This window comes from Paenibacillus sp. R14(2021) (assembly GCF_019431355.1).
Lineage (GTDB): Bacteria > Bacillota > Bacilli > Paenibacillales > Paenibacillaceae > Paenibacillus_Z.
Genome location: NZ_CP080269.1, coordinates 2,417,889 through 2,475,559, shown reverse-complemented (window position 1 = coordinate 2,475,559; position 57,671 = coordinate 2,417,889). Strand labels below are relative to the sequence as shown.

Below are 57,671 nucleotides of genomic sequence, written 5' to 3'. Positions count from 1 at the left end.
ATTAATGACATCCATCGGCACTGGATGGCTTGGGCTGCGGTGTGGCTTGCAACGCGAGTGCTCTCAAGAAACCGCTATATCGTAAACGACGGTCCTCTATCCGTGGCGAAAGGATTTCGCAAGGAGGATTGGCAGCAACTGCGTCATGAGCTGTCGGGCACAGCTGAGATGCTGGTTGCGTGGAGACCTCTATTTCGCTATGCGGTCATCCTGTGGAGAAGCTAAGTCAAATTCAATTCAGCGGAGTTGATAAGGGTGAATCAGATCCGGGATGCCGCCGTACTTGGCGCAGGAATCGCCGGCAGCAGCTTGGCCAAAGCTTTGGCAGACCGGGGCTGGGACGTCGTGCTGGTCGACCGCCATTCGTTTCCGCGCCACAAGGTGTGCGGCGAGTTTCTATCCCCCGAATCCCGGAGCATGCTGAGCAGGCTTGGCTTGCACGAGGCCGTGGAGTCGCTGCAGCCCAGCTTGATTGACCGGGCACGGCTGTTTTTCGGCGACGGGAAGCCTCTGGAGCTTCCGCTGCCCGGCACTGCAATAGGCGTAAGCCGGCATTCGCTCGATGCTGCGCTGCATCGAGCTGCGCTGCAAGCAGGGGTGCATATCCAGACCGGAGCAGCGGTAACTTCTATAGCTCCCGACGGCAATGGCTACGCCATTGAGACGAAACAAGGAGGAGTACGAGCTATACTTCGGGCGCGGGCTGTCATCGCGGCATGGGGAGCTAACGGCCGCTCTGCTCTTCTTTCGGATCATCGCCCCGAGCGAGAGGGTCAACAACCGTATATCGGCGTGAAATCGCATTTCGCGGGAATCGAGATGGAGCCTGCGGTCGAGCTTTATTTTGTAGAAGGCGGCTACGTCGGCCTATCCCCCGTCGAGGGTGGGCTCGTCAACGCAGCGGCGCTGCTCAAACGGAGCGCTTTCCCGAACACGGAAAAATCGATTCTAGGCTGGCTGAATGCCGCAGGCCGCCGAAACCCGGCGCTGCATGGCAAACTAAACCAGGCCATTCCCGTCCATGGTACTCAGACAGCAGTGGCTCCCGTTCAACTTCACCGCAAGCCTATGCCATGGGGAGTCATTCCGCATGTGGGCGACGCAGCGCTGATGCTCCCTCCCTTGTGCGGTGACGGCATGGCTATGGCGCTGCGTTCGGCAATACTGTGCGCGACGCTTGCGGATCGGTATTTATCCGGCGCGATTTCACGCTCCGAGTGGAAGCATGCATATACCGCGGCTATACTTCGGGAATTCAACGGGCCGCTAAAGTGGGGGCGTCTTCTGCAATGGCTGTCCGGTGTTCCCGTTCTGCCCCGTATGCTGTTTGGCGCCGCCCGATTGTCGCCTGGACTGGCTAATGGACTGGTTCAAGCCACGCGATTGAAGGAAAGCGATATCTAGGCTTCAACGAGATTCATAAAGGAGCGCGGCCATGGACCTTCGGAAGCTTGCCATTCTCTCCTACCGATACCCGAAAATCATCCTTCTGTTCTGGGCTGCATTCTTGATCTATTTCGGCTTCTCGGCCGCTAAGCTGCCTTCCGTGCTGAAGGATCACGGTTTAACGCCGAACGGCTCTTATCTGGAAGTGGAGCAAATCTTATCGAAAGCGTTTCGCATACCGGAGGATCCGGTTATTCTTGTGTTCGAGAAGAAGGCGTCCGTATCGCCAGGCCAATTCAGGTATGCCATTCAGCAAACGCTGCTTTCGCTGGGGAACATTGACGGCCTCAGCGAGATGATTTCTCCGCTGGAGCGAGAGGGAATGAGGAAAGGGAACTTCGCTTACGCCCTGCTTGCTTTCAATCAGAAGCCGCATGAAATGAAGCCGGTGCTCGCTTTTATTCAGAAGCGTCTGCCGAATGATGGCAATATCGTGGCTGCAATGACAGGCAAATCCGTCGTTCAAGCGGATGTGAACGAAGCCAGCCAGCGCGATTTCAGCAAGGCAGAACGGATCGGCATTCCGGTGGCTTTCCTGATCCTTTGGATCGCTTTCGGGGGCATGATTCCGGCGCTGATTCCAATTGTCATCGGAATGATTGGGGTTACCGGTACGATGGGATTCATGTATATGGTGGGGTCGAGAATCGAGTTGTCCAACTTTGTGCTGAATGTCATTCCGATGGTGGGCCTTGCGCTCAGCATTGATTTTGCGTTATTGCTGGTCAGCCGGTTTCGGGAGGAGCTGCAGCGAGGGCCGGCCTTGCAGGCGTTGATACGTACAATGGAGACCGCAGGAAGAGCGGTTGTCTTCTCTGCGCTCAGTATTTTCTTGGGCTTGGCGGGGATTCTGTTCATTCCGCTTCCGATGTTTTCGACGGTGGCACTTGGCGCGATGGCCGTGTTATCCGTGTCGGTGCTGCTCACGTTAACGCTAGTTCCGGCCCTGCTGGGCGCACTGTGGCCGGCCATGCAACCGAGAAGGAGGCCTTTGTCCCCTTATCGTCGAGGAAACCGATGGTATTCCCTGTCAAGCAGCGTGATGCAAAGGCCTCTCCGCATGCTGCTGCTGGCTTCGTTCGTATTGATTGGCTGCTTACTGCCGTTAAGCCGGATGAGTGTAACCGTTCCGGATGCGACATCCTTGCCCTCAAGTTACAGCTCCCGCATGGCCTTCGAGGTGTATCAGAGCCATTTTCACCCGCGAACGCATGCAGCCGTATATCTTGCAGTCCAAGGAAAGTCATGGGAATTGAAGAAAGCGGACTGGATGAACGCCTACGCGCTGACGCTTAATTTATCGGCCGATCCGCAAGTGCGGCAGGTAGAATCGGTTTTCTCAAGCTTGCGGCTGCCGCCCGCACAGTTGTACGCCCAGTATCGCGACGCGGGCTTTAACGCGAGGTACGGGTCGATAGCCAGTCAATTCGTGAAAGACAACCGCATGCTTATCCAAGTTACTTTGCAAGGCGAGCCGTCCTCCAAGGAAGTCAGAAGCTGGCTTCGACATTGGGAGCAAGAAGGCAAAGCGTCGCTTCTTCCTTTTATGCTGGGCGGTGAAGCCAAATATCAGCAGGAAGTGTTCGACGACATCTTCCTCAATATCAAGTTTGTGCTTTTGTTTATATTCGTCTCCAATTATGTGGTGTTGTTCGTTGCGTTTCGCTCCGTGCTGATTCCGTTCAAAACGATTGTCATGAACCTTCTCAGCATAGGGGCATCTTTTGGCATTTTGGTATGGATCTTTGCGGAAGGACATGCCGGCATGGAGCCGAGCAGCATCGCGATTATGATTCCAGTCTTTATATTCGGGCTGGTCTTCGGCATCAGCATGGATTACGGGGTGTTCCTCGTATCGCGGATTCACGAGGTTTATCAGCAGACGCAGGATAACAGCCATGCGGTTCTGGCGGGATTGGCTTCCATCAGCAGGATCATCAACTCCGCAGCGGCCATCATCATTGCGGTAACGCTGCCGTTTGCGTTCGGAGAAGTGGCTGGGGTGAAACAGCTGGGGGTAGGCATTGCGGCTGCGATCTTCATTGATGCGACGATCATACGGATGATTGTCGTTCCTTCATTAATGAGGATGTTCGGCAAATGGAACTGGTGGGCACCGAGCTGGTTGAAATAAGCCGGTTCCAACAGCAAAACGACCTTTCTCCATAGAGGCAAGGTCGTTTTGCTGAGGAGGAAACTTAAGCCATTCTTAAGGCCCAGCTCACAAGCGTTTTTTCTAATCTCCGTTGTTACGCGCGTTCTCGTAACCGGCAACGCCTGATGAGCCTTCGTCGGAAATCTCTGCGAGCGACTTAACCTCGCCATGCGGCTTCTGGTTCTGCTTGCGGCTCTTCCACGCGTTCTCGCGGCGGTTCTTGGATGATGTCATGGTTGAGGGACTGCTCCTTCGCTTGCTGTAGTCGTCCTGTCGGCATGCTGCTTCAGAGACGATATTAGCGTGTGCGGAACGTGCTGGAATTATGTCTTCCGATTCGATGCTTTCGGGGAGCGGGCACCCCACCAGAACAGATAACCTACGGACAGCGCCACGACGATGAACGGCGCGGCGAAAACCAGGAATTTCTCCATATGAACAGCCTCCTCTTCGTTCAATTATTTGCCGCGCTTGCCCTGCACATACTTGGTATCGAACAAAAACAGCCGCATGAGCAGGTAAAGCGACGGAACAAGCAGCAACAGCCCGAGAATGAATACGGAAATCAGCGCGAGTGCCATCGGCCTGCTGGTGAAATTATCGTGAATGGTCAAATACGGATACAGGATGTACGGCAAGTGGCCAGCACCGTAGCCGAAGAATGCAAACCCGAACTGCAGCATGACGAAGATGAACGATAGACCGAGCCGTTTGCGCGTCCATACGTGATAGACCGCGATCAAGAAGCAGGCGAAGGACAAGACGAACATCCACGCATGCTGCGTCATCCGCTCGAAGTGCTCCGCATTGTGTCCGCGAATCGCGAAGAAGACGAGCAGGCTGCATAGGATCGTTGGTCCGCTCCAAGCGAGCGCGTATTTGCGCACGACCTCAAAGGCGCCGCGGTCATTCGCCCGGTCGGCGTAGTAGCTTAGGAACATCGCCGAAATGTAGAGCACGCTCACGAGAGCAAGCAGGACAACCGTCCAGGAATAGGTGGACGCAATCAGCTTGCTGAACAGGAAGGTCACCTTCCCGCTGTCGCTGACCTGAATATAACCGCCTTCCGAGATCGTCATGACAGTGGACAGGGAAGCGGGAATGAGCAGACCGCTGGCGCCGTACAGAAGCATGTAGAATCGGTTGTTCTTGTTCGTGCCGTAGGTGTTAAACGCATAGTACGAGCCCCTTAACGCAAGCAGGACAATCGCGATGCTCCCCGGAATGAGCAGCGCAGTACCGTAATAGTAGGCCGTATCGGGGAAGAACCCGACGAACCCGACGAAAAAGAAGACAAGGAAGACGTTCGTGACCTCCCACACCGGCGACAGATACCGCTCGATGATGTTGTTGATGAGATGCCGCTTGCCGGTTATCGTGCTGTAATAGCTGAAGAAGCCGGCGCCGAAATCAATGGATGCCACAATCAAGTAGCCGAACAGGAAGATCCAAAGTACCGTAATCCCAAGCACTTCATAGCTCATAGCTCGCCGCCTCCTTGAATGCCTTTGGCCGCGATTTCTTCTTCTGCTGGGTTACTGCGGAACATCCGAATCAAGACGGTCACCGCCGAGACGGCCAGCACGAGGTAAAGCAGGGCGAACACGATCAGCATCGTATCGACATGGTCCGAAGCCGTCGCGCCTTCCGTGGTGCGCATAATGCCGCGAAGCAGCCAAGGCTGACGGCCAACCTCCGAGAAAATCCAGCCATGCTCGATGGTTAGCATAGCAAGCGGAGCGGCAGCAATAATACCGCGAAGCATCCACTTGTTCCGGTAAACCGCATCGCGCTTGCGCCATAACAGCACAAGGAAGGCAGCGCCTATGGCGACCATGATGGAGACGAAGGCCATTTTCGTATCAAAGAGATAATGAATAAAGAGCGGCGGATGCTCGTCTTCCGGGATGTCGTTCAGGCCGGTAACTTCCGCATTCGGCAGTCCATGGGCGAGGAAGCTAAGCGCGAAAGGAATCTTGAGTCCGTATTTGATACGGTTGTCCTCCGTAAGCACGCCGCCGAGCACGAGCGGTGCCTGCTTCGTCGTCTCGAAATGCCATTCCATCGCGGCCAGCTTCTCCGGCTGGTATTTGGCTAAATATTTGCCTGACAGATCGCCGATGGCGGCGCTCGCGAGCAGGAAGACGCACGCGGATACCATCGTCAGCTTGAGTGCTTTCTTGTAATAGACATGGTCGCGGCCCTTTAGCAGCGACCAGGCGGAGATCGCGGCCAAGATGAAGGCACAGGTTAAGTACGCCGTCACGAGCACATGCGAGACTTTCGTCGGCATGGCCGGGCTCAGCATGGCACCGAACGGCGAGATGTCGACGATGTGGCCGTTCTTCACCGTCACGCCGGCAGGCGCGTTCATAAAGGCGTTGACGATGGTGATGAAGCATGCTGACGCTGACGAGCCAAGAACGACGGGGATGAGCAGCCATAGGTGCGTCTGTCTGTTCTTGAACCGGTCCCAAGTATACAGATAAATGCCGAGGAAGATCGCTTCGAAGAAGAACGCGAACGTCTCCAAGAAGAGCGGCAGCGCAATGGATTGGCCGGCTACCCGCATAAAGCTTGGCCACAGCAGGCTGAGCTGCAGTCCGATGGCCGTTCCCGTCACGACGCCGACGGCGACCGTAATGACGAAGCCGCGCGCCCAGCGGCGCGCCATGAGCAGATAATGCTCGTCGCCGCGTTTGATCCCGATCCACTCCGCAAGAGCGATCATTAGGGGCACGCCAACGCCGATGGTGGCGAAAATAATATGGAAAGCAAGTGTGAGACCCGTAAGCATCCGGCTGTACATAACCGGATCATATCCGCTGAGCAGCATCATTATCACTCCCAAAGCTTGGTATCGTATTTAATGAATGGATGAGACGTAACCTTATTCAAAAAGATATCTGGACAGGGACAGCAGCATGATTACCGCTACGACGATACAGAGAATGATAAGGCGCTTCTCCTGACTAGCGACACGGCTCCTGTCCCTTCCGGCTTGTTTATTGCGGTTCAAGTCGATAACCTTCTTCCTGTGTGAAATGGCAGTTCTAATCCAATTAAACGTTTATGCCCCTAGTATAATCGAATATTGTGATTTATTTCACAATATTTGTGACGAGTCTTTGAATAATTGTGATTTATTTCACAAGTGGTGATTGTTGATTGATGACGGAAAGCTATGAAATTGTGGCAGATGAAACAAGTCGCAAAGTGCTGCTGAAATTGTCCAGTGGTGTACATCGGTATACCCTAAATTATTTAATTGTGCGGATGTGCCTCGAAAGACTTAATTATTACTTTTTGGTTACTATATAACCAAAAAGTGCGTACTTCTCAATTTGTCACTTACACTCCATAATAAGTCTTGTGGGGATTATATAAAAAGTATGTTGCTTACAATAATATAGTAATATTACTTCCTCCACAAATCGAATAGCGTGCTTGGAAAGGCAGTAACAAATGGCCTTCCCGGCCTTAATAAGGAGAGGACAGAAATCATGGGAAAATATAAAGGTAAAGTAGTATCGTCACCGGAGGAACAAGCGGTATTGGACTTGCGACGGCACAGCGATTTGTAACAGTGGGCGCGCATGTCTTCGTTACCGGCCGCAGACAAAGTGAGCTGGAAATCTAACTTTACTGTTGGGCACAGGGCCCAAAGGCAAAGCGCCTTGAAGCTCTTTATTGCAAGATTATTATTATTATGCAAAAAGCCGATCTTAAAGTATCTTCCTGAATCAAAGCGGTGTTTGCATTAAGCTATATTTGTTCACGGAGCTTCACAAATATAATTAGTTAAAATTGAACCTTAAGGAGAATATAAAATGACTAAAACAGATCAGACAGTAATTATAGCTCGCTTTCAATTGAAACCTAATTCGGACAAGCAGGCTTTTTTTGATAATCTGAAACCGTTGTTTGATACAATGTCAAAAGAGTCGACATTTGTAAATGGAATTGTACATGAAAATGTCGATAATCCTGATGAAGTTGTATTTTATGAAATCTGGAACTGCTCTAAGGAGACTTGGCTGGCAGAAGAAGAATCCAAAGCTTACCGTCAAGGTCCTTACACGAGAGCAGCAGAATTTTTGGTGGGAAGAGAGCTTAGTTTCTACACATCGATGGGTGAATGGGGAACTACGATTACTGCAGGTAAGCATTTTTCTTGATTGTTTAAATTGTTTTTTGAAATAAATGGGCAGCTTAGAAAATGTCACTGGTACGCGGGAGGCGGCATCGTTCATCCTTGAAGCCGTTCTTATGTAAAGATTGACCGGAGGCAAACCCGCTTCCGGTCTTTATTTTTCCCAATATTATTCTTCCGACCAGTCCAGCTGTTCTGTGAAAAAAAGTATTAGCGCTGCGTTCGTTAGGTATGTGTTCATGCGCTCTTTGCATCTGGCACTCTTCCAGAACTTAGACGCTTCCATGGGGAGAGCGCCGCGTATTCCTTCGTAGTCAGCGTCCATATGTCGCCCGTGCCTCTACGGGATAAATTTCCGCTCGTCGCATGATGAATGGAGTGCTCATTTTTCCATTGCTCAAATGGAAAGAAGGTAAGGATTCCCGTAATCGTCTCAATAATTGCATTCGTTTTTTTCTGGCGAAAAATGACTGATGACAACAATCATGCAATATTATGAAGATTCGGATCATGAATCCGGCTGCTGGAATTGTAAGCGCCAGTGTGATCCATATTGAGATCGAAAGACTTACATAAGCGAGACCCCGCAGCAGGATGAAAGGAACATGCTATTGATCACTGCCAGACGCTCTTCCTTAAATCCGATTTATTTTGAGGAGCCATTTTCTTCTTCCAGCGGGTGTATGCTTGAAGTGATTTCATCGTAACCCCCTTTTCTTGGGAACCGCTCGCAGCAATGAATTTCCCGAACTTACCAAGAGGTTCCTGACCTTTCGATCCGAAAAGGCAATATAAAGGAGGCAGCCAAGCAAAAGGCATCCACCCCAAACGGTGAAGAAAAATGAAGAAAAAACGCAGAAGGTCATCATTAACCATGACCTCTTCTTTATTGTTCTTATAGGGCGGTTGTTTAGAATCTTTTCTCCAATTATGATATCCCATTCCCTTCCTTACTTGTGCAATTTTTTATTTTGCTCTGACCGTCCACTTTGCTCTGCAAACTCTGTTTATTCGAATAAAAATTAATAATGTCATCTATGGTCGTGAATGTGACACTAACGTTCGAATCATGTGTATTTATTTTAATAATCTAACCGCTTTTCTGATGTGGTCACATCTTTATTTTCTATGAGCTAAGCTTAATTTAGAGCTCTCTTCAGAGTTATGCCTGCCGTGAATACGGGAACTTTACCCGCTGGAACTTCCACCTCTTCACCTGTTTTACGGCTTATTCCCATGCGTGCTTCACGATTACGGACATCAAATTTTCCGAAGCCTACTAGTTGAACTTTATCGCCTTGCTTTAAAGCTTCAAAAATGGAGTCTAAAACATGCGTTACAGCTTTTTCAGCATTCTTTTTTGAAAACCCACTAGATTTCGCCACATGTTCGATCAATTGTTCTTTGTTCATTTCCGATACCTCGCTTTATATGTTTTTAATAGACGAAAAAGACATTTCTTCGTGTTATAGATGTAATATCAGGTATAAAGAAAAAACTGCCCTATATTAGGGCAGTTTTAAAGATTTAAAAAACTTTAGAAACGTTTTCAGCCTGCGGTCCACGATTCCCTTGCGCCACATTGAACTGGACGCGTTGACCTTCATCTAACGATTTGTAACCATCGCCCTCAATTGCGCTGAAATGAACGAATACGTCGTTTCCGCCTTCGACTTCAATAAAACCGAAGCCTTTTTCAGCATTAAACCATTTAACTGTACCTGTTTGCATAGGATTCCTCCAAGAATGAATTTTTTAACACGACCATTTCAATGAGCGCTAATATGCGATCGTTAGACATTTTCAGAAAGCAAAATTGATGTCCGCTAATGTTTCGGTTAACATAATCATATCATGTCCGCTAATGTTAGTCAAGATTTGGAGGATTTGCTAATGAGAGAGAGAACCGGGATTTCGAAACAAGGTGAGCAGTCTATACAGGATTTCATTCACGCTCTCACTATCCACGAAGATTTGAATCCTCAAGACGCTAAAGGAATATGCAAGCGACATGAAACATTTTATCAGTTGGTTTGAAACAGCCGTTCACCAAGAGGAAGAATTTATATTTCAAATTGCAGATGTGGCTATTCCAACTTTGATACGTTGTTCGTAAGCCAGTGTGAACCATCACGATAAGAATCGTCTGATCCATCCGGACAGTCCTTATCTGTTTCCATCGGAGAAAACTGGAAAACGATTAACAGTGCTTTACGTCATTTGATTCATAAATATATGACAGCAGCGCGTCTCGAAGGATTGATGGGACACGATAGTTTCGACACAACGATAATTTACGTCAAGGCAACTCAGTGCAGATTTGCAATCTGAAGTCGAAAAAATAGAATGGAATTGCGGGGGTGAAAATGATGTATGCGAGAGTAAGGAAATTGCTGACTCGGAAAGAACGGCATAATGTAAGGAGTGATTTTGTTATTGCTATTGGCAATTTTGTCGTGAGAATGCTGTTTTGATTTATAATTCACAGTTCTATTCACAGTTCTCTAAGAAAGAGAAAATTAGACATTGCCGAGAGCTTCTGGTTCATATAAGAGCGAAATATTCCTCCGAATTAAGTGGGCGAAATGACGAAGTGGTTGAAGGATAGAATTCGATTGCGTTTTCCACCTGAATATTAGCGGACGAAGAATCGGCAGACAGCTTTGGCGAAGTACATTCCTGCGACTTTGACGGTGGTAAGGGTGATCTCCTCAATCGGTCCGTAACTATCTGGAATTTCACCGTTCGAACATTTAACTTTGACCGGCACCTGAACAAGCAGGGCGCGCTTGAAATCAGAGTCGGTATAGAGTTCTTGTCCTACAGCAAACATATGGATCACCTCCTGATGACACTATTCGATGCAAATAAAGGAAATTCCTTGCTTGTGAAGAATATAACTTTCGGAAGGGGAGTGATGATATTGTTTATTCGATCGCAAGATGGGACAGCAATTTATTTCACTAAAAGTTTAACTATTGCAGAAACTTCTTCAGGAAGATGGGCTATATTAGCTGACGGAAATGAAGTGGGAAGATTCTCAAACAGAAGCGTTGCGTTAAGAGAAATGGATAAGATTTATAAGCATATCGATGAAAAAGGGTATTCAATTTATGACTTAGAAAACTCTTCTTATGAATAATAGGTTTTTCAAGCACTCCTTCGGGAGTGTTTTTCATTTTCAAAACGTTCTCGATCGCGCTTCGGCACGGCTCTTTATTTTGTTGATTTCAATCATTAGGAAGCTCCTGAACCGAGCGCGAAGCTGCCGGATTTCTTGCCGAAGTGGCCAACACGCTTAACCATCTCCCTCTTTTTTCCACGTTTAAAAGCTTAGTTGTTGTGGTTAACGTTAATGATTGCATTCACCTCTTCCAAATAATTGGATCGAAGTTCGATAATTTTTGATTAAAATGGGTAATTTGGAAATAGTATGACAAAAAGGACTGATACCTGCATGATTGTAATGAACAACGTGAATAAGGTTTACGCAGATGGCTATCAAGCATTGAAAAATATAAATCTTGAATTTAAACAGGGTGAACTAACCGTCCTGATTGGCCCAAGCGGCTGCGGAAAATCAACAACGATGAAAATGATCAACCATCTCGTCACGCCGACAAGCGGAACGATATTGATCAAGGGCAAAGATACGCGTGAGATTGATCCCGTCGAGCTGAGGCGAGGCATCGGTTACGTTATTCAAAGCATAGGCTTGTTTCCCCATATGACGATCGGCCGAAATGTCGGGGTCGTCCCTCGTTTGAGAAAGTGGACGGCCAGCCGAATTGATAAACGTGTAGATGAGCTGCTAAATCTTGTAGGGTTAGAGCCTGAAACGTACCGGGACCGCTACCCGTCTGAGCTAAGCGGCGGCCAGCAGCAGCGAATCGGCGTTATTCGCGCCTTTGCGGCAGATCCGGATATTATCCTTATGGACGAACCGTTCAGCGCACTCGACCCTATCAGCCGCGAGCAGCTGCAGGACGAGATCGTGCGGCTGCAGCAAGAGCTGCACAAAACCATTATCTTCGTCACACACGATATGGATGAGGCACTCAAAATTGCCGACCGGATCGTCCTCATGAAGAGCGGCGAAGTCATACAAAGCGATACGCCGGAGCGGATATTGCGTCATCCCGCGAATGAGTTCGTGGAGTCGTTCATCGGTCAGAAGCGGCTGCATCAGGAGGGTAACCTCTATGACAGCCCGACCGTAAACGAAGTCATGGTGAATCAGCCCGTAACCGCGTATCCCAATAAGGGACTGGCTCAGGCCATTACGATTATGGAACGACGCAAGGTGGATACGCTGTTTATTATTGACCGTCAGCGACTACTGAAAGGAATCGTCTCCATTTATAACGTTCTAGAGCACTACGGGGAGGAAAATATTACAGTGGCCGATGTGATGAGGCCCGTTAATTATTTCGTTCGCAGCGGCTCCTTGCTTTCCGAGTCGGTAGAACTAATGAGCCAGAATCAGCTTTCGAATTTAGCCGTCATCGATGATCAGGATCGGCTCGTCGGACTTATTACGAGGGGCAGCATCGTGCGCCATTTGGCAGAGATCTTCCCTACCCCCGAGGAGGAGGTTTAACGGATGCTTGCATATTGGGAGTTTCTGCAGGAACGCTACGCCGACATCCTGCACGCTTTAGGCCAGCATGTAACGATATCGCTCATAGCGATTATTTTAGGCACCATCGTCGCTGTACCGATCGGTATCGCACTCGTGTATAACCGGATTCAATGGATCAACGGCTGCGTATTCTTTGCGGCTAACCTGCTTCAGACCGTACCGAGCCTGGCTCTTCTTGCTGTGCTTATTCCGTTAATGGGGATTGGCACCAAGCCGGCGGTCGTCGCCCTGCTGCTGTATACCATCATGCCTATCCTTCGCAACACTTATGACGGCTTTGAGTCCGTTGACCGGAACGTGCTCGAATCGGCTAGAGGAATGGGGTATGGAACCCTGCAGCGTGTCCTGCTCATCCAGCTGCCTCTATCGCTGCCCTATATCATGTCCGGAATAAGGGTGACGATGGTGTATATCATCAGCTGGGCGACGCTTGCAACCTTAATCGGAGCGGGCGGCCTTGGCCAATTGATTGTATCCGGGATGGCGGTCAACAAACCGGAGCTAATCATTACGGGAGCCCTGGGTTCCATTCTGCTCGCTTTAATTGTGGACTTTGTGCTCGGTATCCTTGAAAAGTGGTTAACCGGGCGGTTTGGCGGAGCAAAGAGAATGACGCTTTAACATGGAGGAAACCGATGATTGCAAAGCTGACCCAAACGATAACGGTGCTCGGAATATGCTGCGTGATGATGATGCTCAGTGCATGCGGCACGGGCAATACATTCGTCATTGGCGCACAAACCTTTACGGAGACCAAAATTTTAGCTGAAATGTACAAAGCATTGATCGAGGAAAAAACTGCCGTTAAAGTGGAGATCATTCCCGATCTCGCTTCAAGCCCAGTCGTTCTGCAAGCGATCAAACGAAATGACCTGCAGATGGGAACGCTCTATTCCGGCGAAATCTTCAATAACCATTTCCCGATTCAAACAACCAAGGATCGCAAGAAGGTGCTCGCGCAAGCACAAGAAGGATTTAACAACTATTACGATCTCAACTGGATGAATCCGCTCGGCTTCGAGAACACGTATGCCTTTACCGTACGAGGGGAGCTGGCCAAAGCCAAGGGATACGAGAACATATCCGATATTAAACCGGGTGCGCCTAACATGCGTCTTGGGGTGGACACGTCATGGCTTGAACGTCCTTCCGATGGTTACCCTGCATTCTCGGCGTATTACGGCATTACGTTCGGTAAGACGTTTCCGATGGAATTAAGTCTCGTCTATAACGCGGTTGCCCAAAATCAAGTCGATATTGTTCTTGCTTACTCCACCGACTCGCGCCTGAAAGCGTATAAGCTGAAGACATTAAAGGATGACAAGCATTTCTTTCCACCGTATGACGCTTCGCCGGTTATTCGCAATGATGCCGTCAGGAAGTATCCAGGCGTGGAGGCGGCAGTGTCGGTGTTGATCGGTACAATCGATGAGCAGACGATGATAGATCTTAACTATGAAGTCGATATCGAGAAAAAAAGTGAGCGCGAAGTCGCCCTTGCCTACTTAAAACGGGTCGGGTTACTTAGAAAGTAGGGAGGAACAAGAAATGATAGAGCCTCATTTAACGTTTTGGGATTTCATTGATTATGTACAGAGAAACTCCGGTTTGCTGCTGGGCTATTTGTATCAGCATATATTGATGGTGCTCACCGGTGTCGGGTTTGCTTTCCTCATAGGGGTTCCGCTTGGCGCACTATGTACGCGTAATCGCGCCTTGGCACGTATCATTCTGGCAATGATGAATATTCTACAGGTTATCCCGAGCTTAGCTATGCTGGTGTTGCTCTTGCTTATCATGGGACTAGGGTCCACTACGGTTACCGTCGGACTGTTTCTCTACTCGCTTAACCCCATTGTACGGAATACCTACATCGGGCTGCAGCAGATTAGTCCAAGCTATGTTGAAGCCGGGCGCGGCGTAGGCATGAGCCGCATGCAAATTCTGTTTCACATACGCTTCCCGCTCGCCCTGACTTATATCATGACCGGTTTAAGAATTTCCGCCGTTATCGCAATCGGTGTCGCTACGATCGCCCCGCTTGTAGGGGGAAGCGGCCTTGGCCGAGAAATATATGCGGGAATCAACAACGGGAACTCGCTGCGAATCTTCGCAGGGGCAGTACCCGCGGCACTGCTTGCGATCGTCGCCGACATCGTGCTTGGCATCCTTCAGCGCAGGCTGAAGGTAGATAACAGGCGCTCCAAGAACATCCTTCCTCCAACGCCGAAAGCACAGGGATAACAGTTCGGGAAGCAGGACTGCGAAAAGCTATTAACCTGTGGGGCTGCACGAAGAAGCTTGCAGGAGTTCGTCGATCTCGTGTTTCCTGTGCTTCAGCGACGGGGGATCTATCAAGAAGAATATGAGCCGGGAACACTGCGGGAAAAACTCTTCAGATCCGGGGGCCGACCACTTCCTGAGCATCATCCCGCCTCGCAATACCGGAGAGCGATCGGTTAGAATGAAGATAGTGGTGGTTGATCCACCACATGATAAAGGAGGCGTTCAGTCTATGAAATACAGAACAGTCGGCAAGACAGGCATACAAGTGTCAGAGCTATGCTTCGGTACGATGTCGTTCGGTGGGAATGCCGATAAAGATACCTCAAAGCAGTTGTTTTATCGTTGCTTGGAAAAAGGCATCAATTTCTTTGATACCGCTGATGTCTATAGCCGCGGCGTATCCGAGGAAATTTTAGGCGAGCTGATCGAAGGCAAGCGCGATGAACTGGTTCTGACATCAAAAGCGGGATTCCCATCTGGTTCTGACCCGAACGCTCGAGGAGCTTCACGCAGACATTTATTCTTATCCGTTGAACAAAGTTTAAAGCGGCTGCGCACCGACCGGCTGGATTTTTATTTTATTCACCGGTTTGATTCGTTGACAGCGATTGAAGAGACACTTCGTGCACTCGACGATTTGCAGCGGCAGGGTAAAATTCTCTATCCCGCGGTCAGTAATTGGGCAGCTTGGCAGATCGCGAAGGCGTTAGGCATCTCCGCCAAGGAAAGCTTGGCAAGCTTTGAGCTCATTCAGCCGATGTATAATCTTGTGAAGCGTCAAGCAGAAGTTGAGCTATTGCCTCTGGCTGAATCCGAAAAACTAGGCGTCATTAGTTATAGTCCACTTGGCGGCGGCTTGTTAACGGGCAAATACGGAGTTGGTAAGAAACCGGCTGCAGGCAGGCTGGTCGAGCAGAGCAATTATACGAAACGCTATAATGATGAGGCTTACTATGCGATCGCAGATCGATTTGCAGACTATGCCTATGAAAAAGGCATACATCCTGCGACGTTGGCGGTAGCCTGGGTCCTTCATCACCCAGCCGTAACGTCTCCGATTATTGGCGCGCGGAACCTGGAGCAACTGGAGCCTTCCCTTGCTGCGGTAGACTTGGATTTTACAAACGAATGGCGTAAGGAGATTACTGCCTTGTCCATCGATCCGCCGCTTGCCACAGATCGCAGCGAAGAGGTGGGCGGCAGGTAGATAGGTCGACATAGCTATAATATGAAGCCAGATCCAGCCGGAAGGAGCTCCGGCTGGTTCGGTGTAAGGGCCAAGAGGCTCCTTCCTCTGTTTTTATGTACCCGAGATAGCCACTCGCGTCATAAACGGCTCTAAATCCATTCTTCATCAATCTTCTTCTGCAGTATATATAAAGCAGCTATCAAGTGCGTTTAAAAATGGCGTCACAGGATCCCATTCCTGTGGCGCCATTTGCCGTTTTTGCACTATTAATTGGAGAGGTTAAAAACCTGAATGGAGCAGATCGCATGGTTCTGGAGAAGCGTCAGCGTTCGCCTTTGTTACCGGATTCTTGACCTTAACTAATTGTAATCAAGGAATCCGGGAACAACAGCGATCGGAGGAACATGCGACCGCGCAGTGAATGCGGTAACCAAAGCTATTTCTAGGATTGTTGTACGGCTCTATATGGTTCTACGAAGGGGTGAATATCTGTACTTGAGGCGAAATAATGGTTGCTTAACCCCAATAGATCATATATTATATGTTCAATATAGTTATTATACATATACTGAGGGGTGATCGAATGAATCGTCCACCGGCAGTTCCATTGGTAACGATTGATCCTTATTTTAGCGTTTGGTCCATGGCAGACCGTTTGACTGATGATGATACAAGGCATTGGACCGGCAAAAGGAACGGTATGACCGGGCTGATTCGTATAGACGGCATTACCCGCCGATTCATGGGTCTCGTCGAGCCAAGCCGGGAGCGTTATTACACGGAGCCCCAGGCGCTGCTGCAGCAAGAGCTCGAAATAACGGCCCTATCCACGACCTATACCTTTGCAGGCGACGGCATCGAATTGAAGGTTCGGTTTACGAGCCCGCTGCTGCTCGACGATCTGGATACGCTGTCACGTCCGGCATCCTATCTCTCATGCACGGTCCGTTCGATTGACGGGCGTCCTCACGATGTCCAGATATATGTGGATGCGACAGGTGAGTGGTGCGTAGACACGACGGAGCAGGAGGTTGTCGGCAGCCAGCAGGAAGAAGGACCGTATACGCTGCTCAGCCTGAGAAACGCGGTACAGAAGCCGCTGCATAAATCGGGAGACGATGTGCGGATCGACTGGGGCGCGTTCTACTTGGCCGTGGAGCGGGACGCGTCGGTACAGAGCGGGTTCGCAGTCGCGAATACGCGAAAGCGATTTGTTCATGAAGGTATAGTCGAACTGAGCGAAGCGGATCGGGAGCCTCGAGCTGTAAATAATGGGCTGCCGGTCGTGGCCTGTGTCTGGCATAGCGGCGTATTGCAGGGCGATGGCGATGCGGCTTCGCGAACCTTCGTGCTGGCGTATGATGACGACGTGTCGCTCGAATATTTCGGCGATCGTCTGCAAGGGTACTGGAAGCGCGGCGGAACGACGGCTCCTGCCATGATTGCCGACGCTTTCGCGCAATATCCCGAGCTGCTTGCGCGATGCGATGCCTTTGACCGGATGATTCGTCAGGACGGGGAGCGGGCAGGAGGCGCGAAGTACGCCGATTTGTTAACGCTTACGTACCGCCAGGCAATCGCGGCTCATAAGCTGCTGGAGGATCGCGAAGGCCGGATCCTGTTCGTATCGAAGGAATGCTACAGCAACGGCTGCGCCGCCACCGTGGATGTCAGTTATCCATCCATGCCGCTGTTCCTGCTGTATCAGCCCGAGCTCGTCAAAGGTATGATGAGGCCCATCTTCAACTTTGCTGCTCGACCGGAATGGAAATTCGAATTTGCCCCTCATGATGTTGGCCAGTATCCGCTAGCGAACGGGCAGGTCTACAGCTTCGACGCGGAAGGCCAAATGCCGGTCGAGGAATGCGGCAACATGCTGATTATGGCGGCGGCTGTATGCGCAGCCGAAAAATCGCCTTCCTTTGCCGAAGAGCATTGGACGCTGCTCACGCAGTGGGCCGAATATTTGGCGGTTTACGGACTGGATCCCGAGAATCAGCTGTGTACGGACGATTTTGCGGGTCATCTGGCTAGAAACGCGAATCTCTCGATCAAGGCTATTATGGGCATAACGAGCTTCTCCCTCCTGAACGAGCTGCGCGGGAATGCCGCCGAAGCTGCGCGTTACCGGCAGCTGGCCAAGGATATGGGCGCGGAATGGATAAAGCTTGCGGACGACGGCGATCATTACCAGTTGGCCTTCGGCGCGCCAGACACCTGGAGCCTGAAATATAATTTGGTGTGGGATACGCTCTTCGCGACGGGAATATTCCCGCAAGAAGTCGCGCGCCAAGAAGTCGCTTGGTACTTGCAAAAACAAGACCGGTACGGGACGCCGCTCGACAGCAGGAAGCACTATACCAAATCCGACTGGCTCATCTGGGCGGCGTCGATGGCGGAGCGTGAAGAGGATTTTCAATCGTTGATCGAGCCGATATGGACATTCGCGAATGAGACGCCGGATCGGGTGCCGCTCACCGATTGGTATGATACGAACACGGCACGACAAATGAATTTCCAGCACCGCAGCGTCGTGGGCGGATTTTATATGAAAGTGCTCAAAGAAAAATGGGCATCCGCGACCGCGGAATCGAACCGTTTCTAAACGATCATGCGCTTAAACGAACCAGCCTTTTAAGGAACAGCTTGAAGGCTGGTTCCTGACCCTATACTAGCTATGAATCTCAGGGCCTGCCGGCATTGTTGCTACTCGGCAGGCTATTCGTTTTACTCGTTTGACGAAAAGATATAATTGATATATTATTTATGCAATTGATTGTTAAGGGAGAAATACTGATGCAGCATGACCGTCTACCGTTATATATGCAGATACAAGACTACTTCAAGGAGCGAATTACGACCGGCCAGCTGAAGGGGAACGATAAGATCCCTTCGGAGAAAGAATTGATGGAGCAATTCGAGGTGAGCCGGATTACGGTAGCGAATGCGCTGGTGCGGCTGGCTGAGGAAGGGTGGATCTATCGGATTCCCGGGCGCGGCAGCTTCGTGAAGGAGACAACGGGCTTCGCGCAGCGGAATAAGCCGGATTTCACGCCTGCGTCTGCCGCTGAAGACCACTTTCAAGGCAGGGCTATGACGCTGCAGCCGCAGAACGATGAGGCCGAGCATTCAACACAGCTGGAGCACGCTGCAGGCAGAATCAGCAGACGAATGATCGGACTGATTATCCCGACGCTGGAGGATTTGTTTGCGGTACGTCTGATCGCGGGAGTAAATGAGGTGCTGAAGGAGCACGGCTACCATCTGTACGTCGTGTTCAGCAACAATGATATCGAGACAGAGAAGAAGCTGATCTTGGAGAGCATCGCGAGCGGCGCTTCCGGCTTGATTATCTTCCCGAGCGATGCGGAGACATATAACGAAGAAATTCTTGCGCTGAAGATGCGCAATTATCCCTTCGTGCTGATCGACCGCTACCTGGCCGGGGTCGAGACGAACTTCGTCTGTACGGACGGCTTGGAAGGCGCGAAGCTCGCGCTGCATCATCTGTGGGAGCTGGGGCACCGGGATATCGCGATCTGCTCGGATACGCCGCTGCCGACGATTACGGTGAGCGATAGAATCAACGGCTACATGGAGGCGTTGAAACAGCTTGGTGCTATGATTAATCCTTCCATGATCCTGACGGACTTTGAAGTCGATTATACCCAGATTAATGAAGACCATCCGCTCTTCCGTTTCATCCGCAACCGGATGGCAACGGCATACATTACGCTTAATGCTAAGCTGGGCGGTTATATATTCAATATTGCAAGGCAGATCGGACTGAAGGTACCGGAGGACATCTCTATTCTTACGTTCGACAACCCGTCGCCAAGCTATGACGAATCGGGCTTCTATACGCACATCTCCCAATCGGAGCATGAGATCGGAACGGATGCGGCTGATATACTCATAAACCTGCTGGAGAATCGCAGTCCGGCAAATAAATACAGCAAGATTGTCAAGGTTCCGGAGCTGGTTGTCCGCTCCTCGACAAGCCGAGTTAAAGCGTAAATCGAACAAAATGCTGAAACCCCTGTACCGATGTGCAGGGGCTTTTGCTATGTTCTGAATGAATCGACAACTAAAGGGCAGACAGTCGTCGGCGAATAGCCGGCGGCTGTTTTGCTGCTTACTCTTGAACCAGCGTAGGCGTTGCAGGTCATTCGTGCTGTTCGAATAGGTGATCGTCTGACGGTGATTAATTAAGCTGCTGGCAATATAGCGCAAGGAGTTTAGATTCTATATGGTGAATTTTTACTAGGGCTAAGGGAATACGATGCTATGTATGAACTGAATAGAGATACTTTTTATAAAGCTAAATTTTATCTATTATAGAAAATAATAACCCTAGCTGGATCTTCTCCGACAATAGTGATACTCCAAGATCTGCCTTAGTTTGGAGTAAGGGTATGAAAGGATTTTACCTAATCGGGGACAGCATAATAGGAAAATGGAATATTGTCCGAGGAGGATAAAAATGAGTAATTACGTTTGGACAGGTGAAAAAGTTAGGCTACGTCCTGTGCTGCGGGCGGACTGGGAGAAGTTCCATAACAATGATTTTGATTCGGAGAATGCGAGAAGTTGTGACGAGGTACATTTTCCTAGATCAGAAGAAGGTACACAGGTTTGGGCCGAACAACGATCCGTTACTACCTCTAATGGAGACAATTTCTTTATGGCGATCGAAACGCTCGATGGCATACTAGTCGGAAGCATATCAACAAACAGCTGTAATCCTCGGCATGGAACCTTCAAATATGGGGTCTCTATTTTTCGTGAGCATTGGCGCAAAGGTTACGCATCTGATGCCATCATAATTTTACTGCGGTATTACTTTGAGGAATTACGATATATCAAGGTCAACGCTAACGTATATGCATTTAATGATGGTTCAATAGCATTACATGAGCATCTAGGGTTCATTCAAGAGGGAAGAATAAGAAACATGGTGTTCACTAAGGGCCGACATTATGACGAATATATCTATGGCCTGACTAAAGACGAATTCGAAGAGATGCAAGCTAAGTGAAAGAAATGCGCAGCGCATTGACAGATTAGTTGATGATTTCGAAAAAAACATTCTAAACCGAGTAGATGAAGAGTATTCGGTGAATACAACATTTTCTGATCGTCTTGCAGATCATATCGCCAAGTTTGGCGGAAGCTGGACGTTTATCGGTTACTTTTGTGCATTGCTAGCGGCTTGGATGGTATGGAATACGATCCCTTTCATCAAGTCTGCTCACTTCGACGAACCTCCATTTATTCTTCTGAACCTGTGCTTATCTTTTCTTGCTGCCTTTCAAGCGCCAATCATTATGATGAGCCAAAATCGACAAAATGCCAGAGATAAACATGAGTCGGTCATCGATTTTGCCATTAATTATAAAGCAGAACAAGAAATCGATGATATTCAAAACCACCTGCACCTAATCATTACCTATTAAGTGTATAGATGATAAAATAATTGTTAGGAACAACTGTGGGGTGGGGAAGCATGGATATTTCTATCCGAAATGCGAATCATGATGATTACGAGTCGTTATTACCTATGTTTTGGCAAGTTCATAATTTGCACGTTATCGAACGACCAGACCTATACAAAAAGAACTCGACTCCAGTGGGGAAAGAGTTCTTTAATAACCAACTCAAAGATGATAAGCAGCATATCTTTGTGGCTGTTTTAGGTAGTGAAATCGTCGGTGTCGTTGTTTTGAAGGAAGAAGATATACCTGAAAATTCATTTGTTAATGCAAGAAAGGTCTTACTTGTTAATAGCTTATGTGTTGCTGATACGATTAGGAAAAAGGGTATCGGAAGTAAACTCATGAAATATGTTTTTGACTTCGCAAGAGGATTGGAAGTTGATCGTATTGAATTGGGGGTTTCAGAGACGAATCAAAATGCAATCGATTTTTACAAATCAATTGGAATGACAACAAAAAGTAGAAAAATGGAGTTTAGATTACACTAACAGAGAACGATCGTTTAATGAATATTAGCGGCGCTGCAAACAAAATGAAAAGATCACGAGCTGTCGGTGATGCATTCACCGCTTTAAGAGTAGAATTCGCAGGGCGCCATGCATCAGTTTTGCAAGAGAGTAGATAATAGACTTTATATTTCTGAATAAGGAGTGGTGGAGTGCTAGTAATACTGGAGGAAATAGTGGAAGAGAGATTAGGGACTTTAAAAAATCTCTTTGAATTTGCTGCTTATGATCTCTCAGAGTTAAGTTGCACTAGCATTAATGAAAGTGGATCGTATTTGTTGAATCTAAATGTAAAAGATTGGATCGATGATGATAACTATGATTTATATTTTATTCGAGCCAATGAAGAATTAGCGGGGTTTGTAATTATTAAACGTATATTGGAAGAGGATATGTACTATCTTAATCACTTTTTTATCTTGAGGAAATATCGCGGAAAACAAGTAGGAAAACAAGCGGCGATAAAAGCATTTAATACGTATCATGGAAATTGGAGAGTCAGTGAATTCGATTGGAACACTCCGGCACAAATCTTTTGGAGAAAAGTAATCAAGGCGTATACAAACGACGAATTTACTGAAAATCGAAGAAAAGACAACAAAGGGCCTGCACAAGAGTTTAAGAACTACAAACAGTAATCAATTCTGTTTCGGCACGTCAAGGTCTGCAGGTTGAGCCCAATAGTTCGAGTGGGACACGATCTGGTATTGTTTTTGACAAAAGAGAGAACCAATAAGGCATTGAAAACGACAGGTATGATAGATTCATAAGCAGAACGGAACAAGGCAGCCGATTGGGCTGGCTTGCATTAAGTGGCGATGCAGCCGCAGCTAGAACAGCGACTATCTGGATATTTTACAGATAGTCGCTATTTTTTCGTCTACGTATGCTGATGTTGGACATGAAAGCAGAACGAATGTCCCCAGCACATCGCGTAGTACCTGTTGAACCGAGCGTTTACAGGCAAAACTAAACGGCCTTAGCCCGATAGAATTCAGGACCAAGGCCGTTAATCGGTTTGATTTATGCCCGTTTATTGCTTAATCCGAGAACGCAATTGCATTGAAGCTTTCCATTCCAATTCGAGTTGCTTGTACTGTGGAAAATAGCCACAACGTATAGATAAGCTCATTTGATGGAGGGTAAGGAACATTGTAATCGGAAGCATTGATTGTAACGACCTGAATAGGAGATACCGTGTTGCCAGTACCATAAATAGCATTTGCAACCTGCGTGCCAGTTAAATCTGTCCCGCGAATTATTACAAGTCCACTTACCGTATCGGGTGTTAATGGTTCTGGGAGCCTAAGTTCAGCAATGCCTGTGAATTGTACACGGATGATTCCGTTTGCACCAATCGTATTCAAACCAACAACACCAATTGGCGTCGGTGTATTTGCTGGTAACGTAGTCGTTGAGCTGAGGTCAAAGTAACTCATATTTTGAGATGTTCTAGCATCTAATAAACGTGTCATAATAGATACCTCCTTTTTCGTGACATACATTATTTTGTTAGTATAAGCAGGAAACGGCTTGTACTTGTGACTATATCGTCGTAAGCGAAATATTTTGGATTATGAGCATCATAGGTAGCCGATACTAAGCATGCTTTCAAAACGAATATTTACTTGAGATGGCAGCCGGCAGGAAATCGGCTGCCTGTTTTTTTTATCAAGTCTTATAAAAAATGGTGAGTTTGTCCTCAAATTAGTCCAAGCCTTTCCCGGGAATCAATCATAGAATATATCATCACTTAAGAAAGGATGATTTAATTGGCAAACACTGATGTAAGGCTCCAACTTTTCTCTGGCTTTAATTTTACAAATCGTCGGATTGTTCTTAGACGTGGAGGTGTAGCAATTCGAGATTTGGGAGCATTTCGTTTTGATAACGTCCTTTCTAGTTTCCGTCTAAGAAATGTTTCAACCACAGATTCTGTGACACTGGTTTTGTTTTCACGGATTAACTTTCAGGGATCCATTCGCGTATTCCGTGGAGCTCAAAGCGTGTCGAATTTAGGTAATTTCAATGATGTAACTTCTTCCTTAATTTTAGTAGGACGTAACCTTACAAATTCCCAGATTCAACAGATCCAAAGTACCGGTATCCCTCCTCGTGATATTTTAGTTATCAGACAATAAAAGATAGGTAAAAAAGGCACAGGCACGTAAATCGGCTTTTTATGGGATCAAGTTCTTGAGCATGTCAAGAACTTGATCCCATTCCTGTTTTGAGACATCCCGGGACAACGTGATCGAAGTAAGGGGTCTCTTTTTTTGTTCCCGAATCGGTCCGCCACCACTAATTCCGCTCGGATGGCATATAGTAGCTTATCGGAAATCAGCCCAATTAATCGGGGGAAGATGAGATGTCGAAGGAAATTGTAATTGTGGCGGTCGGCGATCTGTTGATGAAGCCGTTGCTCATCCAATTGCTTCGTACCGGCGGGCAAGCGGTTGGCACGGACGATCAAGGAGAGACAACCTACGCGTTCGAGCGGATGTTCGAACCGGTTACCCGTTATTTGCAAGACGCGCATTTGACGATAGGCAATCTGGAAACTACCTTCGCCGGCGGTCCGGATATCAGCTTCAATAAGACGAGACGCAATCCAAAGAACGGCAATCCGGTGTTCAAAAGCCCGGACGCTTTCGCGCCGGCGCTGTCGGCGGCCGGCTTCGACGTGGTCGCGACAGCCAACAACCATTGCGCGGATTACGGCGTTCGCGGACTCATACGGACGCTAGACGTGCTCGACAAGAACGGGCTCGTCCACGTCGGAACGTACCGGACTGCACAGGAAGCGCGGGCGCTCTGCGTGCGGAATGTCGAAGGCGTCCGTATCGGCATCCTGTCGTATACGCGGGATACGAACGGCATGCCCGTACCGAAGGGACAGCCGGCAGGTGTCAAAAAGCTCGTACGCGCGAGGATAAAGAACGATCTGGAACGGCTGCGAACAGCCGTGGATTTTATTATCGTGTGCATGCATTGCGGACTCGAATACGAGGTAAGCCCGGCCGCCCACCAGAAGGAGTGGGTCCGCTTCCTGTTCCGGAACGGCGCGGACGTGGTGCTGGGATCGCATCCGCATGTCCTTCAGCCGGCGGTGACACGAACGGTGAAGGACGTCACAGGACGGACGAGAAAACGGTTCGCCATCTACTCTCTCGGCAACTTTATCTCCACCCGACTGCACGGCAAAGACGCGGCTCTGACCGGCATCATCGTTAGAATCAAGCTTCGCAAAAATTCCGACGGCACCGTCCGGCTCGTCGGCGTCGAGGGCGTGCCAACCTGGGTAAGCATCATGAAGAAATGCAAACCCGCGATGTGCCGCATCGTGCCGCTGCATGAAGCGATTAGAAAACGGGACGAATACCCCGCGGAACAGTTGGTGCGGATGAAACGCGCCTATCAAGGCACGCTGCGCATGTACAGGGGGGTACTGCCATTTCCGGTTGACGAGTCTTAATTTCCAGACGAACCACAATTTACGGCCTATACGCTGCCCATTTATTGCATAAAATTACGAGGAGACTGTAGTTGAGGAGCTTGCCAAGCGGCAGCTCATTTTTTGTTGCACGTTAGGCTGTTAAAGAGTGTTGAGCGGCATGGGTTTGGGGTTAGGTCACCTGTCCCCGAAACGTCAGTATATCCAGTTCAGTCCATGATGATCGACATACACTAAGCTGACTGAAAATACGTAAATGGCGCAGTTGCCGTGAGATACTATGCGAAGGGCGAGGGTTGTACAATGATTAAAATTAAATTTTTTTCTATCCAAGTTGCCCCCCCCCTTAATTAAATGGAAAAAACAGCATTTTCTCTACAATATGTAAGCAGTTTCTCATCGACTTAGGCTTCCTGCAAAAAGGGCCATCCCAGAAAGGATGTGTTCATTCAACTCGTTCAGTACGATTTAATTTTCTCACGAATGCTCGCTTATTCTCAGGATTTCGCCCTCTATGAAACAGGAAATCTGGTTAAGCCGCCAGCTGAATTGGCATCGTTTTATGAGGATTGTAGGCTTCCCGGCTACGAGCCATTCCAACGAGTATGCGAGTTGATTTTTTAATTGGATATTAGTTGCTATAATACAAATTCATCAATGAATCCTCCGTGTATTCGGGGTTCTCATACAACAAAGCGCCGATTGCCGTTGAATTGTATCAGTAAACCTTAGAATCGTCCTATAGGAAATCTCATGCCGGCAGTGCTAAGCTGGGCACGGAAGCGGTTTTCGGAACTTAGAGCACGCAAATGCTAAAATAGAAGATGCATCACGAATCGGTGGGAAATCGGCGGACCCATACGACGGCGGCTGGCGGACGCCAAGCGCTGCGTATAGGAGGGGTAGACAAACGTGTACAAAGCATTGATCGTGGAAGATGAGCCGAATATCCGGAACGGAATGATCCGCCACCACTTGTGGAAAGAGTTGGGCTTCGAGAGCGTCCTGAGTGCGGACGACGGCGCGAGCGGTCTTGCGCTCGTCCGCAGGGAGCCACGGATTAGACTCATATTGACGGATATCCGCATGAAAAAAATATCCGGTTTGGAATTCATCCGGCAGTTATACGAGCAGGAATCGTTCACAGGCAAGGTGATCATTTTGAGTGGCTATGACGATTTTCAATATGCCCGGACGGCGATGACGTTCGGAGTGGTCGATTATTTGCTGAAGCCAGTCGATACCTTGGAGCTGAAGCATGTAATCGGCAGAGCCATGGATCAACTGGAACGGGAGGAAGGTCAGCTCGACCATCTGCGCATGATCGAGCATGCCATGCCGAAGCTGAAAGAACAGCTGCTGAACCGGATACTGGAGTCCCCAGGGGGCGATGACGCACAGCTGCAAAAAGAACTGCATGCATACGGGCTGGCTTGGCTGTTCGATTGCCCTACGGCGCTTATGGTGATTGAGCCGGACAACCTGCGGTCAGTCGCGGACCAGGGAGGCACGGGCAGCGAGCGGCTAATCCTGTTTGCCATCGGCAACGTCGTAGAATATTCCTTGCATGAATATGAAAGGGAGGGAGGGAGCTACGTCATGTTCCGCTCCACCCAACAGGATAAATGGTTGATTTTGTTCGACATGAGACAGCGCGTGGACGGAAGCGATTGGACATGGTTGGACGGACTGGAAGCGGCCTTACGCGAGCGGATCAAGCGGTATGTGAAAATCAGCGCCAGCATTACGTTTGCTTCAGGAGGGCAAGGTGCTTCCCTTCATGCGCTGCACGAAGAGGCGCAGGACAAGCTGACCCGCACCCGTCTGTACGGATACGCCGAAGACGCTGCGGAATGGAACGATGCGGTCGAGAAGCCGTTCCGCGAAGTCGATATGCTATCTGGGGCGCAGGCGCTGGCCGATCTTATCAGCCACGGCGAGCGGGATGACGTCGAATGGGCGTTGTCCCAATTCCCACTGCTCGTAAGAGAATGGGGCATCGACAAGCTGCGGGACCTGCACCGCAAGGTGTTCGAATGGCTGCTCGAAATTTTCGAGGCCGTGCGCAAAACGGGGTGGAAGCAGGATCATTGGCGGCGTAATCCGTTGCGTTTATGGGAGCATATCCAGACCTACGACACGGTCGAAGCGCTGCAAGGACTGGTCGCCGGTTATTTGCTTCAAGCAAACGAAGAACTGCGGGAATCGCCTCGTAATCAGGTGCTGCAGAAGGCGGAACGGTATATCCAGGCTCATTTCGCGGAACAGCTGACGGTGCAGGTCATCTCGGAGCATGTCTACGTGACGCCGGAATGGCTGAGCACGCTGTTCAAGAAAAATTTCGACTTGACCGTACTGGACTATATAACCCGACTTCGGATGGAGCAGGCTAAATCGCTGCTGCAGGACGTCGGTCTGAAAATTTATCAAATTAGCGGCCTGGTCGGATACAAGGATTCGGTTTATTTCTCCCGTTTGTTCAAGAAGCATACCGGCCTGACGCCGAAGGAATTTCGCAACCAGAGGGGGATTCCGGCCGATGAGTAAGAGGTATCGCCTGGGGCAGCTGTCCATGCGGTACCGCGTGATGGTTGTTTTCTTCATCCTGATCGTAGGGCCGTTCCTGCTGGTCGGATATCTGGCATTGTCCAAATCGGAGAAGACGATCCGAAGCACGAACCTAGACGCCATCGTCCTGACGGGCAAGAACCTCGATTATTACTTTCGGTACGTTCAGAAAGAACAGGACAAGCTCATGGCGTCGGGTGACATGCAGCAGCTGATGACGGAGGCAAACCGACTACCGGCGGATGATCTTACATTCACAGACAAGCTGCTCGCTTATACGGACGGCGTTAATTACGACAATCAGCTGTTCAAAATCCGCATTCTGCCGCTGGATCCGTCGATCCTCCCAACATACGTGAAGTCGATCTACGGGCAGACCAATCTGAAGCAGCAGGAATGGTATACCCGGATCGTGGCCCAAGGCCGTTCCTACTGGAAAGTATTCGAGCCTGCGGATTTGCCGGGCGTTATTCTCGAGCCAACGCTGAGCCGCGTCGAACGGCTGCACAGCCTAAAGACATTCGGCCCACTCGGCATCGTCGTCATGGATATCCGCCCGTCTGTCCTAGCCGACTTCATCTACCCGGTCAAGCAGTTCCAGCACCAATTGATTCTCTTGATGGACGGGGATAACCAGCTTGTTTACGCGACGAACGGCCATTACGGCGATTCGGTGCTGGAACCGGAGCTGCGCCGGATACTCGGCGGATCAGCGGTCTCAGGCAAAATCGTCTACAACGGAGAGCGATCGATCGTCAATATCACGTCGCTGCTGGAGCATGGGTTGAAGCTCGTCAGCATTACCCCCGTACGGGACCTGGACAATTCCGTATCCGTCCTGAACCGGCTTAACTACACGTTATTGCTGTTTTATTTTTTCGTGGCCATTTCATTGGCTGCTTATATCTCCGTGACGTATACGAACCCGATCTCCGCCCTTACCCGCCAGATGAAAGCGGCCGCTCGGAACGGCTTCAACGAAGGGGCGATTACCGAATCACGTTTCGCTTCCCGGCGCGACGAAATCGGCTGGCTTTACCGGGGCATGTACAACATGACGCGCGAAATCAATACGCTGCTCATGGAAACGAAGGCATCTGAGAAACGCAAGAAGGAACTAGAGTTCGAGGTACTCAATTATCAGATCAATCCCCATTTCCTCTATAATACGCTCGATACGATTCGCTGGAAGGCGGAAGCCTACCAGGCAGGCGAGATCGGCGAAATGGCTAGCTCCCTGGCGGCGCTATTTCGGTTGACACTGAACCGCGGCAAGGAAATCACAACGGTCCGACGCGAACTGGAATTGTTGAAGGCCTATCTGAATATCGAGAAGAACAGACAGGAAGTACCCATTCCCGTAATGTTCATGGTGGAAGAGGAGCTGCAGGACCTGCCGCTCATGCGCCTCATCCTGCAGCCGCTCGTGGAGAATGCCATCCGTCACGGAATCGCCGACAAGGGTGAAGAGGGCATGATACTCGTACAGGGCAGCCTGGAAGGCGAGCGAATCGTGTTCCGCATCACCGATAACGGGCCGGGCATTCCGGAAGCTATCCGCCGCACGCTCCTGGACCCCAAGGCTGCGGCAAGCATAGAACGGGAAGGCGGGCTCGGGTTGATCAACGTTCACGATCGGCTGCGTCATTATTTCGGCGACCCGTTCGGACTGGAGGTGCTTAGCGAGCTGAATAGGGGAACGACGGTCGTCTTGTTGCATCCCGTCCTGCCGGCTGGCGGCATGGTGGATGAATAGCTGGCGGAATCTGGGCGTGACAGAAGTATTAGCGTGCCTGCCGAAGGTTGAGTTGAGGGCCGCATAAGGTGGGAGGCATGTAGGGTTCCGTTAAACGATCTCCGGATGGGGATCGTTTTTTCGTCTGCCTCGCGCAGCTCTGGCGTTGTCGGTTTCGGCTGCCCGATCCGTGTCCTGTCCGCACTATTCGCGTCTTGCCGGCACTTGATTCCGCATCGTTTAGCATCGTGCCAGTAAAGCTTAGTATTGTCACATAGGCTCCATTCCCTCCCGGTGCTATCCTGTTGACAGGAGGGAAAAGCTCTATGAACAGACGAGACAAAAGACTGAGCCGCGGCTCCGGAAGCCGATCGCGCGGCATCGGGTCGCAGCTTCCGCTGCAGCTCATGGTGCTGCCCGGCATGCTGTTCCTGCTTGTATTCGCGTACACCCCGCTGGCAGGAAACATCATCGCGTTTCAAGATTTCAAGATCGTAGACGGTTTCGGCGGCAGCTCGTTCGTCGGATTGGCCAACTTCCGGGAAATGTTCGCGGATCCGACGTTCTATCAGGCGATGAAGAATACGGTGCTGCTCAGCCTGTTCTACCTCGTCATTGTTTTCCCGGCGCCGCTGTTTTTTGCGCTGTTGATGAACGAAATTCCGTTCCTTCGGCTGCGTAAACTCGTGCAGACGACCAGCTACCTGCCGTACTTCGTATCCTTTGCCATGGTCGCCTCCATGTGGATCTTTCTGCTGGACAGTAAGGGAATGCTCAACCAATCATTGACGACGCTTCATTTGATCAAGCATCCAATCGAGTTTTGGACCGAGCCGGGACTATTCCGGCCGCTGGCGACGTTGGTCGGCTTGTGGAAGGAAGTCGGTTGGGGCGCCATCATCTACCTCGCTGCGATTGCCGGCATCAACCCGGATCTGTATGAAGCTGCCAAGATGGACGGCGCGGGCAGGTTGAAGCGGATTACGCATATTACGCTGCCCAATCTCATCCCGTTGTTCGCGATTCTTTTCATCCTGAAGATCGGAACGCTGTTCAACGGCAACCTCGACCAGTCGATGCTGCTCGGCAATGCGTTCAATAAAGATACGTCTTACGTCATCGAGTATTATTCGCTGCAGATGGGACTCGAGCTGACTCGCTATTCCTACGCAACGGCCGTAAGCCTATTTCAGGCTGCAGTCTCGCTCGTGCTCGTGGTGTTCGCCAACTGGTTTTCCGGCCGAGTGTCGGGTAACCGCTTGTTTTAAATTGATTGGTTTGGGAGTGACGGAAAGTGCATACGAAAATCCGGTTGACGCGTGAAGACAAGGCAGTGAACGCCGTTGCCATCATCTTGTCTCTGCTGACATTTCTGGCGGCGTTCTACCCGCTGTATTATTTGCTGGTGTATTCGTTGAACGATCCGGCGGACGCGGCGAGCGGTGGGTTGTATCTGCTCCCGCGGGAATGGACGCTCATGAATTACAAGCTTATTTTTCAGGACGACCAGCTGTTACGCGCTTTCTTGGTGACGGTTGCCCGTACGGCAATCGGTACGTTCACCGGCGTGCTATTCACGGCTGTCGTCGCGTACGCGCTGTCAAAGAAACGGCTCAAGTTCCGGCGCGTTTACGCCATGATCGGGCTGGTAACGATGTATGTGAACGGCGGTCTGATTCCGACCTATCTCTTGCTGCAGAAGGTTCATCTGTTGAATTCGTTCTGGGTGTATATCATTCCGGCGTTGTTTAACATCTACAACGCGCTTCTGTTCATGGCGTTCTTCCGGCAGATGCCCGAGGAATTGGAGGAATCTGCGAAGGTAGATGGCGCGGGGGAGTTCTACATTCTGTTTCGGATCATCCTACCGCTCTCGAAGCCCGTACTCGCAACCGTGTCGTTGTTCGTCGCGGTCAACCATTGGAACGATTGGTTCAGCTCCGCGTATTTCGTCTCGGACCAGCGCCTTTGGACTGTGCCGACAGTCATCGTACGGCTGCTGTCGGACACAAGCATGCTAACTAACATCCAGAACATGCCGCCATCCGTGCAAGCGGACCCACTGTCCTCGATGTTGGCGATCAAATACGCCACGCTTATCGTAACGATCGTGCCGATTACCCTGGTGTATCCGTTTATCCAGAAATATTTCGTGCAAGGGATGATGGTCGGTGCGATCAAAGCTTGATCCTGTTATCAAAGGCGTTTGCGGTGAACATGCGCGCTCCTTTTGATATAGAAGAAATTGGGGAGGTCAATGAATCATGGGAAAAGGAGCAAGAAGATTCAACTTATTGTCGGCCGCAATCGTGCTGACCGCCGTGCTGACGGGTTGCTCCGATAACGGCAGCGGTAACGGAGCGGATTCGTTCTCTGGAAATGGGACGTCGAAGGGCAATGCAGCGGAGGCGCAAGCCGGAAACGGGAGCGGAAGCGGAGCGGCGCCGCTGACGCTGGATCTATATTCGGACCGCGCATGGTACAGCGATTGGACGGGGCCGGAAGCGAAACGGATTTCGGAGAAGACGGGCATTTCGTTCAATGTCAAGAAGCCGGTGCAGGACGACAGCGACGGCAAGGACATCTCGCTCATGATCGCGAGCAACAGCCTTCCGGACGTGATCGTGGTCGACGCGGGCAACAAAATGCTGAAGCAGCTGGTCGATGGTCATTATTTGTATTCCATGGACGAACTCATCGATAAATACGCGCCGGAGCTCCGAACGACATTGAACGAGCAATTCGGCCCCGAGCTGCTGACGAACTTCAAGGAGAAGGATGGCAAGACCTATGAGCTCGTCTCTGGCTACCCAACGGCCAAATACCTGGAGGAAGCCAAGAAGAACAGCGGCCTTGCACCGGTCTGGCTCCCGCAGCTCGTCGTTCGCAAGGATTATTACGACGAAATCGGCCGTCCCGACACGACGACGCCGCAAGGTTTCTTATCGGCTCTTGAGCAGATGGCGAAGAACCACCCGGACAAAATCCCGTATCTTGGCGACAAAGGTCAGCACAACGGCGATCTGAGCTGGTTTTCCTCGCAATTCGGAATCGCGCCGTATTTTGCGGACGGCACCGAGGTCAAGCATACGATCCACGACCCGAATTGGAAGAACATGATCAAATTCGGCTACACAATGGCGAGCAAGGGGCTCTTGACGAAGGAATCGTTCGTCAACACCGGCGACGTGACGGCCCAGAAAGTCGCGGCTGGGGATGCCATCGTATCGGCCTTGAACTCGGCGGCCGAGAATTCAACGCCGCCGAAGGACAATCCGAACACGAAGTTCGAGATGCTGCAGCCGTTCTCTACGTATTCTTATTCGTCGATTCCGAAAGGATGGATGGCACTCGCTATTCCGAAGACCAACAAGAACCCCGAGCGCACGATGAAGCTGCTCGCGTACACCGCCTCCAAGGAAGGCCAGGCCGACTTCTCCTTCGGCGTCGAAGGCAAGGGACCGGACGACTTCATGAGCGTCAATGACGGTCCGCACTTCTACTATGATAGCTCGATTAAGAGCGATTATTATCCTCAAGGCAAGCCGAGCTACACAACGAGTTTTCAAGCCGCGCTCAATAAGGATTGGGGCGGTACGTGGAAGCAAGCGGGCTTCGGCGAGCCGATCGTCCTCCTCTCCAACTGGGCGGTGTCTAACGCCGTGGCATGGAATCCGAAGGACGAGAAGAAAGTCGCTTACGACAAGCTGATGGCGCCGAAAATGAAATATTACCCCGAATTCAATTTCACGATCGACAGCGCCGGCGAGCTTGGTGTGATCGAGGCCAAGGTCAAGTCGCTGCAGCAGGAATACCTGCCGAAGCTGGTCTTCGCGTCATCGGACGCCGAGTTTGAGTCGACCTTCAATGCGATGTTAAAAGTGGCCGACCAGCTCGGCATCGCCAAGCTGGAAGCTGAATACACCAAGCAATATGCGGAACTGAAGCAGAAGCTAGGCAATTCACAATAATGGCTGGGGAAGGAGAGGGCCGGAAATGGGCCTTCTCTTTTTTTAGGCGGAGGAGGAATCTGGATGTTCAAGCTGGAAAACGCGCAGCTGCGCGTGGAGTTACACGCTTGGCCCGGTGTTAACCATTATTTGCATAAACCGACGGGGATCCGGATGAAGGGCAGCGGGCCGAATGGCAAGTGGGCCGTAAATGGCGTCGTCAGGGAGTGGGCGGATTGGCGAATCGAGTACGTCGCGACCGTGGATGCCGTAACTTATCGGTTGACGTCGACGATCGACGAAATAAAACTCATCGTGACATTTCGGTTGGCTGGCGGTGAACTTGATGCCGGGCTGGAAGTCGACGAGGCACATTCGGCCGACCTTCAACGTCTGGACTGGATCGATCAGCCGCTGCTTGCCTGCAGCGAGGATGGCTTTGCGTTCGTCAGGACCGAGCTGCATCCGCGAAGTTGGCGGCTGCTGCCCGGCGGGGGACGCGGCTTGTACGACCGATGTCAGGTCGCGGACATCATCGCGAATGCCGTTCCGGATCGGCACGACGTTTCGACGATGCATGCCTGCGTCTTCGGCGGCGGGCTGTGCGCGTTCGTGCATACGAACTATCCCGTCGCTCCGCTTGTCACCCGGCTGCTGGAGAGCGGCCGGCATCGCGAGAGGGCAGGCGTGTTCGCGATCGGCCCGCAATCCTACCAATACCGCGTTCGCGATGAGGTCATGCCTCCGCTGCGCATGACCGTAGCGCTTATTGACGACCTGAACGGAGACGGCTCCGCGGACGAGTGCGATTATCACCTCTGGTTGAACCGGCGGATGCCGGATGCCAACCCGTTGTACAAGGAAGCCATTTGGTACAAAATTTTCTGCGCCGATCCGAAGCGCGGGGTGCTGACCAGCTTCAAGGAAACGCTTGACATTATCCGCCACATCTATCATATTACCGGCGGCGTCCCTCAAATCGTCTATTTGGTCGGCTGGCAGTTCGATGGCCACGATACCGGCTATCCGTCGCTGAATCGGCTGCATCCCGGTCTCGCGGAAAAGCCCGAGCATGTCCGTGAAGAATTGCTTGAACTCATTAAGCGGGCGAAGGTCGAGTATGCCTGCACGGTGAGCTTCCACATCAACATGGATGATGCATATGTATCTTCACCAGATTGGAATCCCGACCTGATCAGCCGCGATCCGGACGGTAGCCTTCGCGTTTGGCTTGACCCGGACCACGGCGTTTCGGATGGCGGTGCCGGTGAAGCTCGCCGAGCCTATCATATTAACCATGTCAAGGATGTCGAAAGCGGGGAGGCGTTCAGAAGGCTTAACGCTTTCCTTGAGCTCGTTCCTGTTAAGGATACGATTCATCTAGACGCCTTCCGCAATACCAATGCCAGTTGGGACGGGGATTCGTATATCGGCCCGCTCGAAGAGCTCATCTGCGGAATGAAGCCGATTATCGCGTACTTCAACGAGCGGGGGATCGATGTTACGACGGAAGGCCAGAATGGCATGCCGATTGAAGATGCCGGACTCTTCAGCGCTTACTGGCATTTCACGCCGTCACTTTTGTATCATGGCAAAATACTCGGCGGGGGGAGCTTTGGCTTGAATGCGGCCACCTGGGGAAGAGGAGTGTCCATCGATGCGGACATTCTGTACCGCGGCGAGCCGAGCCGGTTAGAAGGTGACCAGTTCGTATCCAACGATTTCCTGACGAAATGGCACGACATCGTCGATATTCTGTATCTGGGCTCGATGCTGTACCGGTTCTACCTGGAGAGGGAAATGGTCGACATGCGGGAAACCGGAGCTGCGGTAGCAATTCGTTTCGCGGACGGCATAAACGTGTGGATTGATAAAGCGGAGGATCGGTTGTCCGTACGCAAGGGTTCCTTGGTCATCGCGGAGGATCACGATAGGTTCATACCTATGAATGGCTGTATTTACGCTTACAGCCGTTACGGTACAGATCGAGAGTGGGAACTTCCCGAGGACTGGAGGATGGCAACCGCGATCCGTGCAAGCCGCTTATCGGCCACAGGCAAGGAATCGCTAGGCGAGCTGAATGCACGGGAAGGGAAGATCCGGCTGAGTCTGGAGCCGCATGTGCCCGTCCTGCTGGAGCGAGAGTAGAATTACAGATTGATAAAATAACGAAAGGCCGCACATGGTGCGGCTTTTGACCGTTTTTGAGGCGGATCGGGCGGGGTGACTCGTTTTTACTCCCAGGCGCTTAAGAGGTAGAGTCTCTATTAAGATAAGACATTAACTTCATATATTGAACCGGCCGATCAAGGAAATCAAGGTAAACTATTTTTATTCATTCAAACATTCATGGACAAGAAAGGTGCTGTTTATGCAAAACGACAAAGGTCCGATGTCAGTCCAAACCGTTATTCGCCTTGCGGATTTCGGAGCTGTTCCGGATACAGGGACAGGGGAAGATACCCAATTGGCTATGCGGCGCGCCATCGAAGCGGCTGCTGCTTCGGAACGGCCGACTACCATCGAATGCGCTTCGGGACGTTACGATTTCTATGCCGACCATGCGATTCGAGCACCTTATTCGATTACGAATACCGCGAGCGAAACAGAAAACCCGGATGTGACGAAAACGATCGGCTTGTTGTTTCGCGGCCTGCGCAACGTCACGCTGGAAATGTGACGTGATAGTAAGGAAAAGGCACTTGGGCAGATGCTCGAAAAATGAAAAGCTATATTCCATGTCTGAGAACCAATGTATCGGAACATATTCATTTTCTAGCCATTTAGTCAATGGTCACGCTATCCACCGTTGCAACTTGAATTTCATAGAGGTGCTGTCGACGTGACAGTGCCCTTTTTCGCATTAGTAGCTGAAGGCAATCGCTTGACGAAATTATATTCTAGTATTAGAATAAATAATATTAGGATATAATTGAAGGGAGCAGATGCAATGAAGATTCAAATTTTAGGTCCAGGGTTACAGGGGAAAGAAGTATTTGACGGCGGCAGAATATTTGCGCAGAAACCGCTTGGTTTCTCCGGCCAAGGTGCGGCTACAGTTAGGCTCGGTCCGCTTTTCTATTGGGCATGGGGCCACGCGGATGCTGAAGGCGGTATCGGATTTCATCCTCATCAAGGGTTCGAGATTATGTCGTATGGTATTCGAGGCAAAGGCCTGCACCGGGACACGCTCGGTACGGAAAGCATTCTGGAGCCGGGCGATATTCAACTTATGCAGGCGGGCTCGGGACTTGAGCATGCCGAAAGAGTCGATGCCGGCTTCGAGAGCTTTCAGATTTGGCTTGAACCCTATTTGAATGATGCCGTAAGACGGCCGCCGACGTACACATTGTTCAAGCACGAAACATTTCCTCAGTCGAGTTCGGACGGCGTGAATGTGAAGACGATCTTGGGAGAAGGTTCTCCGATCCGTAACCTCGTGTCTGATGCGCGCATGGTTGACGTCGAGGTCGAGGTTGGCGCAACCTACGTCCACCGTTTGCTGCCTAACCGAACATTTGCGGGATTGGCGATCAGAGGGGAAGGCGGCTCGATATGGACGACCCGGGAAGATCGCTTATCCTTTAAGAATAAAGATTTTGCCATCGTCCAGGGCAATGAAGAGGGCGAAGTCAAACTCCGCGCCGAAGGCGAGAAACTTCGCATGTTTATTATTGAAATTCCTACTGAAGTCGAATATCCTTTGTATAATAAGGCTAAATAGAGGTGGATGAGGAATGACGGAACGTGATGCAGATGTCCAGGCTCTTGATTTAAGGCTGGTTCGCGTCTTAAGGAAGATGACGGAAACATTATTCGGGCATTTGGAACGCGACATCGACAGTCATGGACTCAGTTTGGACAACTTTCGAATTCTCGAACATCTTTACAACAAAGGTCCGCATGGCGTGCAGCAAATCAGCGATAATTTCTCGATTCCGAGCGGGAGCATTACCTACGTCGTGGACAAGCTGGAGAAGAAGGGCTTCGTGGAACGGGTAGCGATCCCTGGCGATCGGCGCAAAACCAACGTAGCCTTGACGGAAGAGGGAGACCGCTACTTTGCCGCTATATTCCCCAAACATGCGGAGACGATCAGCGATGATTTATCCTTCGCAACGGACGAGGAGAAGCGCGAGCTGATTGCAGTGCTGAAGAAGATCGGGCTTGGCATTCAGGAACGACAAGCGTCGTCGCAGGAAAAGAACAAGTAAACGAAGGAAACCGCGAAAATCGCGGTTTTTTTGTTGTTTGGGCTCAGTTAGGCAGGTGAGCGATATGTTATGAAATCTAACATAAATATGAGAATCAACTTGACGTAATGACCGCCGCTTGTCATAATGAGCTTATCGCTTAAGTGTGATCACATATCACAAATGCTGAGGTGGAAGAAGATCATGAGAGAATTGATTGAAGTGTCTTCGGTAAATTACGAGGTGTACGACCGGTTGAGACAGCGCATCGCGCTTGGCATAATTCCTCCTGGGAAGAAGATCTCGATTCGCACCTTAGCGGAGTCCTTCGGCGTAAGTACGATGCCGGTGCGCGAGGCGCTGCGTAAGCTTCAAGCCGAAGGCTTCATTACCTTCGAACGTCGCAGCGTGACGGTCAACGAGCTTTCAGCGGAAGAAGTCCAGCAAGTATTCACCATTCGGCTGCGATTGGAGCAGCTCGCCGCGGAGTGGTCCCTTGAGCGCGCGACGCCCGATGACATCGGCGTGCTGGAAGATGTTTTGGAAACGATGGCGAATCCGAAGATCGACGTGAAGGAATGGCGCATGCTGAACAAGCTGTTTCATCTTCGCTTTTATCAATGCTCGGGGTCCTCGCATCTGCTGGAGTTGATCAAGAACGTGTGGGATAAGGTGGAGCCGTATATGACGATTTATTCGTCCACGGTAGAGGATTTTCAAGAAGCGCAGGTGCAGCACAGCGAGATGCTGGCGATCATCCGCCAGCGCGACCTTCCGCTGCTCTTGGAGAAAATTGCTGACCACTTGAACTATACCTGCGAGGTGGTTACAAAGGCGCTTGCGAATAAACCCTAAATTCCGGCAAGGAGGTGAATGCCATGACATGAAGACAGCGCGTAATTGAAGTGTTCTGCGGGAGATGAAGAAGTAAATAACGGAGGTGTAGATGTATGACGCAATCAACAACAGACGATCTAGAGCAATTCGAAAGCGAATATGAGCATACGGTGGTTCCTAAGCACAAACGTAAGTCGCTGCTGTCCGTCACGTCCATTTGGGTAGGATTCCCGATGATCATTACCGGTGCGGTTACCGGCGCGACGCTCGTACACGGGCTAGGCTTTGCGCGCGGCATCCTGGCCATGGTGCTCGGCAACGTGCTGTTGTTCGCGTATGTGGGACTGCTCAGCATGCTGGGAGCGAAAGATGGGAACAACTTTTCATTGCAGGCTTCGAGAACATTCGGGCGTAGAGGGTACATGGTTTCTTCCGCGCTTCTCTCGACGCTCGTCATTGGGTGGTTTGCCGTGCAGACGGGTTTAACGGGGGTTAGCATGAGTAGTGCCTTTGGCGTAAATACGGTATTCATCGTGGTACTGGCTGGCGTTCTATATGTCCTGCTTACGCTGCTTGGCATCAAGGCATTGTCCATTATTGGCATGATATCGGCGCCAATCTTCCTTATTCTAGGGCTGTACTCGGCTGTGGAGGCCGTGGGGAACGGAAACGCAGTTATGAGCTATGCCGGTCATTCAGATTCACCGATCGCATTCTGGGTTGCGGTCACGCTCGTATTCGCTTTGTTTGCCGATTCAGGTACGATGACGTCGGACTTTACCCGATGGGCAAAGAACAGCAAGCACGCGGCAATCGCGACCTTCGCGGCATTCCCTGTAGCTAACCTGATCGCCATGCTGATCGGCGGCGTCATCGCAGCGGCCACGCTCACTGGGTCGGGCGATGTGTTCGGCGTCATCGTGGAGAAAGGCGGCGTGCTGACATGGATCGCGGTCGTGTTCCTGTTCATCAATCTCGGATCGGTATGCTCGCACTGTTTGTATAACGGTGCCGTTGGCTGGTCGTATATTACAGGTACCAAAATGCGAACGATGACGATCATCCTCGGGATCATCGGGATCGTTGCCGCCGCGCTCGGAATTTGGAATTACTTCATTAATTGGCTGAATCTCCTCGGCGTCATTGTGCCGCCTATCGGTACTATTATCATTATGGATCAGCTGGTTACGCGCAAGTCGTCGACTGCCATCGACGCTGACATCCGTTACCAGCCTTTCCTTGCATGGGGAATCGGCTCCGCAGCCGCGCTTATCGCTAACTATCAGTTCCCTAGCATGTCTACCGCAATTACCGGCATGCTCGTATCCGCCGTTACGTACGGTTTGATATCCTTGCTATCCAAAAAGACGTCCGTCGTTGCTTCGCAATCGGTCACAGCGAGAAGATAACAGTACCATGGGTATGAGGCGCGTCTGCCAACGCGTCTCTCGCCAAGGAGATTCATTACTGACATTGTAGCATAGAGAATTCTTACTTACATCATATCGGAGTTGATCATATGAGCGCTTTTACGTATAAGGAAGCCACTATAACTTCGTTCCATGACGCATTGAAGGCCAATGCAATCACGGGCGGTCAATTAATGGCGTGGTACTTAGATCGCATAGAAGCTTACAACAATCAAGGGCCGCGTATCCAAGCAATCGTAACGGTAAATCCGCGTGCGATGGAGGAAGCGAAGGAACTGGATGCGTATTTCGACGAGACAGGAGAGCTGAAGGGACCGCTGCACGGCGTGCCCGTACTGGTCAAGGACCAAGCGGAGACGGCAGGCATCGTAACGACGTTTGGCTCCAAGGCATTCGAAGCGTACGTGCCGGACCAAGATGCGACGATTATCAAGCAGCTTCGCGAAGCAGGCGCGATCATCCTGGCGAAGACCAGCATGTGCGATTTTGCAGCGGGTTGGTTCTCCTTCTCCTCGATGACGGATCATACGAAGAACCCTTATGATTTAGAGCGGGAATCCGGCGGTTCGAGCGCGGGAACCAGTGCAGGCATTGCCGCGAATTTCGGTTTAATCGGCATCGGCGAGGATACAGGCGGCTCCATTCGTCTGCCCTCGTCCTTCAACAACTTATTCGGCCTACGCCCCACGACGGGCTTAATCAGCCGCAACGGGTTCTCTCCGCTTGTTCATTTCCAGGATACGCCGGGCCCAATCACGCGTTCGGTCAAGGACGCGGCGAAGCTGATGGATGTCCTGGTAGGCTTCGACGAGAAAGATACGTTCACGGCCGCGACGGCTTACACCTTGGATGCCGGCGGTTACGAAGCCGCGCTTGAAGGCGCTCATATGCAGCAGTACCGCATCGGGGTCCTATCGAATGCGTTCGGACCTGACAGTGATCCGGACTGCGTGCCGGTGAACGACCAGGTCAGGGCGACCGTTGCATGGCTGAAGGAAAGCGGAGTCGAAGTTGTTGAAGACTTAAGCATTCCGGACATCGGCCAATGGATTGCGGATACGTCGCTCTATATTACGCAGTCGAAGAAAGATATTAACCAGTTCCTGTCGAAGCGCCCTAAGGTGCCGGTCAAGAGCTTCAAGGAAATTTACGATGGACAGCTGTTCCATCCTATGAACGATCTGTTCCACGACATTAACGGAGGACCAGATGATCCGGAGAATGACGAGTCCTATTATCAGAAGCGGGTTCGGCAGGAGGAGTTCCGCCGTATGATCGTTCATATTATGCTGGAGCATAACGTGGACTTCCTGCTCTATCCGACTGTACGGGTGCTGCCGCCGAAGCGCGAAGAATTGTACGCCCAGAAGTGGACCTGTCTGACATTCCCGACGAATACGGTCATTGCTTCGCAGTCTGGACTGCCGTCGATGTCCGTGCCTGCCGGATTCGCTGCTCATCTCCCCGTAGGCTTCGAGTTGGTCGGCAAGCCGTTCGCGGAAGCGCAGCTTCTCCGTTTCGCCCACGCGTACGAGCAGCAGGCATCGCCAAGACGAGAACCGTCGCTGTGAGAACGGGCTTGGATTTGAATTGCGATATGGGAGAGAGCTTCGGCATTTATCGGTACGGGGCTGACCAAGAGATGATGCCGCTGATCACTTCAGCCAATATCGCGTGCGGCTTCCACGGCGGCGACGCCCGCGTGATGCGCGAGACCGCAGCGCTTGCTCGAGCTTACGGCGTTCGCGTCGGCGCGCATATCGGACTGCCCGATCGGGAAGGCTTCGGGCGCAGGTTCATGCAGATGTCGCCGAATGAAGTCTATGAAATCTCCCTCTATCAGCTTGGCGCGCTGGAGGCATTTCTTCGCGTGGAAGGCATGACGATGGCGCATGTGAAGCTTCACGGCGCGCTCTATATGATGGCGGCTGGCGACAAGGAACTATCCGATGCGTTCGCCGAAGCGGTCCATGCCTTTAATCCGCTGCTCAGCGTCTATACGCTGCCTGGATGCGAGACGGTTACGAGCGCGTCGCGTCTTGGGCTAAACGTCGTATACGAATATTTCGCAGACCGCCCTTACACGTCCGGCAAGGTGAAGATGTTCGGCTGGACGCCTGAAGAGATCGGATCGCCTACAGAAATCGCGGCGCGAGTCGCCGTCATGCTGGAGGACCCGGCTTATGCCGACATCGGCACGATCTGTGTACACAGCGATACTAACGGAGCGCCTGCCATTATGGGCGCGATCCGGGATCGAGTCACGCAGGAAGCTTTATAAGTAGGCTTATCCAAACCTTGGTCGGTTCCATGCCGTCCAAGGTTTTCTCGTTTTTCGTGACCAAACACATGATCATTTCATAGAAACTGATGATCAGCGTGTAGACCAACTCCGGCAAAGAAAGTCGTAAGCTTGTACTATAGGAAAGGAGCTGTGCATTTTGCCGCTGCTGCCCGTGTATGTTGCCCATCTTGGAGGTGTCGCTCCGGGAATTGAGACCAAATCGGGCGGAACGGGAAGGGTGTGAATTCAAGCCAATTTGATTGGCAATACGTTGTTTTTCATACTTGGGATGTCGTTCGTATTCGTCCTGCTCGGATTCGGAGCGGGGGCGCTCGGGAGTTGGATAAACAACGCATGATTCATCGTCGTTACGGGAGCCGTCGTAGTCGTGTTCGGGATTTTTCAAATAGGAGCGGTGAAGCTGCTCTTCATGCAGCGCGAGAAGAAATTGAACCTTGCGATGAACGGGAAGAAAGGTTTTGCGGCAGCCTTCCTGCTCGGCTTCACGTTCAGCTTCGGCTGGTCGCCTTGTATCGGCCCGATACTAGCGGCCGTGCTTAGTCTGTAGGCTGGCGAAGGGTCATCGCTGCTCGGCGGAGGCTATATGCTCATTTATGCCCTGGGCTTGGCCATTACGTTTCTGGTGCTTTCGATCGTTAAGCGGCGGCAGCGAGATGACGACGATTGAGAAGGAAATGAATCATGTTGCGCAATACTTGTTCATTCAGAAGGAGCGATACGGGGAGAAGCTCCAGTACCGTATTGATTATGACCCGGTATTGGCCAACAAGACGATTCCCAAAATCATTTTGCAGCCGATCGTTGAGAATGCGATTTATCACGGTTTACGGGAGAAGGAAGGGCATGGCTTGCTGGAAATTTCCTGCGGCTATACCGATGGCGGCAGTGTCATGTTCGTCGTGAAGGACGACGGCGTTGGCTTCGATCCGGACGTGCTGAAGAGGGGGGGAGGCACCGAGCACGAGACATCCCTGCCCAAGCTCGGGGGTGTCGGCATTAACAACGTGGATGATCGCCTAAAGCTGTATTTTGGCCAAGCATACGGCGTAGCTCTGCAGTCCAAGCCAGGCGAAGGAACAACGGTCATGATCGTGATTCCGTAAGATGCTGCCTTAACCTGCCGAATAGTTTTGGCGGCGTATGGAAAAATACATGCATCAGCGCTTTATGGGGGGGCACGTTCTGTGAAACGGTTTAGGAGAGGAATACGCAATAAACCCGCGTACAAGTCGATGCCCGAGGTTCATCATGCTGAAGAAGAAGAGAACCCTAAGTTAAGTTCGGATATTGAGCATAATGAGTCGGTGTTTAAGCGTATTTTCGAGAACAGTTCCGATATCGTCTATCGTCAAGTAAGGGTCTCGGGTGAAACCCAGTGGCTGGTTATATACCTCTCGAGTCTGGTCGACGAGAGGCTGATCGACGATCATATCTTGAAGCCGCTGCTGTCGAGAAGCGCTCATCATCCCGAATGGATGGCTGAGAATGCGGAAGCGCTCGATGACGGGATCATTTCCTTGGGAACGTCGGCAACGACATCGGTGGTCACCGACCTGGCTCGCCACATCTTAAACGGCTACGCGATCGTTCTTGCGAGAGCGGGCAGCGATGCGGTGATGGTTAAGGTGAGCGGCAAGGAGAAGCGGGCACTGGAGGAGCCATCCTCCGAGCCCGTCATTCGCGGGCCTAGAGACGGATTTATCGAGAACATTATGACGAATATAGGGATGCTGCGCGGCAGGCTTAAGACATCCAGGCTTAAGATGGAAGCCATCACGCTTGGGGAGCTGTCTCAAACCGATGTCGTCATCACCTATATCGCCGGGATCGTATCCGAATCGTTAGTCGAAGAAGTGCGAGAAAGGGTCAAACGGATTGAAATCGACGGTATTCTCGATTCAGGTTATATAGAGGAATTCATCGAGGATTTACCATATTCTCCCTTTCCGCAGGTACATAGCACGGAACGCCCTGATGTCGTAGCAGCGGAATTATTGGAAGGTAAAGTAGCTATTCTTGTCGATAATACCCCCTTTGTATTAATTGTTCCCATGACGTTCTGGACGGGACTGCAGGCAAGCGAGGATTACTATATTCGCTGGCCCATCGCGACTTTCGTGCGGTGGATTCGCTTCCTGTTCATCTTTATCGCGATATTCGCACCTCCCCTCTATGTGGCGGTGACGACCTTCCATCAGGAAATGATTCCGACGAATCTCGTGCTGAGCATTACGGCCTCGAGGGAGGCTGTTCCTTTTCCGGCTCTCGTCGAAGCTTTATTGATGGAAATCATCTTCGAAGCATTGCGCGAAGCCGGAATTCGGCTGCCCAAACAAATCGGGCAAGCGATCAGCATCGTAGGGGCATTGGTCATCGGCCAAGCGGCTGTACAGGCGGGAATTATATCGGCCCCGGTCGTCATTATCGTATCGATCACGGGCATCGCGGCGTTTACAATTCCGCGGTACAGCTTTGCCAACGGCATCCGGCTGCTGCGCTTTCCGATTCTATTCTTGGCCGGCATGCTCGGACTTTATGGCATTGTTCTTGGATTTCTCGGCATTCTGCTGCATGTCGCGAGCTTGCGTTCATTCGGCGTTCCTTATTTTACGCCTTTAGCTCCACTTAACGCCATAAGCTTGAAGGATGTTCTCCTTCGTGTACCGATGTGGGACAAGACGCGTCGTCCGCAGACGACTGGGGCTAATGATCCCATCCGTGAAGCGAATGATCTGAAGCCAAGTCCAAACCAAGGGAAGCGGCCTGCAGGAAGCAATTAGGACTTGTTAGGTTATGAGGAAAGGAACTTCGGAATGAGAGCTTACCTGTGTATCGGCTTGCTGTGCTCCGTATGGATGATAAGCGGTTGTTGGGACCGTACGGAGATTAATGATCTTGCATTCATATCGGGGACTTCATTTGACTTGACGGATACTGGAGAATGTTGTTTGTTATCCGTACAGATTGCTATCCCCTCTTCCTCTCAGGGGGGACTGGGGGGCGGCGGGAGCGGCCAGCAAGAGAAGTTTTTTGTCTTGTCTGCCGTAGGCAAGAATACCAGTGATGCATTCCAGAAAATCCAGATGAAGAGCTCCCGCAGGTTATTTACCTCTCACCGGAGCGTTATTTTTATAGGAGAATCGTTCGGCAGGCACGGCATAAACGAAGTACTCGACGTTTTTACGCATGATCCGCGTCAACGATTAAGAACATATATCATGGTTGTAAAGGGCGGGGAAGGGCGGGAAATTTTGCAAACGAAATACCCCTTCGAACAGCTGCCTATAGAAGCAGTTAAAGAGATGGAGGGGCTGGGAACCGAATTGGCAGTTACCTTGCGAGACTTCTTTATCACGGCAGCGAGCGAAGGCATTAGCCCCGTCATGGGCGTCATTGAAGCGAAAGATTATTCGGGTGGGAACCAAGAGAAGAACAAGATCTTCAAGCTGGCCGGATCTGCTTTATTCAAGGATTTTAAAATCATCGGTTTCTTAGACAGTAAACAAACAAACGGATTTGCCTGGGCTACGAACCGTAAGAAGAGTGGCGAGATCGATGCCAGTTTGCCAAATGGCAATGGAAATGTGGGGATGCAGTTAAACCATGCCAAGCGCACAATCACTTCTCGAATCATCGGTGATAAGATACAAGTCAAGATTCAGCTGCAGGGAGAAGGAAGTCTACTCGAGAACAATACCGATTTGAATATCAATCGGCCGAACAATCTAAAGCTTGTGAAGCAAGCACTAGAGAAATCTGTCGAAACGGAAGTCAGGGAGGTGGTAGCCGATCTGCAGAAGCGATACAAAGTGGATGCAATAGGCTTCGGCCAAGAAATTTTTCGAGATCATCCGAAGCAGTGGAAAGCATTGAAAGAACAGTGGGATCTTAAATATCCGCAGGTGGATCTTGCGATCGGAGTGAAGCTCAATATCAGCGGCTCCGGGATGTCGGGTACTCCGCTGCAGCTGAAAGAAAAGGAGATCAAAAAATGATCGCTGAAGTTGCGGGCTATGTACTTGCAACACTTGTATGGTCTTTTATTCGAGTCCAATCCTTATTACGAAGACAAAAAAACAAAGAAGCGGCGATTTACGGTGGTTTAATGGCCATATCGGTGGTCATGGGCGCGCTATTGATTGGCCGAGTAAAACTTCCAAGCTTTACCGTTCCCCTCCAGCTGATCTTCGAACCCATTGGGAAAATGCTGTTAAAGTCGTAAGTTGTCCACGCTGCTTCTTCTAATCGTGTCGACCATCAGCAGCGCTAACGGGATGAGACTATGATTAAAAAATGCCGCTAAAGGGAATGTAAACGCAAGATAATTATTCAGCTCCGCCCCATTCTTGAAAATCCAAACCGTTCCAACGACGGATAAGAATGTCGCCGGAAATACGATTTCGCGATAATTTCGTATGCCGAAGAGTTGGCTTATGCTTAAGCTGAAAATAAATAACGATATGGCTACTTTTACAAAACAGCCCATCACCCACAGGGCGACCGCGATGGACTCAAGACGTTCGAAGGAACCTTCGATTCCGACATATTGAATGACGCTCAAAAAAGAAAAGGTTAGCTTTCCCGTCAAAGGGCCAAGCACCGTGATGGTAAGCATAACAACGGTAATGACGAGAAGGGCAATGCCGGAGAGCGCGATCAGCGAGACTTTGCGCGCCTTGCGCGGTTGATTTAAATAAGGAAGGAGCCATCCCAATATAAATAACTGATTCATGTACCCGCCTCCCGGGCTGACCGCGCCTTGCAGCATGGGTAATAGGCCATCCCCTAATACAGGCTTTAGTTGATTGAAATTTACATCCCCGAGCGTCAGAATCAGAATCGGGATCAAATAAAACAAAATGAGGATGGTAATAAACTCGTTACATCGTGCGATAACCTCCAGACCCGCGATCGCTGCTAGACCGCATAAGATCAAGAACGTCAGGCTGGTTACGATGGAAGGGCTTTTCGGCAGCAGAATCGTATTAATAAATCCCGTGTGCTGCATCGAGATTGTCGTAATCGAAACATACCAATAATAGATGTAATTGATCGCGATTAATCGCCCGATCCATTTCCCAACGATTTTGGAGCTGTACTCGATGATCGTTAAACCCGGATATCGATTCGCCAGCACAGTCATCACCCAAATACTAACGAGTCCCGATAGAGCAGCAGGAAAAACCGAGATCCATGCGTCGCGTTTTCCAAACATGGTCATAATTCCAGGAACGTTTAACAAGTTTGTGGAGACGATAAAAGTAAATAGGAGTAAGCCTAACTGGGTACCCGTGATTTTTTCTGATTGCTGCATCACTTGCTCTCCTTTATCGCACAGAGGTTGTTCCAAGTATTTACACGATAATAGCCCTTTATACGGATGAATAGGGCCTATTAACGTGTTGGGAACGGTCAGTAAAATATATTCTTTACTGGTCATTCCCAATATGGTAAGATGGGATTCGAAAGGAGGGGGACTTACGCATGACCAGAACGAAGGAGTTTGACGAAGAGATCGTTTTGCAGAAGGCGATGAAGCTGTTCTGGGAGCAGGGCTATGAAAAAACGTCCATTAACGATCTGGTCGAGCACATGGGCATTCATCGCAGAAGCTTGTATGATACATTTGGCGACAAGCATAAGCTGTACTTAATGACCGTTGATCGTTACGGGAAGCGGATCAACTCGGCGCTCTCTGCGAGCATGCAGCGCTCTACCTCCAGGCAGGCTGTACAATTCATCTTCGATATGGCGGTCGAAGGGCTTGGCGAGGAGAGTCCTCCAGGCTGCATGTTCGTGAATATGGCGGTGGAGCTTGCCCCAAGGGATCTCGAGGCGGAGGCGAAAGCGTGCGAAAGCTTCAGCTCGGCAGAGCAGCATCTTGCAGGCATTATCCGTCAGGGACAGCAGAATGGCGAGTTTACTTCCGTCCAAAGCGCTGAAGAACTCGCGGAGAGCCTGCACAACGCGCTGCTTGGACTGCGGGTGCTCTCACGAACGTCAACGAGCAAAGAGAAGCTTTATCGCATAGCAAAGCTTTCTATGGAAATACTAGATAAATAAGAAAAAATTTTTTTTGAGGAATTGAGAATGAACGTTCTCAAATTGACAGTACGACCCGTATAAAACGTCAAGGGAGAGATTAATGATGGGTAAATTAAACGGAAAAGTTGCATTGATTACAGGAGGCAACAGCGGCATCGGCCTGGCAACGGCCAAATTGTTCATTGCAGAAGGGGCTAAAGTCGTTATTACCGGCCGGAATCAGGAGACGCTGAACGCGGCGTTAAAGGAGCTCGGTGAAGATAACGGCTTTGCGGTTCAAGCGGATACGACGGATCAACCGAGTATCGAGAAAGCCACTGCCGCAGCCGTGGAACGATTTGGCAGGCTGGACATCGTATTTGCAAATGCAGGCATTGCCGGAAATACGCCGGCTGGGGCAACGGAGCCTTCCGTTTTCGATAATATTATGAAAATTAACGTATCCGGCGTCTTCTTCACCGTTCAAGCTGCCCTGCCGTATTTGACATCCGGCGCATCAATCATCTTGAACAGCTCTGTGCTTGCGAAAGCAGGAAGCCCGGGTTATGCCGCCTATGCGGCGAGTAAAGGGGCTGTCAGCAGCATGGCGAGAGTGCTCGTATCCGAACTTTCGCCTCGCGGCATTCGTGTGAACACGGTATCGCCGGGTGCGACGCGGACGCCGATTTGGGGGCAGCCGGAAGGGCTGGCGCAATTCGAGTCGAAGCTCACGCGTTCGATCCCGCTTAACCGCCTCGGTGAACCGCAGGATATCGCGAACGTTGCCTTGTTCTTGGCCTCCGACGATGCGGCTTTCGTCCAAGGCGCAGAAATCAGCGTAGACGGCGGCGCGGGCTCCTCCCCGTTCGGCGCCCCAGTGTACCGGACATAAGAGCTGGCCTCCATCGGCCGCGAAGCGTTGCGCAAGAAACACGGACCTTCAGGTACCGTGTTTCTTGTCGTATACATATGCAGCATATCCCATTATGCCTCTTCCGCTTGGACATATGAGTCCAGCTGAGAAAAAATCGAAGTGGAACACAGCGATGAACGCACCTATAATAGCAGATAGAGAGGGGGTGCGGACGTTGGCGTACAGCTTGGATGTGAGATTCAAACCATTATTCGAAGTCATGGGCAGCTTGCATGCCTATATTTGCCGTAAGTCACATAAGAAGCTTGATCTATCTCCGTCTTGGGCTCAGCAGGTCCAGCAGCGGATAACGCCTGAATTATCCGATCTGCTGGACGGCATTGGAATAGATGGCGATTGGAAGTTGACGTATCTGCTTGTGCATCTCTGTCCAGGCGAAGATGCCGCCGATTTCGTCGAGTGGCTCAAGGGGATGGCGGCAGGGGACTTATATGAATTAATGTCGCCATACAGCAATCTGTTTCCTGCACATATGGGCGATTTCCGCGATCGCACGGTCAGGCTGTTCCAGCAGTGGAATGAGCAATATATGCAGCATGTCGATCCGGAAATTATAGAGCGGCTTCACGTAGAAGCGATGAAGCGGAAGCAAGCGCTTCCTGCGTCCGATCCGTTCGCGTTCGTCGACGAAACGACAAACGGGCTGCAGTTTGCGCCGATGAACGAGCTGAAGCAGATCATCCTTATGCCGCAGTATCATTTTCAGCCGATCAATGTTGTCAGCTATTTCGGCAAAGTAACCCTCTGTCATTACGCGGCCAGAATTTACTTGGGCGACGAGGATTTCCTGACGCCGCATGAATACCGGATGATCCGAAGCGTGGCGGAGAAGAGCCGGCTGAAGATATTAAAGTATCTTCGCCAAGGACCGCGTTCGTTTATCGAAATCGTGCGCCACATGGAATTATCGAAGGGGATCACGCATGACCATATCTCCAAGCTTCGCAACGCCGGCCTGCTTACGGCCCACTTCGAAGGAGAGACGCTGACGGCATACAGCCTCCGAACAGGCGCCTTGGAGCAGATTCATAGCAAAATCATGGGTTATATCGAGCAGGGCATGGCTTAATAAACGCTATTTGAATCAACCGCTCCCGCATCGTGAAAGGACGATGGGGTGCGGTTCTTTATGCTGCGTTAACTTCGTGCGGAGGTCTTTTTATGATGAACTAAATAATTATTCTTCTCAAGAAGAAATTTATTCGAGTTCTCTATTTACAGAACCAATTCTCCTGCCTATAATAAGACAAAGAATGCTGAGTAAATCTATCGGGATTAAACCCTGGCTTAAATAAAGCCGTACTCTAGGAGGGTATCATGAAGAAAAGAATCGCAACTCTATCCACAGCCATACTTGCAAGCGCGTTACTCCTTTCCGCTTGCGGAAACAACGACAATGCTGGTAGCGGAAACACACCGGGCGCAGGCACAAACCAAACGGCACCGGGCAATACCGCAAATACAAGCACGCCAAACCCGGGGTCCGATGCTTCGGGGCTGATTAAGGCCTCGGACATGTCCAAGCTTCCGGACACCGCTAAACAGCGTACGGACACAATTATTGTGGGCTTGACCGATCCGAGCGGTGCGTTCACGCCTTACTTCCAACAAAGCGGGTATGACGGCAACGTCTCGTCGCTGCTCTACACGCCGCTTGTCAAAGTCGACGATAAAGGACTTCCGATCCCCGGGCTGGCAGAGAAATGGGATGTGTCCGCGGATAGCTTGACTTATACGTATCATCTTCGCAAGGATTTGAAATTCAGCGACGGCTCGCCGATGACGGCCGACGACGTCGCATTCACATGGACAATCCTATTCGATAAGTCCTATGACGGTGACTCTCAGGTCAACACGCTGCTGGTTAAAGGAAGCGATGCGTATAAAGCAGGAACTGCGAAGAGCATCGAAGGCATTAAAGTCATCGATCCGCAGACGATCTCCGTGACGCTTACGAAGCCGAACGCAAGCGCCCTGACGCTGCTTGGTTCAGACGTACTGTCCAAGGCCTATTACGGCAAGGACTACAAGCAAGGTCAGCTGGACTACATGAAGAAGCTTAGCGGCAGCCCGCTTGGCAACGGACCGTACAAGCTGGAGAAGTTCATTCCGGGTCAAGAAGTTCGGATGATCGCTAACGAGAATTACTTCCAAGGCAAACCGAAGACAGCGCATTTCATTTATAAAACGGCCGCAGGCGATACGTGGCAGTACCTTGAAACAGGCGAGGTCGACTACGCTTCGTTCAGCGCGACGAAGGAAAACATCGATAAGCTGAAGGCGCTCGGCTTCGCCAATATTCTTCCTTATACGCCAAGCAACTACGGTTACCTGCAAGTGAATCTAGAGCATCCAGCGCTGCAGGATAAGAAGGTTCGTCAAGCATTAACCTATGGACTGGATCGTCAGAGCATTTACGTCGATGCGAACCAAGGCGCAGGCGCAATCGCCAACATCCCGTCCTCTTCGATCTCGTGGTCCTACACGGAGGATGGCATGAATCCATATAAGTATGATCCGGACAAAGCGAAGCAGCTTCTGGACGAAGCCGGCTGGAAAGTAGGCGCGGGCGGCATCCGCGAGAAAGACGGCAAGAAGCTGATGATCCACTACCTCGGATCCAAGAAGCCGGACACGGATATCTTCATCGCCATCGCGAAAGAAGATTATGAAGCGCTCGGTATCAAGTTCGAGCCCGAAGTATTTGCGGATTTCAATGCCCTCGTCTCCAAAGTCGAAGGCGGGGATTACGATCTCGTATCCTTCTCCACGTCGCTCTTGACCGATCCATCGGACGGACTGCTTCAATTCGTGGATGGAGAAATTAAAGGCTACAACAATCCGAAATTCAAAGAACTGTACGACAAGGGCTTGGCGACGACGAACATCGATGAGCGCAAAGCCATTTACAAAGATATTTACAAGCTGCTGAATGATGATCTGCCTGTTATCTTCACGAGCTACAAGAAGAGCGTCTACGCTTATAACGGACGTATTCAGAATGTCAGCGTCAGCCCGTTCAACGGTCTTGCTCCAAGCTTGCCGGACTGGACACTCGGCCAATAACGGCCACCAAGAAACGCTATTCCCTGCCCGAGCTCTCGGGCAGGGAATAACAGGTTAAGGAGTCGATTATGAGCACGTACATTACGAAGCGGGTCATCTATATGATCCTCATCTTATTCGCGGCTTCTTTTCTCGTTTTTTGCCTATACGCTTTAACGCCGGGCGATTTCATAACGGGAAATATTAAGCTGACGCCGGAGCGCAAGGCGGAGCTGCGGGAAATCTACGGGCTGAATAAACCCGTGATCGAACGATACGCGCTCTGGATGAAGAACGCTTTCCACGGCGACTTCGGCTATTCGTTGTCGCAGCAGAAGCCCGTATTGACGTTATTTAACGAATATATCTGGAATTCGTTCCTGCTTGCGATCGTGTCTACCTTCTTGACGTGGCTGATCGCGGTGGTCGTGGGCGTGGTCGCTGCCTACAAGCAGTATTCGTGGTTCGATACGATCGTCATGCTGGGGCTCTTCGCCGCCTTGTCGATTCCGTCGTTCTTCATCGGGCTGTTTCTTATTAAAATCTTCGCGGTCGACTTGAAGTGGCTGCCGCCCGGCGGCATGCTGACCACGGGAAGCAATGCGACGGGTATGGCTTATATCAAGGAAGTCATGCGTCACATGCTGCTCCCGGTGGTCGTCCTGACCTTGCTTGGCGTCGGATCGTTGACGCGCTACTTCCGAAGCAACATGATCGATATCATCAAGCAGGATTATATCCGCACGGCCCGCGCCAAAGGCTTGAAGGAACGCAAGGTACTGTTCACCCATGCGCTGCGCAATGCGCTGCTGCCCGCCATTACGCTGGTCGGCTTCGAGCTGCCGGGTTTGTTCGGCGGATCGATTATTATTGAACGAATATTCAACTGGCCGGGAATCGGTCAGCTTTATATGCAATCCTTTGGATTGCGGGATTATCCGCTGCTCCAGGGATTCACGCTGCTTATCGCGATCTTGACCGTCATCGGCACGCTGGTATCGGACCTTCTGTACCATGTCGCCGATCCGCGGGTCAAGCTGTAGGAGGATAGGAAGATGTCAACGATTACGGGAGAGGCTGAGAAGGCGAGATCCGCCGTTAAGTCCGTATCCACTTCGTTATGGAAGCAGTCCCTGAGACGGCTGCTGAAGAATAAACTAGCCGTTCTCGGTTTTGTCGTTGTGGCGTTCATGTTCATAGCTTGCTTTATCGGACCGCTATTTTCTCCTTATACGGATAACAAGATTCACATGGCATTCATGAATAAAGCACCAAATCTCAAGCACTGGCTCGGCACGGATGCGCTGGGACGCGACGTACTCACTCGCGTGCTGCAAGCGGGGCGGATTTCATTATCCGTTGGTTTGATTTCGATGGTTCTGTCTGTATTCGTTGGCTCTCTATTCGGCATCATTGCCGGTTATTACAGAGGGATTGCCGATCAAATCATCATGCGCATTGCCGACCTGCTGCTCACGATTCCAAGTCTTCCGCTTCTGTTCATTCTCGGCGCGCTGCTCTCGGAATGGAAGGTGCCGACGGAGTATCGCTTGTACATTGTCGTGCTGATGCTCAGCGTTGTTGGGTGGCCGGGCCTTGCGCGAATCGTTCGGGGGCAGATGCTCAGCCTGCGGGAGCGCGAGTATATGCAGGCGACCGTCGTTCTCGGTCTTCGCGACCGCCGCAAGCTGTTCAACCACCTGCTGCCGAATTTAATGCCGCTGCTCATCGTTATTGCGACCTTGAACATTGGCGGTGCCATTCTATACGAATCCGTGCTCAGCTACTTCGGTCTAGGCGTCAATGCGCCAACGCCGACGTGGGGCAATATGATTGATGCGGCGAATACGATTATTGATTTTCAGGATCATCCTTGGCTGTGGATTCCGCCGGGGTTCTCGATCTTCGCGACCGTTATCGCCATTAATGTGTTTGGCGACGGGCTGAGGGATGTTTTGGATCCCAAGCAGAAAAGGTAGGTGTACGCAGCATGGATAACATCCTTGACATCGAGCATTTAAGAACATATTTCAAGACCGAAGGAGGCATCGTCAGAGCCGTTGACGATGTCAGCTTGCAAGTCCGCAAAGGCGAAATTGTCTGTATCGTCGGCGAGTCCGGCAGCGGCAAGAGCATTACGGCGATGTCGATCATGGGCTTAATCGAAGGTCCGGCGGGCGAAGTTGCAGGCGGAAGCATTGGGTTTAACGGCGAGGACCTGCTTCAATTAAGCCGTAATGAGATTCGCACGATTCGCGGCAATGAGATCGCTATGATCTTCCAAGAGCCGATGACCTCGCTCAATCCCGTGCTCAAAATCGGCGAGCAGCTGATGGAACCGCTGATCGAGCACCGCAAAATGAGCAAGAAGGCGGCCCGGAAGCGGGCGATCGAACTGATCGGCGAGGTAGGGATTTCGCGCGCGGAGCAGATCATGGACTCGTATCCGCATGAACTAAGCGGGGGTATGCTGCAGCGCATCATGATTGCCATCGCGATCTCATGCGGGCCCAAGCTGCTTATTGCCGACGAACCGACGACCGCGCTGGACGTCACGATTCAAGCGCAAATTCTCGATATGCTGCGCAGGTTCAGGGAAGAGTCCGACATGTCGATTCTGCTGATTACGCATGATCTCGGCGTCGTGGCAGAGATGGCGGATTACGTCGTTGTCATGTACGCGGGCAAGGTCGTGGAGGAAGGCGAAGTGGTCGCTTTATTCGGGAATCCGAAGCATCCGTACACGAAGGGCTTGCTGAAATCCAAGCCGATCATTAATCAGCGCCAAGAGGAGCTGTATTCCATTCCGGGTCAGGTGCCGAATCCGCTGGAGCTCGTGCCTTCTTGTTACTTTCACGATCGGTGCGCGCACTGCATGGACATCTGCAAGACCAAGCAGCCGCAGCTGTTGGATGTCGGCAATGAGCAGAAGGTTGCCTGCTGGCTGTATGAGGAGGCGATTGCGCATGTCTGAGGAACAACAGCCGCTGCTTGAGGTGAACAGGCTCAAGAAGTATTTTCCGATCAAAGAAGGTCTGTTCAGCCGCACGGTCGGCAGCGTAAAAGCAGTCGACGATATCAGCTTCTCCATTAAACGCGGAGAAACCTTCGGCCTTGTCGGCGAGTCGGGCAGCGGGAAGAGCACGGTAGGCCGTACGATTCTGAGGCTGACGGACAAGACCGACGGCGAAGTGAAATTCAAAGGGATCGATCTGCACGGGCTGCCTCCTGAGGAGCTGCGCCTGCTTCGTCCGAAGATGCAGCTGATCTTCCAGGATCCCTACAGCTCGCTCAACCCGCGCGTCCGTATTGGAGACGCGATCGGCGAGGCGCTGATCGAGCACGGCCTCGTGCTGCGAGCCGACGTTCGCGCCCGCGTGCTTGAAGTTCTGGCAGCCTGCGGCTTGTCGTCGTACCATATCGACCGCTTCCCCAATGAGTTCTCCGGCGGTCAGCGCCAGCGCGTCGGCATTGCAAGGGCGCTGGTCTTGAATCCCGATTTGATCATCGCGGATGAGCCGGTCTCGGCGCTGGACGTGTCGATCCAAGCACAGATCATTAACCTGTTCCGCAGCATGCAGGAGAAGAGCGGGCTCACGTATTTGTTCATCTCTCATGATCTGAGCGTGGTTGAGCATTTATGTTCGCGGATAGGGGTTATGTATCTGGGCTCGATGATGGAGACGGCATCGCGCGACGAGTTGTTCCGCGAGCCGCTGCATCCGTATACGAAGGCGCTCCTGTCGGCCGTTCCCGTCCCGATTCCGAAGCTGAAGCGCGAGCGTATCGTGCTGAGCGGCGAATTGCCGAACCCGGCGAATCCGCCCTCCGGCTGCAAGTTCCATACGCGGTGCCCGTACGCCGTACCCCGCTGCCGCGAAGAGGTGCCGCTGTTCCGGAATGTCGGCAGCGATCGCAGCGTTGCATGCCATCTCGTGTGAAAGGCAAATTTTGATACTCGCCAGGCGAGGTCAGCAGATTTCTGGCTGGCCTCTTTCTTATGCATGAAGCTTGTTCAAGCCAAAGCTTGTCATGCGCAGCTAACTGTTCTCTTCTAACAAGAAATCACTTATACTACAAGTAATATAGAACAAGGAGGCAATAACATGAGAAACATGACGAATCTGACCGCAGCTGCATACAAGGGTGTAACACTGACCTAACGTGCATAATCGGTGTACCCCCTTGGATGTGTTCTAAAACACTTAAAGGGGTAACTTATGCGTTTTCCAATAAAAAAATTTATGTCGTACTACAAGCCGTATCTTAAACTGTTTCTGGCGGTGCTCGGCTGTGCCTTTATCGTATCTGCTGCCGCTTTGGTATTCCCGCTGCTCGTCCGCTACATCACGAAGGATGTGCTGACAGGCGACTTGTCTGGAGCACAAACGAAGGTCTATATCGTCGGCGGGGTGATGCTTCTGCTGACCGCCATTCAAAATGCCGGGAATTACTTCGTCGATTACAAAGGGCATGAGATTGGCGCCCGCATGGAACGCGATATGCGAAGCGAGCTGTTCGCGCATATGCAGCGGCTTTCGTTCGGCTTCTACGATAAAGAGAAGACAGGCAAGCTGATGTCCCGTCTTACGAACGATCTGCTGCTCGTCTCCGAGCTGTACCACCACGGACCGGAGGATTACGTCAAATACGCCGTCCGTTTTATCGGCGCATTTATCATTCTATTCATGATTAACACGCCTTTAACGATCGCCGTATTCTGCTTCCTGCCCCTTATGGGCATCTTATCCTTGTACTTCAATAAGCGCTTAAACAAAGCCTTAAGAAGAAACAAGGAGCGGATCGGAGACATTAACGCGCAGGCCGAGGACAGCTTATCAGGCATCCGGGTCGTGAAATCATTTGCCAACGAGCACGTTGAAACCGCGAAGTTCGACCTGGAGAACAACCGTTTTCTCGCCAGCCGGAAGAGCACGTACAAAGCCGAGGCCTTATTTTATAATAGCTTCGAAACGATTATTCAGTTGATATCCATCACCGTAATCGTCTTAGGCAGTGCCAGTATCGTCCATGAGACAATTGATTTGGCTGACTTAGTGACGTTTCTGCTCTATATCGGCTTCATGATCGAGCCTGTTCAGCGAATGGTTCATATGAGTACGCAGCTGCAAGAAGGCGTCACCGGCTTCGAGCGCTTTATGGAATTAATGGAGATGAAGCCGGAAATCGAGAACGAGCCGAATGCGGTTACGTTGCCGGCCGTGAGGGGCGACATTGAATTCAAACAGGTCACGTTCCGCTATGAAGACCACTTGAATCCGGTATTCGTCAACCTGTCGCTGCGGGTTAGGCCGGGAGAGTAC

At 51.0% G+C, this 57,671-nt stretch carries 55 protein-coding genes and 1 pseudogene (2 of these 56 cut by a window edge); 45 read left to right on the top strand and 11 right to left on the bottom strand.

Annotated elements, in window-relative coordinates; genetic code table 11:
• The 3 genes in view from KXU80_RS11715 to KXU80_RS11705 are tightly spaced (at most 31 nt apart) and all read left to right on the top strand, a layout consistent with a single transcriptional unit that may run on beyond the window.
• Window positions 1–225, top strand: partial view of a methyltransferase domain-containing protein gene (locus KXU80_RS11715; protein ID WP_219838343.1) — the final stretch only. Its footprint begins 486 nt before the window's first position; the window shows 225 of its 711 coding nt (coding positions 487–711); its start codon lies beyond the left edge, outside the window; it ends in the stop codon at window positions 223–225.
• 30 nt (window positions 226–255) lie between these two features.
• Entirely contained in the window at window positions 256–1,404 is a 1,149-nt protein-coding gene (locus KXU80_RS11710; protein ID WP_219838342.1) for an NAD(P)/FAD-dependent oxidoreductase, read from the top strand.
• A 31-nt stretch (window positions 1,405–1,435) separates the two neighbouring features.
• On the top strand, window positions 1,436–3,580 hold the full coding sequence (locus KXU80_RS11705) for an MMPL family transporter (RefSeq protein WP_219838341.1): 2,145 nt from the start codon (window positions 1,436–1,438) through the stop codon (window positions 3,578–3,580).
• Between the two features lie 102 nt (window positions 3,581–3,682).
• Here KXU80_RS11705 and KXU80_RS11700 read toward each other — a convergent pair whose 3' ends face one another.
• From KXU80_RS11700 to KXU80_RS11690, 4 genes are all read right to left on the bottom strand, one after another.
• Window positions 3,683–3,835 (bottom strand): DUF6254 family protein, encoded by a 153-nt coding sequence (locus KXU80_RS11700; protein ID WP_170312313.1) that lies wholly within the window; start codon window positions 3,833–3,835, stop codon window positions 3,683–3,685.
• An 89-nt stretch (window positions 3,836–3,924) separates the two neighbouring features.
• Window positions 3,925–4,035 (bottom strand): cytochrome bd oxidase small subunit CydS family protein, encoded by a 111-nt coding sequence (locus KXU80_RS28440; RefSeq protein ID WP_374987763.1) that lies wholly within the window; start codon window positions 4,033–4,035, stop codon window positions 3,925–3,927.
• A 24-nt stretch (window positions 4,036–4,059) separates the two neighbouring features.
• Window positions 4,060–5,085, bottom strand: coding sequence for a cytochrome d ubiquinol oxidase subunit II (locus KXU80_RS11695; RefSeq protein WP_219838340.1), 1,026 nt, complete (start codon window positions 5,083–5,085; stop codon window positions 4,060–4,062).
• Window positions 5,082–6,440, bottom strand: coding sequence for a cytochrome ubiquinol oxidase subunit I (locus tag KXU80_RS11690; RefSeq protein ID WP_258171361.1), 1,359 nt, complete (start codon window positions 6,438–6,440; stop codon window positions 5,082–5,084). Before KXU80_RS11690 ends, KXU80_RS11695 begins: the two co-directional genes overlap by 4 nt.
• Before the next feature lie 664 nt (window positions 6,441–7,104).
• On the opposite strand from KXU80_RS11690, the pseudogene KXU80_RS11685 reads away from it, so the two are divergent.
• Together KXU80_RS11685 and KXU80_RS11680 are read left to right on the top strand one after the other, a co-directional pair.
• Window positions 7,105–7,235: pseudogene (locus KXU80_RS11685) on the top strand (SDR family NAD(P)-dependent oxidoreductase); the annotation flags it as partial.
• Window positions 7,236–7,431: 196 nt separating this feature from the next.
• Window positions 7,432–7,779 carry a putative quinol monooxygenase gene (locus KXU80_RS11680; RefSeq protein WP_219838339.1) on the top strand — a complete coding sequence of 116 codons (348 nt, stop codon included), beginning with the start codon at window positions 7,432–7,434 and terminating at the stop codon, window positions 7,777–7,779.
• Between the two features lie 590 nt (window positions 7,780–8,369).
• On the opposite strand, the gene KXU80_RS11675 is transcribed toward KXU80_RS11680, so the two are convergent.
• The 4 genes from KXU80_RS11675 to KXU80_RS11660 form a co-directional block, all read right to left on the bottom strand.
• Window positions 8,370–8,696 carry a hypothetical protein gene (locus KXU80_RS11675; RefSeq protein ID WP_219838338.1) on the bottom strand — a complete coding sequence of 109 codons (327 nt, stop codon included), beginning with the start codon at window positions 8,694–8,696 and terminating at the stop codon, window positions 8,370–8,372.
• A 197-nt stretch (window positions 8,697–8,893) separates the two neighbouring features.
• On the bottom strand, window positions 8,894–9,166 hold the full coding sequence (locus tag KXU80_RS11670) for an HU family DNA-binding protein (RefSeq protein ID WP_219838337.1): 273 nt from the start codon (window positions 9,164–9,166) through the stop codon (window positions 8,894–8,896).
• Window positions 9,167–9,281: 115 nt separating this feature from the next.
• Complete coding sequence (locus KXU80_RS11665) at window positions 9,282–9,485, bottom strand: cold-shock protein (protein WP_219838336.1); 204 nt, start codon at window positions 9,483–9,485, stop codon at window positions 9,282–9,284.
• A 904-nt stretch (window positions 9,486–10,389) separates the two neighbouring features.
• The gene (locus KXU80_RS11660) at window positions 10,390–10,587 is read right to left on the bottom strand and encodes a hypothetical protein (protein ID WP_219838335.1); all 198 of its coding nucleotides are present in this window, start codon (window positions 10,585–10,587) and stop codon (window positions 10,390–10,392) included.
• Window positions 10,588–10,677: 90 nt separating this feature from the next.
• On the opposite strand from KXU80_RS11660, the gene KXU80_RS11655 reads away from it, so the two are divergent.
• The 12 genes from KXU80_RS11655 to KXU80_RS11600 all read left to right on the top strand — a co-directional run bounded on the left by KXU80_RS11655 (window position 10,678) and on the right by KXU80_RS11600 (window position 22,510).
• Entirely contained in the window at window positions 10,678–10,896 is a 219-nt protein-coding gene (locus tag KXU80_RS11655; protein WP_219838334.1) for a hypothetical protein, read from the top strand.
• A 315-nt stretch (window positions 10,897–11,211) separates the two neighbouring features.
• On the top strand, window positions 11,212–12,354 hold the full coding sequence (locus KXU80_RS11650) for an ABC transporter ATP-binding protein (protein ID WP_219838333.1): 1,143 nt from the start codon (window positions 11,212–11,214) through the stop codon (window positions 12,352–12,354).
• Window positions 12,355–12,357: 3 nt separating this feature from the next.
• A complete protein-coding gene (locus KXU80_RS11645; RefSeq protein WP_219838332.1) occupies window positions 12,358–13,017 on the top strand; it encodes an ABC transporter permease in 660 nt (219 codons plus the stop codon).
• A gap of 14 nt (window positions 13,018–13,031) precedes the next feature.
• Window positions 13,032–13,931, top strand: coding sequence for a glycine betaine ABC transporter substrate-binding protein (locus KXU80_RS11640; protein WP_219838331.1), 900 nt, complete (start codon window positions 13,032–13,034; stop codon window positions 13,929–13,931).
• 13 nt (window positions 13,932–13,944) lie between these two features.
• Complete coding sequence (locus KXU80_RS11635) at window positions 13,945–14,640, top strand: ABC transporter permease (protein WP_219838330.1); 696 nt, start codon at window positions 13,945–13,947, stop codon at window positions 14,638–14,640.
• Between the two features lie 220 nt (window positions 14,641–14,860).
• Window positions 14,861–15,889 (top strand): aldo/keto reductase, encoded by a 1,029-nt coding sequence (locus tag KXU80_RS11630; protein ID WP_258171360.1) that lies wholly within the window; start codon window positions 14,861–14,863, stop codon window positions 15,887–15,889.
• A 565-nt stretch (window positions 15,890–16,454) separates the two neighbouring features.
• Window positions 16,455–18,476, top strand: a complete 2,022-nt coding sequence (locus KXU80_RS11625; RefSeq protein ID WP_219838329.1) for a glutaminase family protein — start codon at window positions 16,455–16,457, stop codon at window positions 18,474–18,476.
• A 191-nt stretch (window positions 18,477–18,667) separates the two neighbouring features.
• Entirely contained in the window at window positions 18,668–19,888 is a 1,221-nt protein-coding gene (locus KXU80_RS11620; RefSeq protein ID WP_219838328.1) for a GntR family transcriptional regulator, read from the top strand.
• A gap of 466 nt (window positions 19,889–20,354) precedes the next feature.
• Window positions 20,355–20,909, top strand: a complete 555-nt coding sequence (locus tag KXU80_RS11615; RefSeq protein WP_219838327.1) for a GNAT family N-acetyltransferase — start codon at window positions 20,355–20,357, stop codon at window positions 20,907–20,909.
• Window positions 20,910–20,988: 79 nt separating this feature from the next.
• The gene (locus KXU80_RS11610) at window positions 20,989–21,327 is read left to right on the top strand and encodes a DUF1003 domain-containing protein (protein ID WP_258171359.1); all 339 of its coding nucleotides are present in this window, start codon (window positions 20,989–20,991) and stop codon (window positions 21,325–21,327) included.
• Between the two features lie 50 nt (window positions 21,328–21,377).
• Window positions 21,378–21,854 carry a GNAT family N-acetyltransferase gene (locus tag KXU80_RS11605; protein WP_219838326.1) on the top strand — a complete coding sequence of 159 codons (477 nt, stop codon included), beginning with the start codon at window positions 21,378–21,380 and terminating at the stop codon, window positions 21,852–21,854.
• Window positions 21,855–22,048: 194 nt separating this feature from the next.
• Window positions 22,049–22,510, top strand: coding sequence for a GNAT family N-acetyltransferase (locus tag KXU80_RS11600; RefSeq protein WP_219838325.1), 462 nt, complete (start codon window positions 22,049–22,051; stop codon window positions 22,508–22,510).
• Window positions 22,511–22,912: 402 nt separating this feature from the next.
• Here the strand turns inward: KXU80_RS11600 and KXU80_RS11595 are convergent, their stop codons facing one another.
• Window positions 22,913–23,347 (bottom strand): hypothetical protein, encoded by a 435-nt coding sequence (locus tag KXU80_RS11595; RefSeq protein ID WP_219838324.1) that lies wholly within the window; start codon window positions 23,345–23,347, stop codon window positions 22,913–22,915.
• A gap of 893 nt (window positions 23,348–24,240) precedes the next feature.
• Here KXU80_RS11595 and KXU80_RS11590 point away from each other — a divergent pair.
• From KXU80_RS11590 to KXU80_RS11525, 14 genes are all read left to right on the top strand, one after another.
• Window positions 24,241–25,347 carry a CapA family protein gene (locus tag KXU80_RS11590; RefSeq protein WP_219838323.1) on the top strand — a complete coding sequence of 369 codons (1,107 nt, stop codon included), beginning with the start codon at window positions 24,241–24,243 and terminating at the stop codon, window positions 25,345–25,347.
• A gap of 891 nt (window positions 25,348–26,238) precedes the next feature.
• Entirely contained in the window at window positions 26,239–27,873 is a 1,635-nt protein-coding gene (locus tag KXU80_RS11585; protein ID WP_219838322.1) for a response regulator, read from the top strand.
• A complete protein-coding gene (locus tag KXU80_RS11580) occupies window positions 27,866–29,650 on the top strand; it encodes a cache domain-containing sensor histidine kinase (protein ID WP_219838321.1) in 1,785 nt (594 codons plus the stop codon). The genes KXU80_RS11585 and KXU80_RS11580 overlap by 8 nt, the downstream gene beginning before the upstream one ends.
• 305 nt (window positions 29,651–29,955) lie before the next feature.
• Complete coding sequence (locus tag KXU80_RS11575; protein ID WP_219838320.1) at window positions 29,956–30,897, top strand: ABC transporter permease; 942 nt, start codon at window positions 29,956–29,958, stop codon at window positions 30,895–30,897.
• A gap of 26 nt (window positions 30,898–30,923) precedes the next feature.
• On the top strand, window positions 30,924–31,817 hold the full coding sequence (locus KXU80_RS11570; RefSeq protein ID WP_219838319.1) for a carbohydrate ABC transporter permease: 894 nt from the start codon (window positions 30,924–30,926) through the stop codon (window positions 31,815–31,817).
• 76 nt (window positions 31,818–31,893) lie between these two features.
• Entirely contained in the window at window positions 31,894–33,600 is a 1,707-nt protein-coding gene (locus tag KXU80_RS11565) for a type 2 periplasmic-binding domain-containing protein (RefSeq protein WP_219838318.1), read from the top strand.
• Between the two features lie 63 nt (window positions 33,601–33,663).
• Entirely contained in the window at window positions 33,664–35,727 is a 2,064-nt protein-coding gene (locus tag KXU80_RS11560) for an endo-alpha-N-acetylgalactosaminidase family protein (RefSeq protein WP_219838317.1), read from the top strand.
• A 223-nt stretch (window positions 35,728–35,950) separates the two neighbouring features.
• Window positions 35,951–36,259, top strand: coding sequence for a hypothetical protein (locus tag KXU80_RS11555; RefSeq protein WP_219838316.1), 309 nt, complete (start codon window positions 35,951–35,953; stop codon window positions 36,257–36,259).
• Between the two features lie 270 nt (window positions 36,260–36,529).
• Complete coding sequence (locus KXU80_RS11550) at window positions 36,530–37,303, top strand: pirin family protein (RefSeq protein WP_219838315.1); 774 nt, start codon at window positions 36,530–36,532, stop codon at window positions 37,301–37,303.
• A 13-nt stretch (window positions 37,304–37,316) separates the two neighbouring features.
• Window positions 37,317–37,793 (top strand): MarR family winged helix-turn-helix transcriptional regulator, encoded by a 477-nt coding sequence (locus tag KXU80_RS11545; protein ID WP_219838314.1) that lies wholly within the window; start codon window positions 37,317–37,319, stop codon window positions 37,791–37,793.
• Between the two features lie 183 nt (window positions 37,794–37,976).
• A complete protein-coding gene (locus KXU80_RS11540) occupies window positions 37,977–38,627 on the top strand; it encodes a GntR family transcriptional regulator (RefSeq protein ID WP_219838313.1) in 651 nt (216 codons plus the stop codon).
• Between the two features lie 95 nt (window positions 38,628–38,722).
• Window positions 38,723–40,018, top strand: coding sequence for a cytosine permease (locus KXU80_RS11535; protein ID WP_219838312.1), 1,296 nt, complete (start codon window positions 38,723–38,725; stop codon window positions 40,016–40,018).
• 110 nt (window positions 40,019–40,128) lie between these two features.
• Complete coding sequence (locus tag KXU80_RS11530) at window positions 40,129–41,610, top strand: amidase (RefSeq protein WP_219838311.1); 1,482 nt, start codon at window positions 40,129–40,131, stop codon at window positions 41,608–41,610.
• Window positions 41,607–42,320: a 5-oxoprolinase subunit PxpA gene (locus KXU80_RS11525; protein ID WP_258171358.1), complete on the top strand. Its 714-nt coding sequence runs from the start codon at window positions 41,607–41,609 to the stop codon at window positions 42,318–42,320. Before KXU80_RS11530 ends, KXU80_RS11525 begins: the two co-directional genes overlap by 4 nt.
• Here KXU80_RS11525 and KXU80_RS11520 read toward each other — a convergent pair.
• On the bottom strand, window positions 42,301–42,729 hold the full coding sequence (locus KXU80_RS11520) for a hypothetical protein (RefSeq protein WP_219838310.1): 429 nt from the start codon (window positions 42,727–42,729) through the stop codon (window positions 42,301–42,303). The two genes, KXU80_RS11525 and KXU80_RS11520, sit on opposite strands and share 20 nt — an antisense overlap.
• Between KXU80_RS11520 and KXU80_RS11515 the strand changes: the two genes are divergently transcribed.
• The 5 genes from KXU80_RS11515 to KXU80_RS11495 all read left to right on the top strand — a co-directional run bounded on the left by KXU80_RS11515 (window position 42,712) and on the right by KXU80_RS11495 (window position 46,566).
• The gene (locus KXU80_RS11515) at window positions 42,712–42,891 is read left to right on the top strand and encodes a cytochrome c biogenesis CcdA family protein (protein WP_219838309.1); all 180 of its coding nucleotides are present in this window, start codon (window positions 42,712–42,714) and stop codon (window positions 42,889–42,891) included. The genes KXU80_RS11520 and KXU80_RS11515 overlap by 18 nt on opposite strands.
• A 106-nt stretch (window positions 42,892–42,997) precedes the next feature.
• Entirely contained in the window at window positions 42,998–43,447 is a 450-nt protein-coding gene (locus KXU80_RS11510; RefSeq protein WP_219838308.1) for a sensor histidine kinase, read from the top strand.
• A gap of 129 nt (window positions 43,448–43,576) precedes the next feature.
• Window positions 43,577–45,124 (top strand): spore germination protein, encoded by a 1,548-nt coding sequence (locus KXU80_RS11505; RefSeq protein WP_374987785.1) that lies wholly within the window; start codon window positions 43,577–43,579, stop codon window positions 45,122–45,124.
• Between the two features lie 33 nt (window positions 45,125–45,157).
• A complete protein-coding gene (locus KXU80_RS11500) occupies window positions 45,158–46,339 on the top strand; it encodes a Ger(x)C family spore germination protein (RefSeq protein ID WP_219838306.1) in 1,182 nt (393 codons plus the stop codon).
• The gene (locus KXU80_RS11495) at window positions 46,336–46,566 is read left to right on the top strand and encodes a hypothetical protein (RefSeq protein WP_219838305.1); all 231 of its coding nucleotides are present in this window, start codon (window positions 46,336–46,338) and stop codon (window positions 46,564–46,566) included. The genes KXU80_RS11500 and KXU80_RS11495 overlap by 4 nt, the downstream gene beginning before the upstream one ends.
• On the opposite strand, the gene KXU80_RS11490 is transcribed toward KXU80_RS11495, so the two are convergent.
• Window positions 46,555–47,658 (bottom strand): GerAB/ArcD/ProY family transporter, encoded by a 1,104-nt coding sequence (locus KXU80_RS11490; protein WP_219838304.1) that lies wholly within the window; start codon window positions 47,656–47,658, stop codon window positions 46,555–46,557. The genes KXU80_RS11495 and KXU80_RS11490 overlap by 12 nt on opposite strands.
• A gap of 170 nt (window positions 47,659–47,828) precedes the next feature.
• Between KXU80_RS11490 and KXU80_RS11485 the strand changes: the two genes are divergently transcribed.
• From KXU80_RS11485 to KXU80_RS11445, 9 genes are all read left to right on the top strand, one after another.
• Window positions 47,829–48,407, top strand: a complete 579-nt coding sequence (locus KXU80_RS11485) for a TetR/AcrR family transcriptional regulator (RefSeq protein WP_219838303.1) — start codon at window positions 47,829–47,831, stop codon at window positions 48,405–48,407.
• Window positions 48,408–48,489: 82 nt separating this feature from the next.
• Window positions 48,490–49,260, top strand: a complete 771-nt coding sequence (locus KXU80_RS11480) for an SDR family NAD(P)-dependent oxidoreductase (RefSeq protein WP_258171357.1) — start codon at window positions 48,490–48,492, stop codon at window positions 49,258–49,260.
• A 187-nt stretch (window positions 49,261–49,447) separates the two neighbouring features.
• On the top strand, window positions 49,448–50,371 hold the full coding sequence (locus tag KXU80_RS11475; protein ID WP_258171443.1) for a helix-turn-helix domain-containing protein: 924 nt from the start codon (window positions 49,448–49,450) through the stop codon (window positions 50,369–50,371).
• A gap of 248 nt (window positions 50,372–50,619) precedes the next feature.
• Window positions 50,620–52,368 (top strand): ABC transporter substrate-binding protein, encoded by a 1,749-nt coding sequence (locus tag KXU80_RS11470; protein WP_219838301.1) that lies wholly within the window; start codon window positions 50,620–50,622, stop codon window positions 52,366–52,368.
• Window positions 52,369–52,436: 68 nt separating this feature from the next.
• Complete coding sequence (locus tag KXU80_RS11465; protein ID WP_219838300.1) at window positions 52,437–53,390, top strand: ABC transporter permease; 954 nt, start codon at window positions 52,437–52,439, stop codon at window positions 53,388–53,390.
• A 12-nt stretch (window positions 53,391–53,402) separates the two neighbouring features.
• The gene (gene opp4C / locus KXU80_RS11460) at window positions 53,403–54,326 is read left to right on the top strand and encodes an oligopeptide ABC transporter permease (RefSeq protein ID WP_219838299.1); all 924 of its coding nucleotides are present in this window, start codon (window positions 53,403–53,405) and stop codon (window positions 54,324–54,326) included.
• Window positions 54,327–54,337: 11 nt separating this feature from the next.
• Window positions 54,338–55,321, top strand: a complete 984-nt coding sequence (locus KXU80_RS11455; protein WP_219838298.1) for an ABC transporter ATP-binding protein — start codon at window positions 54,338–54,340, stop codon at window positions 55,319–55,321.
• The gene (locus tag KXU80_RS11450) at window positions 55,314–56,288 is read left to right on the top strand and encodes an ABC transporter ATP-binding protein (RefSeq protein ID WP_219838297.1); all 975 of its coding nucleotides are present in this window, start codon (window positions 55,314–55,316) and stop codon (window positions 56,286–56,288) included. Before KXU80_RS11455 ends, KXU80_RS11450 begins: the two co-directional genes overlap by 8 nt.
• Window positions 56,289–56,567: 279 nt before the next feature.
• A protein-coding gene (locus KXU80_RS11445; protein ID WP_219838296.1) for an ABC transporter ATP-binding protein crosses the window boundary here: on the top strand, window positions 56,568–57,671 show its 5' portion. It continues 639 nt past the right edge of the window; only the first 1,104 of its 1,743 coding nucleotides appear in the window; its start codon is at window positions 56,568–56,570; its stop codon lies beyond the right edge, outside the window.

Bases quoted from the DNA above. Each gene is read 5' to 3' on its own strand.
- KXU80_RS11705 (WP_219838341.1), top strand. From the start codon at position 1,436: ATGGACCTTCGGAAGCTTGCCATTCTCTCCTACCGATACCCGAAAATC.
- KXU80_RS11700 (WP_170312313.1), bottom strand. From the start codon at position 3,835: ATGACATCATCCAAGAACCGCCGCGAGAACGCGTGGAAGAGCCGCAAG.
- KXU80_RS28440 (WP_374987763.1), bottom strand. From the start codon at position 4,035: ATGGAGAAATTCCTGGTTTTCGCCGCGCCGTTCATCGTCGTGGCGCTG.
- KXU80_RS11695 (WP_219838340.1), bottom strand. From the start codon at position 5,085: ATGAGCTATGAAGTGCTTGGGATTACGGTACTTTGGATCTTCCTGTTC.
- KXU80_RS11690 (WP_258171361.1), bottom strand. From the start codon at position 6,440: ATGATGCTGCTCAGCGGATATGATCCGGTTATGTACAGCCGGATGCTT.
- KXU80_RS11680 (WP_219838339.1), top strand. From the start codon at position 7,432: ATGACTAAAACAGATCAGACAGTAATTATAGCTCGCTTTCAATTGAAA.
- KXU80_RS11675 (WP_219838338.1), bottom strand. From the start codon at position 8,696: ATGGGATATCATAATTGGAGAAAAGATTCTAAACAACCGCCCTATAAG.
- KXU80_RS11670 (WP_219838337.1), bottom strand. From the start codon at position 9,166: ATGAACAAAGAACAATTGATCGAACATGTGGCGAAATCTAGTGGGTTT.
- KXU80_RS11665 (WP_219838336.1), bottom strand. From the start codon at position 9,485: ATGCAAACAGGTACAGTTAAATGGTTTAATGCTGAAAAAGGCTTCGGT.
- KXU80_RS11660 (WP_219838335.1), bottom strand. From the start codon at position 10,587: ATGTTTGCTGTAGGACAAGAACTCTATACCGACTCTGATTTCAAGCGC.
- KXU80_RS11650 (WP_219838333.1), top strand. From the start codon at position 11,212: ATGATTGTAATGAACAACGTGAATAAGGTTTACGCAGATGGCTATCAA.
- KXU80_RS11645 (WP_219838332.1), top strand. From the start codon at position 12,358: ATGCTTGCATATTGGGAGTTTCTGCAGGAACGCTACGCCGACATCCTG.
- KXU80_RS11640 (WP_219838331.1), top strand. From the start codon at position 13,032: ATGATTGCAAAGCTGACCCAAACGATAACGGTGCTCGGAATATGCTGC.
- KXU80_RS11635 (WP_219838330.1), top strand. From the start codon at position 13,945: ATGATAGAGCCTCATTTAACGTTTTGGGATTTCATTGATTATGTACAG.
- KXU80_RS11630 (WP_258171360.1), top strand. From the start codon at position 14,861: ATGAAGATAGTGGTGGTTGATCCACCACATGATAAAGGAGGCGTTCAG.
- KXU80_RS11625 (WP_219838329.1), top strand. From the start codon at position 16,455: ATGAATCGTCCACCGGCAGTTCCATTGGTAACGATTGATCCTTATTTT.
- KXU80_RS11620 (WP_219838328.1), top strand. From the start codon at position 18,668: ATGCAGCATGACCGTCTACCGTTATATATGCAGATACAAGACTACTTC.
- KXU80_RS11615 (WP_219838327.1), top strand. From the start codon at position 20,355: ATGAGTAATTACGTTTGGACAGGTGAAAAAGTTAGGCTACGTCCTGTG.
- KXU80_RS11605 (WP_219838326.1), top strand. From the start codon at position 21,378: ATGGATATTTCTATCCGAAATGCGAATCATGATGATTACGAGTCGTTA.
- KXU80_RS11595 (WP_219838324.1), bottom strand. From the start codon at position 23,347: ATGACACGTTTATTAGATGCTAGAACATCTCAAAATATGAGTTACTTT.
- KXU80_RS11590 (WP_219838323.1), top strand. From the start codon at position 24,241: ATGTCGAAGGAAATTGTAATTGTGGCGGTCGGCGATCTGTTGATGAAG.
- KXU80_RS11580 (WP_219838321.1), top strand. From the start codon at position 27,866: ATGAGTAAGAGGTATCGCCTGGGGCAGCTGTCCATGCGGTACCGCGTG.
- KXU80_RS11575 (WP_219838320.1), top strand. From the start codon at position 29,956: ATGAACAGACGAGACAAAAGACTGAGCCGCGGCTCCGGAAGCCGATCG.
- KXU80_RS11565 (WP_219838318.1), top strand. From the start codon at position 31,894: ATGGGAAAAGGAGCAAGAAGATTCAACTTATTGTCGGCCGCAATCGTG.
- KXU80_RS11560 (WP_219838317.1), top strand. From the start codon at position 33,664: ATGTTCAAGCTGGAAAACGCGCAGCTGCGCGTGGAGTTACACGCTTGG.
- KXU80_RS11555 (WP_219838316.1), top strand. From the start codon at position 35,951: ATGCAAAACGACAAAGGTCCGATGTCAGTCCAAACCGTTATTCGCCTT.
- KXU80_RS11550 (WP_219838315.1), top strand. From the start codon at position 36,530: ATGAAGATTCAAATTTTAGGTCCAGGGTTACAGGGGAAAGAAGTATTT.
- KXU80_RS11545 (WP_219838314.1), top strand. From the start codon at position 37,317: ATGACGGAACGTGATGCAGATGTCCAGGCTCTTGATTTAAGGCTGGTT.
- KXU80_RS11540 (WP_219838313.1), top strand. From the start codon at position 37,977: ATGAGAGAATTGATTGAAGTGTCTTCGGTAAATTACGAGGTGTACGAC.
- KXU80_RS11535 (WP_219838312.1), top strand. From the start codon at position 38,723: ATGACGCAATCAACAACAGACGATCTAGAGCAATTCGAAAGCGAATAT.
- KXU80_RS11530 (WP_219838311.1), top strand. From the start codon at position 40,129: ATGAGCGCTTTTACGTATAAGGAAGCCACTATAACTTCGTTCCATGAC.
- KXU80_RS11510 (WP_219838308.1), top strand. From the start codon at position 42,998: ATGACGACGATTGAGAAGGAAATGAATCATGTTGCGCAATACTTGTTC.
- KXU80_RS11505 (WP_374987785.1), top strand. From the start codon at position 43,577: ATGCCCGAGGTTCATCATGCTGAAGAAGAAGAGAACCCTAAGTTAAGT.
- KXU80_RS11500 (WP_219838306.1), top strand. From the start codon at position 45,158: ATGAGAGCTTACCTGTGTATCGGCTTGCTGTGCTCCGTATGGATGATA.
- KXU80_RS11495 (WP_219838305.1), top strand. From the start codon at position 46,336: ATGATCGCTGAAGTTGCGGGCTATGTACTTGCAACACTTGTATGGTCT.
- KXU80_RS11490 (WP_219838304.1), bottom strand. From the start codon at position 47,658: ATGCAGCAATCAGAAAAAATCACGGGTACCCAGTTAGGCTTACTCCTA.
- KXU80_RS11485 (WP_219838303.1), top strand. From the start codon at position 47,829: ATGACCAGAACGAAGGAGTTTGACGAAGAGATCGTTTTGCAGAAGGCG.
- KXU80_RS11480 (WP_258171357.1), top strand. From the start codon at position 48,490: ATGATGGGTAAATTAAACGGAAAAGTTGCATTGATTACAGGAGGCAAC.
- KXU80_RS11470 (WP_219838301.1), top strand. From the start codon at position 50,620: ATGAAGAAAAGAATCGCAACTCTATCCACAGCCATACTTGCAAGCGCG.
- KXU80_RS11465 (WP_219838300.1), top strand. From the start codon at position 52,437: ATGAGCACGTACATTACGAAGCGGGTCATCTATATGATCCTCATCTTA.
- opp4C (WP_219838299.1), top strand. From the start codon at position 53,403: ATGTCAACGATTACGGGAGAGGCTGAGAAGGCGAGATCCGCCGTTAAG.
- KXU80_RS11455 (WP_219838298.1), top strand. From the start codon at position 54,338: ATGGATAACATCCTTGACATCGAGCATTTAAGAACATATTTCAAGACC.
- KXU80_RS11450 (WP_219838297.1), top strand. From the start codon at position 55,314: ATGTCTGAGGAACAACAGCCGCTGCTTGAGGTGAACAGGCTCAAGAAG.